Annotated in this window: 41 protein-coding genes, 2 tRNA genes and 1 pseudogene; 34 read left to right on the top strand and 10 right to left on the bottom strand. The window is 54.4% G+C overall.

All coding sequences use genetic code 11. The features are described 5' to 3' along the window. Positions 1-2: 2 nt before the first annotated feature. The 7 genes from rpsU to AC2VLR_RS10890 all read left to right on the top strand — a co-directional run bounded on the left by rpsU (position 3) and on the right by AC2VLR_RS10890 (position 8,129). The gene (gene rpsU / locus AC2VLR_RS10920) at positions 3-218 is read left to right on the top strand and encodes a 30S ribosomal protein S21 (protein WP_010636820.1); all 216 of its coding nucleotides are present in this window, start codon (positions 3-5) and stop codon (positions 216-218) included. 2 nt (positions 219-220) lie between these two features. Next, complete coding sequence (locus AC2VLR_RS10915; RefSeq protein WP_264319176.1) at positions 221-670, top strand: GatB/YqeY domain-containing protein; 450 nt, start codon at positions 221-223, stop codon at positions 668-670. Beyond that, positions 667-3,003: an endonuclease MutS2 gene (locus AC2VLR_RS10910; RefSeq protein ID WP_486882140.1), complete on the top strand. Its 2,337-nt coding sequence runs from the start codon at positions 667-669 to the stop codon at positions 3,001-3,003. Before AC2VLR_RS10915 ends, AC2VLR_RS10910 begins: the two co-directional genes overlap by 4 nt. Positions 3,004-3,006: 3 nt before the next feature. Further along, the gene (dnaG, locus tag AC2VLR_RS10905) at positions 3,007-4,770 is read left to right on the top strand and encodes a DNA primase (protein ID WP_486882139.1); all 1,764 of its coding nucleotides are present in this window, start codon (positions 3,007-3,009) and stop codon (positions 4,768-4,770) included. A gap of 102 nt (positions 4,771-4,872) precedes the next feature. Further along, entirely contained in the window at positions 4,873-6,765 is a 1,893-nt protein-coding gene (rpoD, locus tag AC2VLR_RS10900; RefSeq protein WP_486882138.1) for an RNA polymerase sigma factor RpoD, read from the top strand. A gap of 53 nt (positions 6,766-6,818) precedes the next feature. Further along, positions 6,819-6,895 (top strand) — tRNA-Ile (locus tag AC2VLR_RS10895). A 97-nt stretch (positions 6,896-6,992) separates the two neighbouring features. Then, positions 6,993-8,129, top strand: a complete 1,137-nt coding sequence (locus AC2VLR_RS10890; protein ID WP_486882137.1) for a site-specific integrase — start codon at positions 6,993-6,995, stop codon at positions 8,127-8,129. A gap of 222 nt (positions 8,130-8,351) precedes the next feature. Here the strand turns inward: AC2VLR_RS10890 and AC2VLR_RS10885 are convergent, their stop codons facing one another. Together AC2VLR_RS10885 and AC2VLR_RS10880 are read right to left on the bottom strand one after the other, a co-directional pair. Continuing rightward, positions 8,352-8,669: a hypothetical protein gene (locus AC2VLR_RS10885; RefSeq protein WP_486882136.1), complete on the bottom strand. Its 318-nt coding sequence runs from the start codon at positions 8,667-8,669 to the stop codon at positions 8,352-8,354. Between the two features lie 100 nt (positions 8,670-8,769). Beyond that, on the bottom strand, positions 8,770-9,234 hold the full coding sequence (locus tag AC2VLR_RS10880) for a hypothetical protein (protein WP_486882135.1): 465 nt from the start codon (positions 9,232-9,234) through the stop codon (positions 8,770-8,772). 603 nt (positions 9,235-9,837) lie between these two features. Here AC2VLR_RS10880 and AC2VLR_RS10875 point away from each other — a divergent pair. Together AC2VLR_RS10875 and AC2VLR_RS10870 are read left to right on the top strand one after the other, a co-directional pair. Beyond that, positions 9,838-11,226, top strand: coding sequence for a TonB-dependent receptor plug domain-containing protein (locus tag AC2VLR_RS10875; RefSeq protein WP_486882134.1), 1,389 nt, complete (start codon positions 9,838-9,840; stop codon positions 11,224-11,226). A 59-nt stretch (positions 11,227-11,285) separates the two neighbouring features. After that, positions 11,286-12,266, top strand: a complete 981-nt coding sequence (locus AC2VLR_RS10870; protein WP_486882133.1) for a TonB-dependent receptor domain-containing protein — start codon at positions 11,286-11,288, stop codon at positions 12,264-12,266. Between the two features lie 208 nt (positions 12,267-12,474). Here AC2VLR_RS10870 and AC2VLR_RS10865 read toward each other — a convergent pair whose 3' ends face one another. After that, a complete protein-coding gene (locus tag AC2VLR_RS10865; RefSeq protein ID WP_486882141.1) occupies positions 12,475-12,975 on the bottom strand; it encodes a hypothetical protein in 501 nt (166 codons plus the stop codon). On the opposite strand from AC2VLR_RS10865, the gene AC2VLR_RS10860 reads away from it, so the two are divergent. Together AC2VLR_RS10860 and AC2VLR_RS10855 are read left to right on the top strand one after the other, a co-directional pair. Further along, positions 12,859-13,122: a hypothetical protein gene (locus tag AC2VLR_RS10860; RefSeq protein ID WP_486882132.1), complete on the top strand. Its 264-nt coding sequence runs from the start codon at positions 12,859-12,861 to the stop codon at positions 13,120-13,122. The two genes, AC2VLR_RS10865 and AC2VLR_RS10860, sit on opposite strands and share 117 nt — an antisense overlap. 108 nt (positions 13,123-13,230) lie before the next feature. After that, positions 13,231-14,856: a peptide ABC transporter substrate-binding protein gene (locus AC2VLR_RS10855; protein ID WP_486882131.1), complete on the top strand. Its 1,626-nt coding sequence runs from the start codon at positions 13,231-13,233 to the stop codon at positions 14,854-14,856. Positions 14,857-15,195: 339 nt separating this feature from the next. Here AC2VLR_RS10855 and AC2VLR_RS10850 read toward each other — a convergent pair whose 3' ends face one another. Further along, positions 15,196-16,692: an amidase gene (locus AC2VLR_RS10850; RefSeq protein WP_486882130.1), complete on the bottom strand. Its 1,497-nt coding sequence runs from the start codon at positions 16,690-16,692 to the stop codon at positions 15,196-15,198. Between the two features lie 151 nt (positions 16,693-16,843). Here AC2VLR_RS10850 and AC2VLR_RS10845 point away from each other — a divergent pair, with 151 nt between their 5' ends. Continuing rightward, positions 16,844-16,978: a hypothetical protein gene (locus AC2VLR_RS10845; RefSeq protein WP_486882129.1), complete on the top strand. Its 135-nt coding sequence runs from the start codon at positions 16,844-16,846 to the stop codon at positions 16,976-16,978. Between the two features lie 58 nt (positions 16,979-17,036). Here AC2VLR_RS10845 and AC2VLR_RS10840 read toward each other — a convergent pair whose 3' ends face one another. Both AC2VLR_RS10840 and AC2VLR_RS10835 read right to left on the bottom strand, forming a co-directional pair. Further along, a complete protein-coding gene (locus AC2VLR_RS10840; protein WP_486882128.1) occupies positions 17,037-17,843 on the bottom strand; it encodes a copper resistance protein NlpE N-terminal domain-containing protein in 807 nt (268 codons plus the stop codon). Positions 17,844-17,969: 126 nt separating this feature from the next. After that, positions 17,970-18,707 carry a HugZ family pyridoxamine 5'-phosphate oxidase gene (locus AC2VLR_RS10835; protein ID WP_486882127.1) on the bottom strand — a complete coding sequence of 246 codons (738 nt, stop codon included), beginning with the start codon at positions 18,705-18,707 and terminating at the stop codon, positions 17,970-17,972. A gap of 150 nt (positions 18,708-18,857) precedes the next feature. Between AC2VLR_RS10835 and AC2VLR_RS10830 the strand changes: the two genes are divergently transcribed. Next, a complete protein-coding gene (locus AC2VLR_RS10830) occupies positions 18,858-19,499 on the top strand; it encodes a phospholipase D family nuclease (protein WP_486882126.1) in 642 nt (213 codons plus the stop codon). Positions 19,500-19,548: 49 nt separating this feature from the next. On the opposite strand, the gene moeA is transcribed toward AC2VLR_RS10830, so the two are convergent. From moeA to mobA, 3 genes are read right to left on the bottom strand one after another with little or no spacing between them, the layout of a single operon-like run. Continuing rightward, complete coding sequence (gene moeA, locus AC2VLR_RS10825) at positions 19,549-20,787, bottom strand: molybdopterin molybdotransferase MoeA (protein WP_486882125.1); 1,239 nt, start codon at positions 20,785-20,787, stop codon at positions 19,549-19,551. Further along, a complete protein-coding gene (mobB, locus tag AC2VLR_RS10820) occupies positions 20,788-21,282 on the bottom strand; it encodes a molybdopterin-guanine dinucleotide biosynthesis protein B (protein ID WP_486882124.1) in 495 nt (164 codons plus the stop codon). Continuing rightward, the gene (gene mobA, locus AC2VLR_RS10815; protein WP_486882123.1) at positions 21,279-21,857 is read right to left on the bottom strand and encodes a molybdenum cofactor guanylyltransferase MobA; all 579 of its coding nucleotides are present in this window, start codon (positions 21,855-21,857) and stop codon (positions 21,279-21,281) included. The genes mobB and mobA overlap by 4 nt, the downstream gene beginning before the upstream one ends. Positions 21,858-21,935: 78 nt before the next feature. Between mobA and AC2VLR_RS10810 the strand changes: the two genes are divergently transcribed. From AC2VLR_RS10810 to AC2VLR_RS10710, 21 genes are all read left to right on the top strand, one after another. Next, complete coding sequence (locus tag AC2VLR_RS10810) at positions 21,936-22,493, top strand: hypothetical protein (protein ID WP_486882122.1); 558 nt, start codon at positions 21,936-21,938, stop codon at positions 22,491-22,493. Then, positions 22,490-23,560 (top strand): 3-isopropylmalate dehydrogenase, encoded by a 1,071-nt coding sequence (leuB, locus tag AC2VLR_RS10805; protein WP_486882121.1) that lies wholly within the window; start codon positions 22,490-22,492, stop codon positions 23,558-23,560. Before AC2VLR_RS10810 ends, leuB begins: the two co-directional genes overlap by 4 nt. Before the next feature lie 11 nt (positions 23,561-23,571). Next, complete coding sequence (locus tag AC2VLR_RS10800; protein WP_486882120.1) at positions 23,572-24,594, top strand: aspartate-semialdehyde dehydrogenase; 1,023 nt, start codon at positions 23,572-23,574, stop codon at positions 24,592-24,594. Between the two features lie 65 nt (positions 24,595-24,659). Continuing rightward, on the top strand, positions 24,660-27,092 hold the full coding sequence (locus AC2VLR_RS10795) for a motility hub landmark protein FimV (RefSeq protein WP_486882119.1): 2,433 nt from the start codon (positions 24,660-24,662) through the stop codon (positions 27,090-27,092). Positions 27,093-27,094: 2 nt separating this feature from the next. Then, the gene (truA, locus tag AC2VLR_RS10790) at positions 27,095-27,922 is read left to right on the top strand and encodes a tRNA pseudouridine(38-40) synthase TruA (RefSeq protein ID WP_486882118.1); all 828 of its coding nucleotides are present in this window, start codon (positions 27,095-27,097) and stop codon (positions 27,920-27,922) included. Positions 27,923-28,016: 94 nt separating this feature from the next. Beyond that, entirely contained in the window at positions 28,017-28,628 is a 612-nt protein-coding gene (locus tag AC2VLR_RS10785) for a phosphoribosylanthranilate isomerase (RefSeq protein ID WP_486882117.1), read from the top strand. A gap of 9 nt (positions 28,629-28,637) precedes the next feature. Beyond that, positions 28,638-29,837, top strand: a complete 1,200-nt coding sequence (gene trpB, locus AC2VLR_RS10780; RefSeq protein ID WP_486882116.1) for a tryptophan synthase subunit beta — start codon at positions 28,638-28,640, stop codon at positions 29,835-29,837. After that, entirely contained in the window at positions 29,834-30,649 is an 816-nt protein-coding gene (gene trpA / locus AC2VLR_RS10775; RefSeq protein ID WP_486882115.1) for a tryptophan synthase subunit alpha, read from the top strand. Before trpB ends, trpA begins: the two co-directional genes overlap by 4 nt. Further along, complete coding sequence (gene accD / locus AC2VLR_RS10770; protein WP_215843820.1) at positions 30,646-31,530, top strand: acetyl-CoA carboxylase, carboxyltransferase subunit beta; 885 nt, start codon at positions 30,646-30,648, stop codon at positions 31,528-31,530. The genes trpA and accD overlap by 4 nt, the downstream gene beginning before the upstream one ends. A gap of 32 nt (positions 31,531-31,562) precedes the next feature. After that, positions 31,563-32,849 carry a bifunctional folylpolyglutamate synthase/dihydrofolate synthase gene (locus tag AC2VLR_RS10765; RefSeq protein WP_486882114.1) on the top strand — a complete coding sequence of 429 codons (1,287 nt, stop codon included), beginning with the start codon at positions 31,563-31,565 and terminating at the stop codon, positions 32,847-32,849. Further along, positions 32,846-33,343 (top strand): CvpA family protein, encoded by a 498-nt coding sequence (locus tag AC2VLR_RS10760; protein WP_486882113.1) that lies wholly within the window; start codon positions 32,846-32,848, stop codon positions 33,341-33,343. The genes AC2VLR_RS10765 and AC2VLR_RS10760 overlap by 4 nt, the downstream gene beginning before the upstream one ends. Further along, entirely contained in the window at positions 33,333-34,778 is a 1,446-nt protein-coding gene (gene purF, locus AC2VLR_RS10755; protein ID WP_486882112.1) for an amidophosphoribosyltransferase, read from the top strand. Before AC2VLR_RS10760 ends, purF begins: the two co-directional genes overlap by 11 nt. Continuing rightward, positions 34,775-35,986 carry an O-succinylhomoserine sulfhydrylase gene (locus AC2VLR_RS10750; RefSeq protein WP_486882111.1) on the top strand — a complete coding sequence of 404 codons (1,212 nt, stop codon included), beginning with the start codon at positions 34,775-34,777 and terminating at the stop codon, positions 35,984-35,986. The genes purF and AC2VLR_RS10750 overlap by 4 nt, the downstream gene beginning before the upstream one ends. A gap of 62 nt (positions 35,987-36,048) precedes the next feature. Beyond that, positions 36,049-36,642: a CBS domain-containing protein gene (locus tag AC2VLR_RS10745; protein WP_486882110.1), complete on the top strand. Its 594-nt coding sequence runs from the start codon at positions 36,049-36,051 to the stop codon at positions 36,640-36,642. A 41-nt stretch (positions 36,643-36,683) separates the two neighbouring features. Next, positions 36,684-38,009, top strand: coding sequence for a hemolysin family protein (locus tag AC2VLR_RS10740; RefSeq protein ID WP_486882109.1), 1,326 nt, complete (start codon positions 36,684-36,686; stop codon positions 38,007-38,009). Positions 38,010-38,020: 11 nt separating this feature from the next. Next, a complete protein-coding gene (gene queA / locus AC2VLR_RS10735; RefSeq protein WP_486882108.1) occupies positions 38,021-39,064 on the top strand; it encodes a tRNA preQ1(34) S-adenosylmethionine ribosyltransferase-isomerase QueA in 1,044 nt (347 codons plus the stop codon). Then, the gene (gene tgt, locus AC2VLR_RS10730) at positions 39,064-40,179 is read left to right on the top strand and encodes a tRNA guanosine(34) transglycosylase Tgt (RefSeq protein WP_486882107.1); all 1,116 of its coding nucleotides are present in this window, start codon (positions 39,064-39,066) and stop codon (positions 40,177-40,179) included. The genes queA and tgt overlap by 1 nt, the downstream gene beginning before the upstream one ends. A 41-nt stretch (positions 40,180-40,220) precedes the next feature. Next, positions 40,221-40,556 (top strand): preprotein translocase subunit YajC, encoded by a 336-nt coding sequence (yajC, locus tag AC2VLR_RS10725; protein WP_215843828.1) that lies wholly within the window; start codon positions 40,221-40,223, stop codon positions 40,554-40,556. A 9-nt stretch (positions 40,557-40,565) separates the two neighbouring features. Beyond that, entirely contained in the window at positions 40,566-42,350 is a 1,785-nt protein-coding gene (gene secD / locus AC2VLR_RS10720) for a protein translocase subunit SecD (protein WP_486882106.1), read from the top strand. A 9-nt stretch (positions 42,351-42,359) separates the two neighbouring features. After that, positions 42,360-43,310, top strand: a complete 951-nt coding sequence (secF, locus tag AC2VLR_RS10715; RefSeq protein ID WP_486882105.1) for a protein translocase subunit SecF — start codon at positions 42,360-42,362, stop codon at positions 43,308-43,310. A 102-nt stretch (positions 43,311-43,412) separates the two neighbouring features. Next, a tRNA-Ser gene (locus tag AC2VLR_RS10710) sits at positions 43,413-43,504 on the top strand. Between the two features lie 5 nt (positions 43,505-43,509). Here AC2VLR_RS10710 and AC2VLR_RS10705 read toward each other — a convergent pair. Beyond that, positions 43,510-43,981 (bottom strand): annotated as a pseudogene (locus tag AC2VLR_RS10705) (hypothetical protein); the annotation flags it as partial.

Raw genomic sequence — 43,981 nt, 5'->3', positions numbered from 1 at the left:
CTATGCCAACTGTTCGTGTTAAAGAAAATGAACCTTTCGAAGTGGCGCTGCGGCGCTTCAAACGCTCCTGTGAAAAGGCCGGAGTCCTGACGGAAGTGCGTCGTCGTGAGTTTTATGAAAAGCCCACGGAAGAACGCAAGCGCAAGGCTGCTGCCGCCCGCAAGCGTGCGTTGAAGCGGATGCGCCGTCAGTCCATGCGTCTGGTGCGGATGTACTGATCATGTCTTTACGCGAACGTCTTCAGGAGGATATGAAGGCGGCGATGCGCGCGCGTGAGTCCGAGCGGCTGACGACTATTCGCATGCTTCAGGCAGCCATCAAACAGCGTGAGGTGGATGAGCGTCGCACCCTGGAGGAAGCGGAAATCTTGAGTATTGTCGAAAAACTGATCAAGCAGCGCAAAGACTCTGCCACTCAGTTCAGGGCGGGTCAGCGTCCCGATCTGGCCGACAAGGAAGAAGCGGAGATTGTCATGCTCACGGCCTATTTGCCCGAGCCCCTGAGTATGGAAGCGCTGGATGCCCTCATTGCCGAAAGCATTTCCCAACTGGAAGCAGCTGGACCCAAGGATATGGGTAAGGTGCTCAATGCCCTGCGTCCGCAATTGCTGGGCAAAGCAGACATGGCGCTGGTTGCCGATAAAGTGAAGGCGCGTCTGAATAACGGATGACAGCCGTTGCGGCTTTGACCGGAAACGCTCCCTGGCTGGACAGCTTTGCCAGAGTCCTTGACCTGGAAGACATTCGCGCCGCATGGGGTGCCCGCTGTGCCCATCCTTATGGGCAAGATTATGTAAAAAACCTGCATCCCTGGGTAGCGCTGACCGAAATCCATCAGCGTCACCATCTCGCCCAATGCCTGCAACAACGCGCTGTGGCGGGTTCAACTCTGCCTGTCATGACTCTGCCGGAAATCCGCGCATCGCTGGATCTGGTCGAGCGTCCCGGGGCGGTCCTCGCTGGCCGGCAATTGCTGCAGGTGAGTCAGGTTTTGCTGGGACAGAAGCACTATGCTGTCGTCTTGCGCGAAATCGATGACGCTCTCACCGAATGGGCGGCCGATATTGACCCTCCCCCGTCATTGCTGCGCCGTCTGCAGCAGTCCCTCGATGAGGAAGGGGAGCTTCTGGATACGGCCAGCACCGAACTACAGGCACTACGCCGGCAGTTGCGCCAGGGCCGCCATGACATTCAACGGTTTTTACAGGGTTTTTTGCGCAATCCTGATTGGCAGGATTACTGGCAGGAGCAGCTGATTGTTCTGCGCAATGATCGTTATGTGCTGCCCCTGAAAGCCAGCCACAAAGGGCGGATCAAGGCCATTGTCCATGACCGCTCGGCCAGTGGCGAAACTCTTTTTGTAGAACCCTTGACGGCGGTAGATCTCAATAATCAACTGGTGCAGGACCGCCAGGCCGAACGTCAGGAACAGGAAAAAGTACTCCGGATCTTGAGTGCGGCGGTCGGACTGGAGGCGGCGAATATCCGCCGTGCTGTCCAACAGTTGGGAAAGCTGGATGGGGTCCGGGCAGGGCTGGAGCTGGGGAAAGCCTATCAGGGCGTTCTGGTGCCGGTGGACAAACATCCCTTTTTTGCCTTGCACAAGCTGCGGCATCCGCTTTTATGCCTGCAGCATCCCGGACTGGTAGTAGGTAATTCCCTGGCGCTGGGAGAGGAGCATCAGCAGTTGGTCATTACCGGACCCAATACCGGCGGCAAGACGGCATTACTCAAGGCGCTGGGTTTGAATCACCTGATGGCCTATCTGGGTTTGCCGGTGGCTGCCGAAGGCCAGCTGGGTTATTTCCGCCAGGGTTTTGCGGTGATTGGTGACGCCCAGGATATTCATGCCGATCTGTCCACTTTCTCGGCCCAGGTCAGTCGCTTGCAGGTCGTGCTCGAGCAGGCCGACGCCCATAGTCTGGTGCTGCTGGATGAGTTGGGTAATGGTACCGACCCTCGTGAGGGCGGCGCTCTGGCCCAGGCGGTGGCAGAGGAACTGCTGGCGGCCAAAGCCTGCACGATGTTGACCAGTCACCTGGAAGTCATGAAACGCTATGCCCTGGGTCGCCCGGGGGTGGCCTTGGCCGGCATGGGTTTTGATGCGGAAACACTGACGCCGACCTATCGTCTGCAATGGGGCGTGGGCGGCGCCAGTCAGGGGCTGACCATCGCCCGGCGCATCGGTATGCCCGAGCCGCTCATGCGTCGCGCGGAAGCCCTGTATGCCGATGATCGCGAGGACTGGGAACGCTGGGAAGCACAGCGGGAAGGGTTGCTGCGCGCCGCGCAACAGGCCATGGATGAAGCGACGCTGGCGCGGATGGAAGCGGACAAATCGGCGAAGCGTTTGCAACGGGAACTGGAGACGGCCCGTCAGGAACGCGAGCGCGCCGCAGAGGAAGCGCGCAGCGAGTGGCAGCGCTTACTCGAAAATGCCCGCAGTGAAGTCCGTAAAACCATTGCGGCGCTCAAAACCGGGCGGGACACTCAGGCGGCCAGTGCGGCATTGGAACAGGCAGGGGCGCCTTTCCGGCCCGTGCAGGATGCCGCCCCAGCTTTGCCGGAAGTGGGGAGCAGGGGGTTGTTTTTGCCCCTGCGTCAGGTTACCCAGATCACGCGCGTGGACGCGCTGCGTCAGCGTCTGCAAATTCAGTTGCGTGGCAAGCAGTTGTGGATCCCGGTGGCGCAGTTTCGTGCCGATGCGGCGCTGGAAATGCCCAAGGATAAGGGCAGTACTCAGTATGCTTCTCCGGAAAACCATCCCTGGCGTCTCGACCTGCGCGGCCAGCTGCGCGACGATGCCTGGCAGGCTTTGTGCCGTCATGTGGACGGCGCTATGGCTTCCGGTCGGCAACAGGTAGAGGTGCTCCATGGTAAAGGTAATGGGGTGCTGGCAGAAATGGTGCGGGAATTTGCCCGGCAGGATCCCCGGGTGACCCAGTGGCGCATGGCCCGTCCCGAGCAGGGCGGTGGTGGCGTCAGTGAATTGGAGTTGCGCTGAATCATGGTGAAATTTTCGCCAGCATTTATTGATGCCTTGCTGGAGCGCACCGATCTGGTCCGGTTGGTGGAAGGGCGGGTTCCACTGAAAAAGAAAGGCAAGGATTTCTGGGCCTGTTGCCCTTTTCATCAGGAAAAGAGCCCCTCGTTTTCGGTAAGTCCGGAAAAGCAGATTTATTACTGCTTTGGCTGTCACGCCCATGGGAATGCCATTGGTTTTCTGATGGCCCATGACCGCCTGTCTTTCCCGGAAGCGGTGACCCTGCTGGCGGAAGATGCAGGCATGGCTTTGCCCACGGAGCTTGCCGGTCAGACGCATCAGGAAGATTTCCGTCCCTTTAGACAGATTCTGGAAAAAGCGGTCAAACTGTACCGGGGCGCCCTCAGCGAAAATCCGGTGGCCCAGCAATACTGGCAGAGTCGTGGCCTTCATCCGGACACGATCGACCGTTTTGAGTTGGGTTATGCGCCGCCCGCCGCCAGTTTTCTCAGTCAGCAACTGGGCCTGGACGACAATACCCGAAAGGCATTGATCGGCGCGGGCCTGGTCAGTAGCCGCGAGGACCATTCGGTATATGATCGCTTTCGCGAGAGAGTGATTTTTCCGATTCGCGATGGGCGTGGTCAATTGGTCGGCCTGGGCGGACGTAGTCTCGATGGCCGCGAACCCAAGTATTTGAATTCTCCCGAAGGTCCCTTATATCACAAGGGTCAGGTGCTTTACGGGCTGCATCAGGCCCGGGAGGGCTTGCGCCGGACGGGGCGGGCTCTCCTGGTGGAAGGTTATCTGGATGTCATCACCCTGCATCAGGCCGGTCTGGATTATGCGGTGGCTGTCAGCGGTACCGCTCTCGGTGAAAGTCAGTTGCAGATGTTGTTTCGCGCGGCGCCCGAAGTCCTGCTCTGTTTTGATGGCGATGGGGCGGGGCGCAAGGCGGCCTGGCGGGCGGTACAAATAGCACCCGAGCTGTTGCGTGAAGGGCGTTTGCTGCGGGTACTGTTTCTGCCCGATGGTCAGGACCCGGATTCATTGGTGCGCGGGCAGGGCGGGGCGGCGCTGGAAGCCCTGTTGCCGACCGCGCGTCCAGCTATCGACTATTATCTGGACGAGCTGCAGCGCCGCTACAATATTGCTGCGGAAGATGAGAAAGCCCAGTTTCTGCGTGAAGCCCGGGCATTTTTGCAGCGGGTCAATGATACGACGCTGCGGGAAGTTTACCTGCACAAGCTGCAGGATTTGTGTGGCATGGCCCTAGCCATACCCGTAAAAAGGCGTGGTCGGGAGTCTGCGCTTGCGCCGGCGCGCGGGGTAAAGGCGCGCGGCAAGGCGGGGCCTTCTCTTTTCAAAAATGCCTTGCGTCTGCTTTTGAACCATCCGGAAGATCCTGCCTGGCAGGAACTGGAAAAAACATTGCTCCCTTTTGCCGCAGACCCGATGGCAAAAAATCTGGACGCGACCCTTGATATTTTGGCCAACATGACCCATCTAGGTTCTCACGAGCTCTTGGCGAGATTGGCAGGCTCTGATCTGTCCGAGGTTTGTTATGCCTTGGTCATGGATGCGGATGCCGAGAGTCAGGAGGGCGCGTTGATGCGTAACGAGATATCGGGGTGTGTGCAAAGGGTCAATCAACGACTGATCAAGGCGCGAATAGATTATATGGCATCTACGGCGGATCGTTCGGGATTGGGGGCATTGACCGAGCAGGAGAGGGCCGAAATGGTGCAGTTGACCCGGCGTGGTCGGCGCAAGCCTTCAGAATCATAAAGTATCCAATGGGCAGGATGAATACCTGATGCAGAATTCCGGCTTTTCATCCAGGGGTTTTTTCTTATATAATGTGCGGCTTTCCGCGAGTGCAGGATAGTTATGAGAGACGGTGAGAGTGTAGTGGACAATGAGTCTCAGCGGTCTGAGCTGAAGCGCCTTATTGCGCGCGGAAAAGAGCAGGGATACCTGACTTACGGGGAAATCAACGATCATCTGCCGGAAGAAGTGTTTGATCCTGAGCAGATGGAAAATGTCATCTCCATGATCAATGACATGGGCATTGATGTATTTGAAGAGGCTCCCGATGGTGACACCCTGCTGGATGCTGAGGGCAATGTCGGCGTAGCTGCCCAGGAAGCTGAAGAAGCCGCCGAGGAAGCCCTTGCGGTGGTCGAGGCGGATATTGGTCGCACCAGTGATCCGGTCCGCATGTACATGCGCGAGATGGGCACCGTCGAGCTGCTGACCCGGGAAGGTGAAATCGAAATCGCCCGGCGGATTGAAGATGGCCTCATGCAGGTTCTGCGTGCTGTTTCCACCTGTCCGACGACCATCTCCCTGCTGCTGGATGCTGCGGATCGGGTGGAGCGCGGCGAAATGCGTCTGGATGAAGTCGTGGATGCCTTCATCGATCCCAATGCCCTGGAAGCCGAAGCCGTTAGTGAAGATGACGAGGCGGTCCTGCTGGAAGGAGAAGATGCGGCAGACTCTGACGACGATGAGGACGAAGACGGTGAAGAAACCCTCGAAGCCGACAAAGGGCCGCAACTCGAAGAAGCTCTGGAGCGCTTTGCCGTTATTCGTGAAGCCTATCTGAATCTGTTGACCAGTCATGCCGAAGGTGAAATGCATGACGCCAGCTATCAGGAAAAAAGACGCGAACTTGCGGATCGTTTTCTGGAGATCAAGCTCAATGGCCGGCAGATTGATGTCATGGCCGATGCTCTGCGCTCATTGACTGAAGAAGTGCGGCAATGTGAGCGTGAGCTCATGGAAATCTGCATCGAGCGGGCTCGCTTTCCCCGGAAGGAGTTTGTCCGCAGTTATCCTGGGCATGAAAGCGACCTGGGCTGGATTGATCAGCAGATCAATGGTGGCTATGCCTACAGCGCACGACTGGTGGAGTATCGCGATGACATTCTCGCCATCATGAAGCGGCTGGCGGAAATTGAAAGACGGGCGGGCTTGCCGGTGGCGGAAATCAAGGAAGCCAGTCGCCTCATGTCCATCGGTGAAGCCAAAGCCCGGCGTGCCAAAAAGGAAATGGTCGAAGCCAACCTGCGCCTGGTGATTTCCATCGCCAAAAAATATACCAATCGCGGCCTGCAGTTTCTGGATCTGATTCAGGAAGGCAATATCGGTTTGATGAAGGCGGTGGACAAGTTCGAATACCGGCGGGGTTACAAGTTTTCGACTTATGCCACCTGGTGGATCCGCCAGGCTATTACCCGCAGTATTGCCGATCAGGCACGGACCATTCGCATTCCGGTGCATATGATTGAAACCATCAACAAGCTGAACCGGATCAGTCGGCAGATGCTGCAGGAAATGGGTCGTGAGCCGTCTCCGGAAGAGTTGGCGGAGCGCATGGAAATGCCCGAAGACAAAATTCGCAAAGTGCTGAAAATTGCCAAGGAGCCGATTTCCATGGAAACCCCCATCGGGGATGATGAAGATTCGCATCTGGGGGATTTTATTGAAGACCGGAATGTCACCGCTCCGGCGGATTCGGCCGTCAATGCGGCGATCCGGGAAGTGGTCGAAGAGCTGTTGGACAATGGCCTGACTGCCCGTGAAGCCAAGGTGTTGCGGATGCGCTTCGGCATCGGCATGAATACCGACCACACCCTGGAAGAGGTCGGCAAGCAGTTTGACGTGACCCGTGAACGTATCCGTCAGATTGAAGCCAAGGCTTTGCGGAAGCTGCGTCACCCATCACGCTCCGAGCGTTTGCGCAGTTTTGTGGATGGCGAAGTTACCATTCCTTCCTAGGGCAAAAATGTGTTAAAAATGCGGGCGCGAAAATGGTTCGCGCCCTTTCTTCAGGGCCTGTAGCTCAGTTGGTTAGAGCAGGGGACTCATAATCCCTTGGTCCACGGTTCGAGTCCGTGCGGGCCCACCATATAAAACAAGCAGTTAATAAATGACGGTTGACAATCCCCTGCTCCTCAGGTACAGATTCAGTACAGTGCTGAATTTGGACAGGGGAGTTTTGTCTTATGGCTACCATCGTCAAGAACCCGGCAGGTACCTGGAAAGCGGTCATTCGCAAGCAGGGCTGGCCGACCACCGCCAAAACCTTTCGCACACGACGGGATGCCGAGGATTGGGCGCGGCAGTCCGAAGATGAAATGGTCCGGGGGGTCTATATCCGCCGGTCCACCAGTCAGAAGCTTACCGTGGGCATCGCCCTCGACCGCTACCTGCGGGAGGTTACCCCAACCAAAAAAGAGGGTGACTCTCAAAAGCGCGACCACACCAGCGCCAAGGTCGTACGCCAGCGCTTAGGGGCATATGCCCTGGTGGCCTTATCTCCGGAGATCATTGGCCGCTATCGGGATGAGCGCCTGGCCGAAGGGCGGGCGAATGATACCGTGCGTTTGGAACTCGCTTTGATTTCCCATCTGTTTACCGTGTCCATCCGCGAATGGGGTGTCGGCTTACCCGGCAATCCCGCCCTCGCCGTCCGCAAGCCCAAAGGCCGTAGCCGAGACCGCCGCTTGCACGGAGACGATGAAGCGGCACGCCTTCTGCAAACGGTGCGTGCTCATAGTAATCCCATTCTGGCCTGGGCCACCGAACTGGCCATAGAAACCGCCGCTCGCGTAGAAGAAATCCTGTCGCTTGAACTCCGGGACGTGCATCTGGACCGGCGCATCATGGTGCTTCGGGATACCAAAAATGAGGACACCCGGGGTGTGCCCCTCACGGCCCGCGCCACGGAAATTTTGCAGGAAGCCATAGCCACCTATCCTCGGGATGACTCTCCTCTGATATTCCCCGGTAATCCCGGTCGGGATGGGGTGCGACGTCCCTACCGCATGGGTAAGGTCTGGAGAAACGCCTTGCAGCGCGCGAATATTCAAGGCTTGCGTTTTCACGACCTGCGCCATGAGGCGACCAGCCGATTCGTCGAGAAAGGGCTCTCTGACACCAAAGTGCGTACTATCACGGGCCACAAATCCCCCCAGATGCTCGCCAGGTATGCCCATTTGCGGGCGGAAGACTTGGTGGCGGAGCTGGACGATAGGCAGGGATATCGCACGGTGTCTGCACCCATTCGGCAAAAAACCCCTCCCCAAGCTACAGCAAGAACGGCGAAAATTGTGCCTTTCCGTCCCCTACGGGCAAAATAGAGCCAGTGTGACTGGCTCCAGGCGGTTTTGGGGGGGGCTTAGGATATGAATCTGAAGGTGGCCGCGATGAATAGATATCCCCTATGCTGAGGCAGTGGCGACGTTTTAATTCAGGTCGCTCGACGTTTTCTCGCCGGACCTTGTCTTTGGGCATTATGTCGGGAGTCAAGCCGATTGTCATATACGGGATGTGGGGGCATCGGAAGGTCAGCAACCCCAGTATCACAATAAAGGCCGAGGCCGATGCGCTCTGGCAATCTGCTGCTTAGCCGCCAGCAAGGCCGGGTGACTTATCCCCACCCAGTTCCAGAGATTCGCCAGAAAAACTAAGGAAAGGGCAAAGAAGGCGCCGGCGATTATCGCGGATATAAGGCCAGATAGTGACCACAGATCGTTGTCTGGTTGTTGGCGATGTTTCCACCAGGCATAGAGGGTGACCGCGAGAGCCATCAGGGAAATGGCCAGCAGTAGGAAGCCGACCAGGAGATGCTGCAGGGCATCCATATACGCAATTTGCGCGAGTTGGGGGGAGATTGGCATGTGCAGGGTCCTCAAAGAGTATTGATGAAGTGGGGGAACGGTTGAAACCGCAGGCCGGGCTATCCAGAGATTCCAAGGAACACCCGCCTGCACATGGACGTTACAAATCCGCGAGTAAAAATCGGGGAACCAGATCGGGTCGGCGCTTTAAAGCCTGCATCCGTTCCTGCTGGTCCGTTGGGTTCTCCCAGAGCCGCTTTTGCCCCTCCACCTTGTTTTGGAGTGCGGTGGTATCCAACCGGCAATAGAGAAATTCCTTTTTCTGCGTGACGGCCACCAGGAGGAACTCCTCCTCCGGGAGATTGTTCGGGTTGAGCCGTTTTCGCAGTGTCTCTGGCAGGCGATGGATATCCTTCACGGTCACATTGAAGGCTGTGAGCAGGGCCGCCAGGTTGTGTCGTGGCACAAACCCAAAGAAACGCCAGGGCCCCTCGGGCGCAATGCAATAGCTGCACCCATCTTCCGCAAAGGTCCATTGTTGGAAGTGTTGCTTCCGAAAGGCTGCGAGGTCTTGCTGATGAATATAGTGGGTCAGACGGTCTTCATAACGGTGAATAGACTGCATAGGAGTGTTCCTTTGGTTACATGCGATATTGCACATAACCAGATTACCACACGCAAATATGGGGTTATTTTTTGCAGGTGGAGAGTGCTGGCCATCGCTTTGGTCGTCATCAGATGGAACGGAATTTCTTGCGGACGGGGCAGAGTGCGGTGTTCAGTCAGGAGTGTGGGCGGAAGCGCCAAGGAAAAATGGGCAAGATTATCCGCTTTGAGATGCAAGCACGGATCGAATTGAGGCGATTAGGGCCGGGACAAAAATGATCCCGGCGGAAAAAACGCGAAATTAGCCACTTTATGAAACCAAAATGACCAAATTCCAGCTTTATTATGAGCGATAGGATGATGTCACATGGAGTTATTGGTTATGCACCTCCATAGCTCACTTTCCGCCCCCTTACTTCGTGTTACTCCATTTCAGAGAGGCGACAACTACCCTGACACCGGGGGGTAGGCGAATGCACTAAAGTGGTGCAATTGGATTCTAAAAAGGTGATTCTGCACCACAAGCTGGCACCAAATGAAATTTAACCCAATGAGAAACAATATGTTGAATATGGTATGATTTTTGCTATGTAGCATTGGATTTTAATAAAGGAGATAAACAATGTACGCCAATAAACAAATTTTGAATAACAAAAATAAATCCTCTAGCATTGTTCTAAGCAGTGTATTCATAGCAGTATGGTACACTTGTTATTCTGTTCCTATTGCACATGCATCAACTGTATCTGAAGTTCCTAAAAATGATAAAATAGTTAAGCTTAAAGAAATAAAGAAAAAATATAAAAAATTAATAATTGGCGAAAAAAATATAGCTTCTGCAATGTCAATAATCACCCCCGAAGAGCTTAAACATGCTAGTTCATCTCAATCAATCTATAGCATGCTTCGATTAACTCCATCAGTAAACGAATATCAACAAAATATAGGTCCTGGTACACCTACATTAACAGTGCGGGGTGTAAGAATGAGTCAACTCGCGCAAACCTTAGATGGTATCCCTATGATTAGTTTACTTCACGGTGGACAGGGTGCTTATATAAATAATCAGGACAATAATGTAGGGTCTATAGTTTCTATGGGACAAATTGAAGGTATTCATGTTTATCCTGGAGTTGCTCCTCCAGATCGAGCCGGTTTTGCAACCGTAGGTGGAACCGTTTCGTACACGACAAAAATGCCAACCAATAAATTCTATGCTAAAGTTTTTACAAAGATTGGTTCATTTTCTACCGATAACTATGGATTTGAGGTGAATTCAGGCAAAATTAAACATAGTGATGGTTTAAGGACATTTGTTCGTCTAAGCCAGACACAAACGGATGGTTACATACAAAACACTCCAGCAAGATATACGGATTTCTTATTCAGCGCAATAAAACCATATGATTATGGATTATCTAAAATTACAGGGACGGTAATATATAACCAAGGAAGCGGATACATGTTGACGGAAACTACACCGATAGAACAGCTCGATAAATACGGGATATTTTTCAACTATCCTTTATCTGAAGCTAGTAATTATCAAGACAATTCCTATCTTACTGCCATCCTGGGCGATCAGGCATATATTAATAGTCATCTTGTATTGTCCGGTAAATTGTTTTACATTGGAAAATCAAATAAATTTGAAGGATATACTAATCCAAATTATATTAATTCCACATATCCTTATCAAGTCAATTTTAACTCTCCGTATTTTGCGTACGGACCTATAGGCAATGACTATGGGAATAATAACAATATAAGTTACATGCCAGAGAAAGTTTTTGGCAGTTACCATGCCGGTGAAGCTGCAGAAATACAATATAACCATACAAGAACAATTGGCATAGCACCTAGAGCCAATATTTTCTTACCACATAATGCGATTACCGTTGGAGCACTTTTTGCAAGAGAAACAACTGGAGACAACAATGCTACTTACTTTTATGGTAATTTAAACATGCCTCAAGTAAACGGTTATAACGCTTTAAGTTATGGAAGATAGAAAAAAGGACCGTCTACAGTGGATATTTCCAGGACAAAATTTCTCTTTTGGACAATACTTTGCATATTCAACCCGGTGTTACAGTGACAGGTGTCAGCACATCAAACTATGTTCCGAGCAATATCTATAACTCGCCTGCACATCCGTATACTTTGAGCAACTTCGACAAGGATATCTTGCCTTATATAGGTATATCCTATGATATAACACCAAATTATATTGTTTATGCTAGTTACGGTAAAGGTGCGAGGTTTGCGCCAGTTCAAGACTATGTTCTTGGCTCTTCTGGTAGTACCACTGTCGCTCCAGGCCCTGAAACAGTAAATGCGTATGAAGCTGGTATAAGATACCTTGGGAAACATTTATATATAAACTTTGATGGCTTTCTTCAAAACATGCATGGTATGTTCTCATTCTATACTGACTACCTTACTAATTATTCTATATATGCAAATGTTGGTGAAGAGCAAATGAAAGGACTTGAACTTTCTGGCAAATACCAAATTTCTCCTGAAATAACTTTCTTTGGTAATGCCTCATATACTGACGCTCGATATATGAATTCCTTTTCAGCGAGTGATACTCCTTTTGAAGGCCAATATGGATATGTTTTTGCTGGCGATCCTTTAGCCGCAGTTCCTAATTGGTTGGCTACACTTGGATTACGATTGCATGTATCCCATTTGCATGCGCAACTTTATGGTACATATACTGGGCCGCAACCTACCACTTATGACTTGCCGCCAACTGAAAAAGAACTTGTTCTTCAAGATGCGACAGTTCCCACGGATTCTGTTAAAGTTCCTCCGTATTTTCTATTGAACTTGAGTGCTAATTATAAAATCCCCATCAATAAGGGTTTTATTAAAAGCTTAACAGTGAGTCTTAACATAGATAATCTGCTTGACAATCATTATTATGTTCATACGGCGCAGGTTTACAAGCAGTATGGATTTACAGCTGTCGGACAACAATACAACTCAGCTTATCCTGGTGAGCCACGTTTTATTGAACTTGGATTATCAGCTAAGTTTGCTTGATGATGAGTTTACTCTTATTTGGTTTGTCATCTGATCAAGTGTTCATGAAAGTGAGAAAATACTTCCTCACTGTGGTAAATCCTGAGCCTAACGGTCAGCGGCGACGCTGACCGTATGCGTCCTCCGGTATCGGCGATTTCGTTGAAGCAAGTCAAACAGACTGTGAGTATCTGGCAGTGCTGATCCAGCGTGTTGCATGCCCAGTTTTCTATGGCCGGGCCGGTAAATCCCGCAATGCTGGAGAATCGGGCGTAGAGAGGATGCCCCTGATTATCGATCGAGAACGCCGCCACAAAGGTAATTTTGCTTTCGGAACCGGGTCTGTGTTTACCCAGGGCGCGTTCTCCGTCCAGATAGGCATCATCGTCAGTACCGCCCTCTGCAGCATATAAGGGCTTCGCTTTTTGCATGGAGGCATGTGTTTATGATGAATACACCAGACTGTAGGATAGCTGACCCAGCGTTGACGTTTCAACGCCAGGGCAGACACGCCGGTTTTCGCCTGACTGGTCAGATAAATAACCAGAAACCATGTGTCAAGGGGGAGGGGAAGGCATGTTCTCTGAACCGGTGTTGCGGCAATCAAGGAAGTATGTTGCCGACACTGGCTGCACTGAAAGGTTTTGCGCGCGCCGCCTTTCAGCGCGAAGTGCCGGATACTTCCACGCTGGTGGCAGTAGAAACCCTTCGGCCAGCGCGTTGCTTCCAGCGCCTGGGCAAATTGTTACTCTGTGCTAAAACGCTGCAGGCAATCGCGAAGCGACAAGCCTTCATGAAACTGCACACGATTCATAGAGATGGGACACCTCAAGTACATCGAAATCAGTGGAGTATATCAGAGCTGGGAGCTGTATGAAAAAAAGATTAAATATATTCCAATCAGGATATAGTATGCATTTAATTAACCTGTTGAGGTTTATATGCTGTTTATCCTTGCGCGTGCGAGCTAGTGAGCCAATATACCATGAATGTTTTCAGTATAAACAAACAACTCATTAATCAATTTTGTATTTTTATTCTTTTGGTAGCTGTAGAGCTTGTATTCACCGCTTCTGCGATGACATTAAAAACAGTTACTGGGACTGGAGACTCTCCTCCTATGAATATAAACTCTCTTCTACCAATTGTTAATAATGATTCATTAGCCGATTTTCAAGTTGACCAGCTACTTTTTGCTTATGCTATATGGGTTAACAATGATTTATCTATTGACTGGGGCAAGTCATTAGCTAAGAGTATTAAATTTTCCGATAAAAATACTGTTGTTTCCATAAAGCTAAAAAAATGGCGATGGTCTAATGGTCGTATAGTTACCGCCAATGATTTAGTATATAGCTTGAGTCTTATCAAAAATTATGGTGAGAGGTATCCGAATTATGGTATGGGTGGTATACCTTATATTATTAAAAAAACATCGATTGTTAACGAACATAAGGTGGTCTTGTATCTCGCACATTCTGTGAATCCGGTATGGTTTGAGCTTAACGGTATAAGTCAGCTTGTTCCACTACCAGCATTTATGATGAAAAAATACTCTTTAAAATATATATATGATAATCAGACGAATAAATATTTGGTACGTTACACCGATGGACCATATATGTTAAGTGGTTACAAGGCGGGAAGATATGTCAGTTTTGTTAGAAATAAAGAATATTCTGGCCCTTTAGTGGTGCCAAATAAAATAATATTTTACATGTTTCCTTCTGAAGGTGCTGAGTTCTGGTCTCTTAAGTCTGGAGTTATTAACCTTGGTAATGTTCCACATTTTCTACTCCCAGCTAAAAATTTAGTTAACAAGTTGAGATCCTGTTATACTAATGGTGGATATGGTATTAATTATGCGCCATTAAATTTTCACAATAAATCAGTAAGTTTTTTCCATTCTCTTGCTGTACGCAAGGCTCTTGAGGTGGCTATTAACCAAAAACAAATAATAACGATTGCATATCATGGTCTTGGAGTAGCTAGTTATTCTCCTGTGCCGGTATATCCTTCAACCTTTCTTTCACCTAAGATGAAGTGGGAAGACACTCATCCGGATTCAGTGTTTAATATTAGGCTCGCGGATAGATTTCTTTCCGATAGTGGTTGGGTGCTGAACAGTAATAATATTCGAGAGAAAAACGGTAAGCTACTGAAATTTGACTTGATGGTATCATCGGCTAGCAGAACAGACCGTATTGTTGCTGAGTTACTACAAGCGAGTTGGCGAAAAATAGGAGTATTAATACATATTAAGCTTGTTCCTTTCAATGTTGAGCTCAGTAAGCTAGAGAATCCTAATGGCTGGCAAGCGGCAATAATACCCTGGATTTATAGCCCTGATTACTACCCATCTGGTGATGGACTTTTTAATAGTGGAGGTGGAACAAACTATGGAGGCTTTTCTAACCCTATATTAGATCGTTTCATTGAGCTTACTGCTATCCGGCCAGGTAATGAATATTTATATAAATATCAAGACTATGCTGCCAATGTTCTTCCTGTTTTGTTTTTACCTATGCCTAAATACCTTGTTAAATATGACTCTGGATTTGGTCTAAAAAGAGTAAATACGGCTTTAAGTCTGGTTCATTGTGACGGTTAATATTTCCTATTAGAGGGCTGGGTATTTTAAGCTCGCATGTAGGAGCAGTATGAGCTTGCTGTTTTCGCTTTACCTAGCTTTCGGCAGATGGGTTGATAAGGATTAGAGGTCTGAATCATCCGTTGATGCAGGACGAAATGGGCCATTGCGGTGAAGCGTGCCTCTGGAGGACGCCAGCATCGCAGTGTTCGGCGACGTGGATATGCCGGTGCCACTGTCGCAATGGAAGGTTGAGGCATCCGCTGGCAGGGGCGAGCGCTGGGTAATGGTGCAGCCCATCCATTGCCGTCCAGCAGGATGGCACGCGCGTTCCGGTGATTGTGCATCCTTTCAAACGCTTTATACATCCTTTTCATCTATATCCATTTTAAATAACGGTGTAATTCGCGCTGCCAGCGCTGTTTCCAAGGCGTACCCGTAACACAGTAAAAGTGACTCAGTTCCAGGGCCCGCGAAAAACGTTGCACCGACCGGCAGTCCCTGTATATGTCCGGTGGGCACCGTCAAACTTGGCGTACCCGCCACGGCTGCGAGCGTACTACTTCCACCGGTGTGGTGGTCACCAGTAAGCAAATCAATTAACCCACTTGGATTATTGGAGGGTGCGACACAGGCTGCCAATTGATTTTTATAGAGCATGTAATCCAACCCCTCTGTCCATGCCAAACGTTTACACAAGCGCTTGGCATCAAGATACCTTTTCTCACCAAGTCCACCTCTGTCCGCAGCAAGCTCCAGATATTCCTGCCCAAACCACGGCATTACCGATCCCGAATTTTTTGAGTTCGAGGCAATCAGTGCTTCAAGTGAGTGCGGTACATCTTTTGAACGAAGACCATTCAAGTAATGATTGATGCCGTATTTAAATTCATAGAGTAGAACCTCCAACTCCGCCTGGCCAAGTTCCGCCATGTCTGGAAGTCGAATGCCCTCAACCAGGGTAACTCCGAAATCTCGCAATGCATCCAGAGCTTTTTCAAAAATAGGTATGGCGTCACGATGCAGCTCAAACTGATTCCTCAACACTCCAACCCGTGTACCTTTCAGCCTATTCGTATCGGAAAAGATCACCGGGTCCCTGTTACACGCCACATCCTTTCTCAATACCTGATAGAGCAAAGCACAATCCTGAACTGTTCTCGCTATAGGTCCAGCGGTATCCTGACTGTGGGCTAAAGGCACGACACCGACAGTGCTTATTTCACCCAAACCGGGCTTCAGACCCACAAGGCCGCAAGCCGCAGCGGGACTGAGGATGGAGCCATCCGTCTCTGTTCCAACGGCAACCGTACACAGGCTGGCGGCGACAGCTGAGGCAGATCCCGAACTGGAACCAGAAGCGCTACGAGTCAGCATATAAGGATTACGGGTCAGCCCACCCCGACTACTCCAACCACTAGTGCTCCAGGGACTACGGAAATTCGCCCATTCACTGAGGTTGGTTTTGCCAAGTATTATCGCTCCCGCGTCCCGCAAACGCTGAATCAGAACAGCGTCTCGATCGGGGCGATTATCCAGCAATGCCAAGGAGCCGGCACTGGTGATCATGCCATCACCGGTTTCAATGTTATCTTTAACTAAAATGGGAATGCCATGCAGGGGACCTCTGAGGAGTCCCTTTTTTCGTTCCATATCCCGCGCAACGGCAATAGTCCTGGCCTTCGCATTCATCTCTATGACGCTATTTACGCCCCAGCCATTGCTCGAGCTGTTTGAGTCATGCGCAGCGATGCGCGCAAAATACGCCTCAACCAGATCTAACGATGAGCAAATATTAGAGCTCATCCAGCTTTGAAGAGTAACAATATCCACCTCAGACAAATCCGACAAAATCATTGTAACCTCAGACTTAAAGAGCAGGACGAATTATGAAGACAAAAACCATCTCACACCACGCCACATCGTTGTGAAGATGAGAACACTGCCAGACGGCCCACTTTGCCCTCTAAGGCAGTATCGAGACGAGGAGTCGCGGCTGATCGACGAAATGACCACTCTGATGCTAGCGGATTTTGACGCGGAAACCCGATTTCAGTTGCGGGCCGTGCGTGGTCAGGGAAAGGTCGGTCGTGGACTTGATTTGCTGCACAAAGCAGAAAAAGGGGCGCAAAACAGTCGCTGACATCGCAAATAATGTCAGCGACAATGCGCAAGGTGAGTTCGCTACACCGTAGCTATACTCACTTTTTGGGTGGGGTGGCTACCGGCTGAAAAGTGGCCAGAACCTGACCCTCGGCATCTTTGAACTGGAGTTTGGAGCCCTGCAAGGCATAGCTGCGGGTTTGTTCCAGTGCTTTGGAGAAAGGGCCATCAATGCTGACTCCCACGCAGGCCATACGGGTGGAGATGAGGGCAGGGAATTTCAGTTGCTGATTGGCTCCCAGTACCAGTCCACCGGCAACCCGGTTGCAGCCATCCCAACCGGCAACACGTTGTTCTGTAGGGAGAAAGGTGAGGTAAGGCGCTTTTGCCTCGGAACCTTTGGCGATGCTTTGTCCTGCCAGACTGCTGAGTCGCCACGCATAACTGGCGTAGAGATCCTGGGCAGCACTATGATCGCTGACCTTGTGCAGCAGCCAGAGCTTGCCATCGCCAGTGGAGAGCGCCTTACCGGCACCTGTCAGCGGCGCCAGCGCATTTTCCCGCACCTGGTAGGCTCCGATTTTTTGCTGATTGGCTCCCAGCAGTTCAATCACCTTGCCCGTCTGCCAATGAAACCGTCCGGTGGTTTCAGTGATGCCCTGGCTACGGTCAGCATACTGGGTGGTGAGGAGATACTGCCCGTTGGCTTTAAGGGCGAGGGTGCTGCGGATACCTGGGCAATCCGCACAAGGTAAGTCTCCCGCATAACTACCCTGCCAGTCTAAGGCACTTTGGCTGGTATGTTGATCTGGTGGTGTGGCAGTGTTCATGGGCGGAGTAACCGGCGCACAGGCAGCCAGAAGGCTGATAATGGGCAAAGAAAAGGTGAGTGCCGTGTATTTCATGTCCCCCTCCGAATTTGTATTTCTTATAATTTTACGGGTTTTTCAATTGGAGTGGCAAGTGAGCCAAGAGGCATGATTTTCATGGGCAGCACATCGACCCGGCACACCGACCCGGCACCGGTTTTGTCAGGAGTTTACTGCAACACTCTCACGACACTGCTGCGCCAGCGCTACTAGGGCCATGCGGGCTTCCTGCGCATTGGTGACGGGGTCGGGCAGATCAAAACGCAGTAGCTTGCCGTCGGCGCGCAGATCAAAGCCATCATAATCCATGCCTACCATTTCCACCTCGAAAACATCCAGGGCATATCGATGCCGACAATAGTCGCGCAGGTTATCGCGATGGTCGGCATTCATATGGGCGATAATGCCCTCTTCTGCAGCCAGCAGTGCATCGCTGGGTGGCGGCGCATAATGTTCTGGTCGAACCCAGTGAATTTTGCCAAAGCCGCCAATGTAGCGGATGTTTTCAACAGCGATCCGGTAAAAATAGAAATCATGGGCAGCAAAGTAATCCCGGGCTTGGGGGAGATAGCGCAGATAACGATCAGCAAAAGCGTTTTTGTCCGGTAGCCGGGTGGCGCGACCGGTCAGTGTGACTCTGCCGGCAGCCTGCAGGTCTTCGGAGCAGGGTTGTACCAGCAGACTCACCCGGGAGTCGGCATCGATATTTTTGGTATGTTCTGCGAGGTTGGATATGAGAATCAGGGGATTACCTCGGTCATCCAGGACAAAAGGACTGACTGAAGCGAAGGGATAGCCTTCCAGTTTTTTGGAGAGGGTGCAGAGGGATCCATTATGATAGGCACGCACAAAACGTCGTGCTTCGCTACCGGTGGCTAGGGCTTGATCTTCAGGGGGCATGGAGGCATCCGGGCTTGTCGACATTGAAATCAATATATGCAGTCTAAACAGTGGTACCGGGTCTGTCGATAAGCGGGTTTATGGTGACCCTCTTGGCGAAAAGCCCACTTCGTTTTATCTTTCCCTAAAAATTGACTGAGCGTAAAACCTATGGCTTCCACCCCCACTTTCATCCTGCGCGCTGTCATGTCGTGCGCCTGCCTGTGTATTCCGCTGCAGGCTCCGGCAGACGATTCCTTATGGCAACAGGTTGTACGTTGGGGCGAGGAGCAGTGGTCCATGGCCACAGCCACCATGCCCCATTCACCGGTGACTGTTCCGGCGCAAGGGACGATAGAAGTGGCTTTTTCGCCGCCAGGCGGGGCAACAGCAGCCATCGTCGCAGCCCTTGGTGCAGCGCGCCAGAGGGTCTGGGTGCAGGCTTACAGTTTTACCAGTGCGCCCATTGCCAAGGCGGTGTTGCAGGCGGCGCGCCGGGGGCTGGATGTACAGGTGGTGTTGGATAAAAGCCAGCGCACCCAGAAGTATTCTGTCGCAGACTTTTTTGCGAATCAGGGCGTGCCGGTATTTATTGATGACCAGCATGCCATTGCCCATAACAAGGTCATGGTCATCGACTCTGACACACTGGTTACCGGCAGTTTCAATTTCAGTAAGGCGGCGGAGCAGGCCAATGCCGAAAATATGCTGATTTTCAGAGGAAATCCTGCGTTACAGAAGTTATATGCCGACAATTTTCGTTTTCATCTGAGTCATTCCACCCGATACGAGCCGCGTCATGGCCGGGATTGATTAGGATTGACCAGAATAGACCGGAAAGGCATTTGCAGGGCTCAGAAACTTAAACGAGCCCTTCCAGCAGTTGCACATCCACGAGGCTGCCGGCCGGGGCGCCATCGGCTTCTGCGGCGAGAATGATCAGGCAGTCGGCATGGGCGAGACCGCTCATGATATGCGAGGCCTGCTGGCCAACTCCGGCGACTTCAAGACCATTTTCTCCAGAGACCAGCACCCCGCGCTGAAAGTCGGTTCTTCCCGGTTTTTTCTTGAGGGCATGAGCCAAGGGCAGCTGGATAACGGGGGCCGTCCAGGGCCCATTGCTGCCCATGCGCTTGAGGATGCAGGGCCGCACGAACTGGTAAAAAGTCACCATGGTGGATACCGGGTTGCCGGGCAGGCCAAAAAAGGTCGCCTCTCCTAGCTGACCAAAGGCCAGGGGCCGTCCTGGTTTCATGTTCATTTTCCAGAAATGAATGCTGCCCATGCGACCCAGCAGTTCGGCGATGTAATCGGCGTCACCGACGGAAACGCCGCCGGTGCTGATCACCAGATCAGCCATTCCGGCAGCCTGTTGCAAGGCAGCTTCCAGACGTTCGGGATCATCGGCAATCCGGCCCAGATCATATATTTCACAGCCCAGGCGCTGGAGCATGCCTTGCAGGGCATAGCGATTGCTGTCATAAATCTGCCCGGCTGCGAGGGTGCTCCCGAGCGGGCGCAGTTCATCACCGGTGGAGAAAAAAGCGACCCGTAAGCGCCGCAACACCTTTACCTCTGCCATACCCAAGCTGGCCAGCAGAGCCAGTTGGGCGGGACGCAGCAGGGTGCCAGCCTGGAGTGCCAGGGCACCGGCCTGCAAATCTTCGCCTGCCTGACGAATATTGGCTCCCGCCTGGGGCGGTTGCTGGGGTACTACCTGCTCATCGTTGACCTCGGCGAGTTCCTGAATCAGCACGCTATCGGCCCCCTCGGGCACGACGGCACCGGTCATGATCCGCACGCACTCGCCGGGTCCTATCGGGTCCGTGAAGGGGTGGCCGGCAAAACAATGACCGATCAGGCGCCGGGGCTCTGCGCCATCGGCGCTGCGCAGGGCGTATCCGTCCATGGCGGAATTGGGCCAGGCGGGCACCGCTTGCGCCGCTCGCAGGTCTTCCGCCAGCACGCGGCCCAGAGCATCGCCCAGGTGCAATATTTCTGTATCAATCAGGGCGGGGCTGGCCGCAAGAATGCTGGCTCTGGCCTCTTCCACGCTTTTCGCCAGGGGATCATGTTCATTATCACTGCAGCAGTGCGCCATTCAGGGTTCCTCGTGTATCCAGCTATAGATGAATTCGGCAATTTTTCGGGGGCTATTGAGGTCCAATACCGGACAATGGGTGGATAAGGCCGTATCGCTGGCGATGGCGATGATCTGCGAATCTTCCAGAGCCAGCAAGGGTTTTTGCAGAGAAGGGCGATGCACCTCTATTTTAGGTATGGGTAATCCCTTGTTTCCTTCCAGAAACAACAAATCCGCAGAGCTGGGCAGAGCGGCAGTCATACTTTCCAAGTCTACAGTTTCTGGTGCCCGACAGGTCGTAAACCAGCGTTGGGGGCCTTGTAAGAGAACGGCTTCGGCACCTGCCTCGCGAAGGCGGTAACTGTCTTTACCGGGGGTATCCCAGTCCACCTCATGGTGCGTAGACTTGACCACGGCGATGCGTAATCCTTTGGCGTGCAGTAGGGGTATCAAAGCGCAGAGCAAGGTGGTTTTTCCGCTGCCGCTATATCCTACCACTCCTATCGTTTTCATAGCAGATCCTCGGGGCTGTTGCAGTTGCGCAGCAGGACTTCATCCAGATGTAGTGTCGCGTAATCCAAATCCTGGAACCATTCCTGGGCTTTGCGACCACCTTGATCCAGATAATGTTGCAGGTGCGGCAGCAGACGCCGATGACATAAGATGACTACGGCATGTAAGCCGGTGTCGCTGCGGACCACCACCAGATCCCTGTCCATTTTGGCCTGCCACAGCTGGCGCAGCAGGTCAGGGGGAAGGAGCGGGCTATCTACCGGAATACTGGCCACCCAGTCCTGGCGGGCGGCCGCAAGCCCGGCACTCAAGCCCATGAGGGGACCTTCAAAACCGTTGTTGGCGTCGGTAATGACCCTGTAACCCAAAGCCCGGTATTGATCCAGATGACGATTGGCACTGATCAGAATCTCTGTGCTGTCCGCCTGTATTATGTGAATAGCCTTTTTAATCAATGTTCTGCCGCGCCAGTGAACCCAGCCTTTATCGACTCCGCCCATCCGTCGGCCTGCTCCGCCCGCCAGAATCAGGCCAGTTACCGGTAAGGATGAGGAAATGCTTTGCTGCTTGCACATAAAATTTGGCGGCTGCCCTGTCATAAAAGCCTATGCTATCCTTCCACAATTAGCGGACAAGTAAAACCCGGAGCAGTTATGTGGGATTGGTTGCGGGGCAGGTCGGGACCGACGGTTCCTCCCCGTGGTGTGGTCGTCGATGCAGGTATTCCCAATCAGGAAAGGGTCGCGGAATTACCGCTGCCCGAGGCCCTGTTTGTTCTGCATTATAATGGGTTTGCGCAACTCCCGGAAAATGGTGAATTGCGGCAATTGTTACTGGATACCGCCCGCAATGGAGAGTTCCTGCGCGATCTTCCCCGGGTCAGTGCCCGGCGCCTGGAAGAAAGCCACGGACTGCAATCTCGTTTTGGGGTGGAGCTGGAAAACGTGGTGCGCTTTTTCAAGGTGCTCCATGGTGAAATTACCCGACGCATGTATATCGATGCGGCACGCCAGCGCGAAGATGTGGCGGGGGTACAATTCACTCTCCGCGATCCGGGCCAGGCCGATGCCGAGCAGCTGGCTATTGTCGAGGCGGATCCATCGGCTCTGGGCGCGGGTATTTATCCTCTCAATCATATCCCCGAGAATCCGCATCCGGGAACCGAAAACCCCTTTATAATTCGTATTGTCTTGAAAAAGGATCTGGCATGAAAAAAATAGCGATTTTCCCGGGTGACGGGATTGGTCCCGAGATTGTCGATGCCGCGCGGCTGGTGCTGGATGCGGTGGATCAGGCTGCTGGCTTGCAACTGCAATGTACGGATGGACTGGTCGGCGGTGCAGCTCTGGATGCTGCCGATGATCCCCTGCCGGAAGCCTCCCTGCAGTTGGCCATGGCGGCTGATGCGGTCATTCTCGGCGCAGTGGGTGGTCCGCGCTGGGACAGCCTGCCCCCCGCCAAACGTCCCGAACAGGGCTTGCTGCGTTTGCGCAAGCATCTGGACCTTTTCGCCAATTTGCGGCCGGCACAGATTTTTCCGCAACTGTTGAGTGCCTCGCCGCTGCGCCCGGAACTGGTGCAGGACGTGGATATTCTGGTGGTGCGGGAACTGACCGGCGACATCTACTTTGGTCAGCCCCGGGGGGTAGAGATGGTCAATGGCAAGCGGCGCGGCCACAACACCATGGTCTATGACGAGGACGAAATCCGCCGGATTGCCCATGTCGCCTTCAAGGCCGCCCAGGGTCGTCGTAAACAGCTGTGTTCAGTGGACAAGGCGAATGTGCTGGAAACCACTCGGCTGTGGCGGGAAGTCGTGACGGAATTAGCCCCGGAATATCCCGATGTCAGCTTGAGCCATATGTACGTAGATAATGCGGCAATGCAGCTGATTCGTGCCCCTGCCCAGTTTGATGTGCTGCTGACGGGAAACATGTTCGGTGACATTCTTTCGGATGAAGCCAGTCAACTGACCGGCTCCATCGGCATGCTGCCCTCGGCCTCGCTGGGGGAAGGACGGGGCATGTATGAACCCATTCATGGTTCCGCCCCGGACATTGCCGGCCAGGATAAAGCCAACCCGCTGGCGACCATTTTGTCTATCGCCATGATGCTGCGCCATTCTCTGGGCGCCGAACAATGGGCTCAGCGGGTGGAGATGGCGGTACAGAAAGTCCTGGATGCCGGCTTGCGCACGGCGGATATTGCCGCACCGGGTGAAGCCGTGATCGGCACCCGCGCCATGGGCCAGGCGGTCGTTCAAGCCTTGCAACTCTGAGGAAGTCGCTTATGAAAAAATCCCATTACAACGTGGCAGTGCTGGGGGCAACCGGGGCCGTCGGCGAAGTCATGATACAAATTCTGGAGCAGCGGAACTTCCCCGTCGATAATCTCTATCTGCTGGCTAGCGGACGCTCTGCGGGAGGGCGTTTGCCATTTCGCGGCAAGCAGATACTGGTCCGGGACGCCGCAGATTTTGACTGGTCCCAGGTGGACATCGGCCTGTTTTCTGCGGGCGCCAAGGTCAGTGCCCAATTTGCGCCCAAGGCCGCTGAAGCGGGCTGTGTGGTCATCGACAATACCTCTCAGTATCGTTATGACGATGATATTCCCCTGGTGGTGCCGGAGGTGAATCCCCGGCGGATTGGGGATTATGTCAATCGCGGCATCATTGCCAATCCCAATTGTTCGACCATCCAGATGTTGCTGGCCTTGAAACCCATCGCCGATGCGGTAGGTATCGAGCGGGTGGTGGTCGCTACTTATCAGGCGGTCAGTGGCGCAGGCAAGCGCGCTATCGAAGAACTCGGCCAGCAGACCATGGCGCTGTTTCGTCACGAAGAGGCGGTTTGCGATGTATTCCCCAAGCGTATTGCCTTTAACTGCCTGCCGCAAATCGATGTGTTTCAGGATAATGGGTATACCAAGGAAGAAATGAAAATGCTGTGGGAAACCCGCAAAATTCTGGAGCTTCCCGACATCGCTCTGACCGCTACCTGTGTGCGGGTACCGGTATTTTATGGACACTCCGAAGCCGTCAATGTGGTGACCCGCGACCAAATTACTCCCGAGGCGCTACGTGCTCTGCTAGAAAAAGCCCCGGGGGTGACGGTGGTGGATAATCAGGAGAAGTCTTTATGGCCTTCGGCACTGGATGCGGCCGGGCAGGATACGACCTATGTCGGCCGTATCCGGGGCGATTGTTCGCACCAGAACGGCATTAATTTCTGGGTGGTTTCCGATAATATTCGCAAGGGTGCTGCCCTGAACAGCGTGCAGATTGCAGAGATATTGATTCGCGACTATTTATAGGGGCATCACGGGTCAAATCCGGCTCATGGCAGTACGCTTGCGCTACAGAAAAAGAGGAAAAAACAATGGAGAGAAAGAGTTGGTTATGGGCCATGGCCGGGATGGGTTTGCTGCTTCCGGGTATGGCCCAGGCGCTGGGCTTGGGATCTTTGCAGGTTCTCTCAGCCCCTGGAGAGCCCTTTCGGGCGGAAATAGCCATACAATCGGTTACTCCCCAGGCGGCTTCCAGTCTGAATGCCAGTCTGGCACCGGCCAGTGCTTTTGCCATGATCAATCTGCCCCAGGCTCAGTCCCTGGAGCATTGGCAATTTACGGTGCGCCGTGGCGACCAGCCAGCCATTTTGATTTCCAGCCCCTTACCGGTGAGCCAGCCCAATCTGCACTTTCTGGTCCAGCTGGATTGGTCGGGCGGTCAGCTGGTGCGCGAGTACACCGCCAGTGATGCGCTTGCCGCTACGCCTTTGGCCAGTTCTGTTGCCAGTATGCCAATGGCTGCACCGAGCATGCCAGTAAGCACGCCAGCCCCTCGGACCTTTGTTCCAGGCAGGCTCTATCACGGCTGGTCCCGCGTCAGTCGGTACGGCCCGGTTCCGATGAACAGCTCCTTGTATGATATCTCACGATCCATTACCGATAGTAATGCGGTGACGCTGGATCAGGTCATGTCTGCAGTGGTCAAGGCTAATCCACAAGCATTCAAAAATGCCAATCCCACCTATTTGTATGCAGGAAGTATGCTGAACTTGCCGAGTCTGACGCAGGTGCAGGCAATGGCGCCAGCCCAGGCCACAGCATGGCTGGCTACCCAAAGTCGTGATGGAGGTGTAACCCCGACACCCGTCAATAAAGCTGTGCAGGCTGCCACCCCCGTTGCTGATAAAAAACTACAGCCTGAGAAAACCACGACCAGTCCTACTGAAAGTGCTACCCATCTGGTCTTGTCCAGCGCACCAGCCAGTGCCGCTGCGGTCAGTGCCTCTACCAGCTCTACCAGCACAGCGCCTCTGACCGCAGATACCCTAGCGCTGCAAACAGAAAACCAGAAACTCAAAACGGAGGTCAGCGGCCTTGGCCAGCGTTTGAGTGCCGAAGAACGTCTTCTAGAGAATCAGGGGGTGCAACTGGCTACCCTTTCGCGCAACAGTGCGAATAACAGTCTGTTCAGTAATATTCCCCTGTTGCTTTCTCTGGGTGGAAATTTGCTGCTCCTGATTCTGTTTATCTGGATGCTGCGCCGTCAGAAGGAATCCGAACGGCGTCAGCGCGAGGTGTCGCAGCGTTTGTCCACCATGAATAACGCCAAACCCAAGCCGGTTGCCGAGCCCCAGGTGGTACCGCCTGCCGTAACGCCTGCCGTAAAGCCCGCACCCGCTGTGGCACCAGTTCCGGCTCCCGTTGCGGCATTCAATACGAATCCTGAGCCAGCGGTCAGTACTCCTCCGGTCGTTTCTGCCCCGGCATCGGCTATCACTGCTGCTCCCGAAACGGCGGGGATACTTGCTGAAGATGCAGCGGCTGCCGAGCCGGCCTTCTCGTCCGCATTCACGGCAGATCATGACGACGCCATGGAAATTGATCCCATTGAACAAGCGGATCTTTATCTGACTTACGGTAAATCCGAACAGGCCATCGCCGTGATGAATGAGGCGCTGGACGAGAATCCCCGCCGCAAGGAGTTGTATGTCAAACTCCTGGATATGTATGCAACCCTGGATCGCCATGCGGATTATCTGGATCTGGCGGAACGTATGCGCGGTCGTTTTGGACCGCACAATGCGGCCTGGCAGGAAGTGGCTGTCCAGGGCGCACGGCTTTTCCCGGGAAATGCCCTGTTTGTCCCGGAGCCTGAAGCTGAAGTTGCGGAAACGGCCAGTCCCTCTGCCATGGTAGCCTCAGCGGCTGTAGTACAGGAAACGCCGGTTGCTGCCGAAGCGGATGCCGCAGACAAACTGGACTTTCATTTTTCTCATGATGAGGCAGAAACGGCGCCTGTGTCCGGTAATGATACCTTCCCTTCAGAAGAAAAAGATCGCCTGTTGCATGATATTGACGAGCAATTCCGGCTGATGGATGAAGAACATCTCCATACCGAACCGGCCAGTGTCGAGACGACGGCTGCGGCGCCTGAATCTGGCGCAGTATCTGCAGCCGAAAACGTTCACTCGGAAGATACTCTGCCGTTTTCTTTCGGGTTGACCCCCTTTGAAGAGGAGCATGCCCCTGCCACCGCCCCATCTACGGAGCAGGTAGTTGAAGCGAAGGCCGAGCCCGATCTTGAGTCCGAAGTATTCCACGAAACACCCAGGCCCTTTGACGCCGATGCGTCCAGTTCGGCTGGCAGCGATGACTGGGATGCCGTCGGTACCAAGCTGGATCTGGCGAAGGCATACGTGGAAATGGGCGACAGCGAATCCGCACGGGACCTGCTCGAAGAAGTCAGCAAGGAAGGCAGTAGCAGTCAGCGTGAAGAAGCCCAGAAAATGCTCGAAGACTTGTAGTTTTGATTGCAGACGTTCCCGCAGATGACCCAAGGCCCGGCATTCGCTGGGCCTTGGGCATTGAATATGATGGCAACGGCTTTTGTGGCTGGCAGCGCCAATGCGGCCAGCCCAGTGTCCAGCAGTCACTGGAAGAAGCGCTCAGTCGGCTGGCGCAAACACCCATGACGGTGACGGTGGCCGGACGGACGGATACGGGTGTGCATGCTCTTTGCCAGGTCGTGCATTTTGATGCCCCGGTAATGCGCACGGCGGAATCCTGGGTACGTGCCACCAATACCTACCTGCCTGATGGTGTCGCTGTGCGCTGGGCGCAGCCGGTCCCCGCGCATTTTCATGCCCGTTTTTCGGCGACGGCCAGGCGCTATCGCTACGTCATCGTGAATCGCCGGGAAAAATCCGCTCTGTGGCGGCATCATACCGCCTGGGTATACAGTCACCTGGATATTGAACTGATGCAGGCGGCTGCAGATTTATTACTGGGCACCCATGATTTTTCGGCCTTCCGGGCCTCTTCCTGTCAGGCTAAAAATCCGGTACGCCATTTACAGCGACTGTCGCTCAGTCAGCGCGGTGAGTTGATTGCCATCGATGCAGAAGCCAATGGGTTTTTGCATCACATGGTGCGCAATCTGGCGGGAGTATTGATTGCCATTGGACGTGGCGATCAGCCGCCGTCCTGGGCTGCCGCTGTTCTTGCCAGTCGGGACCGCTGTCAGGCCAGCATAACGGCTCCTCCAGGCGGATTGTATTTTGTCGCACCCCGATATCCCGATGCATTTGCCCTGCCGGTGGATGCGGTAGATGCCGGATTTCTGACGGGAGAATAAGCGAACGGTGCGAGCCAAAGTCGCAAAAATCATCCCAACTGAGCGCCGTTTTCAGGCTCATGCTTTATCCCCATGGCGGTGTTAGAATGGACTGATGGTCAGAGTCAAAATTTGTGGCTTAACGCAGGTGGAAGATGTCCGGGCAGCGGCACGGGCGGGTGCGGACGCCATTGGTCTGGTTTTTTATGAGAAAAGTCCACGCGCAGTAAGCATTGATCAGGCCCGGAAGATGCTTCAGGCATTACCTCCCTTTGTCAGTTCGGTAGGACTTTTTGTGAATGCCGATCCGGCCCGGGTAGAGCAGGTTCTCGAACATTGTCCTCTGGATATCCTCCAGTTTCATGGCGATGAAACTCCGGAGTTCTGCCGCCGTTTTGGGCGTCCTTACCTGAAAGTGCTGCGGGTGTCCGGCGAAACTGATTTGCGCCGTCCACTGGATGATTATGGGGATGCCCAGGGCCTGCTGCTGGATTGCGCGGTGCCGGGGCAGTGGGGTGGTTCGGGACAGCGTTTTGCCTGGTGGAGATTGCCGGAGCTGGGCAAGCCGCTGATTCTGGCGGGAGGATTACAGGCGGAAAACGTCCAGGAAGCGGTGCGGATAGCGCAGCCCTATGGGGTGGATGTCAGTAGTGGGGTGGAGCGGTCGCCGGGCTGCAAGGATCATGGCAGAATGGCTGAATTTATAGTCCGATTGCAAGGGCTTTGAGGAGAAAATATGGACAACTACACATTGCCGGATGCATCTGGACATTATGGTCCCTATGGCGGCCGTTTTGTGGCGGAAACCCTGATTCCGGCGCTGGATGAATTGAATCAGGCCTATCAGGAGGCTCAGGCAGACCCTGAGTTTCGGGCCGAGTTACACAGTGAATTGCGCCAGTTTGTCGGCCGCCCGAATCCTTTGTATCACGCTGAGCGCATCTCCCGCATGTTGGGTGGGGCCCAGATTTACCTGAAACGGGAGGATCTCAACCATACCGGTGCCCATAAAATCAATAATGCCGTAGGGCAGGCGCTGTTGGCTCGGCGCATGGGGAAAAAACGGATTATTGCTGAAACTGGTGCCGGTCAACACGGGGTTGCCACAGCCACAGTGGCTACCCGCTACGGGATGGAATGTCTGGTCTATATGGGCGAAGAAGATATTCAGCGGCAGTCCAGCAATGTCTTCCGAATGCGTTTGCTGGGTGCCGAAGTGGCGGCTGTGACCAGTGGTACCCGCACCCTCAAAGATGCCTTGAATGAGGCGCTGCGGGACTGGGTTACGCATGTGGACAATACCTTTTATGTGATCGGTACCGTGGCAGGTCCCCATCCCTATCCGGCCATGGTCCGGGATTTTCATCGGGTGATTGGCGATGAGGCGCGGGCGCAATGTCTGGAACTGACCGGGCGTTTGCCGGATGTGTGTATTGCCTGTGTGGGTGGTGGCAGTAATGCCATAGGCTTGTTCTATCCATTCATCAACGACCAGTCCGTACGCCTGATAGGCGTGGAAGCGGGCGGTTTGGGGCTGAGTACGGGGCAGCATGCGGCCCCCCTGACTACGGGTCGACCGGGCGTATTACATGGTAATCGCACCTATCTGATGGAAGACGAAGATGGGCAGATCCTGCCGACCCATTCCATCTCCGCCGGTCTGGATTACCCCGGCGTGGGCCCGGAACATGCCTACCTGAAGGATATTGGCCGCGCCGAATACGTGGCGGCTACGGACCAGGAAGCCTTGCAGGCATTTCACCAGCTCTGCCGCACGGAAGGCATCATTCCGGCATTGGAAACCTCTCATGCCCTGGCCCATACTTTTGCTTTGGCACCTACCATGCGTTCGGACCAGACTATCATCGTCAATTTATCGGGCCGGGGTGACAAGGATATTCATACGGTGGCAGCGTTGGAGGGTATCCATTTATGAGTCGTCTGGCGACCATGTTTGCGGATTTGCAGCAGGAAAATAAAGCGGCTCTTATTCCTTTTATCACCGCCGGGGACCCTTCCCAGACAGTTACCGTAGACTTGATGCATACGCTGGTGGCCTCCGGCGCCGATGCCATCGAATTGGGCATGCCTTTTTCCGATCCCATGGCTGATGGTCCCAGTATTCAGCGAGCCAGCGAACGCGCGCTTGCCCGTGGGGTGAAGCTGCGCATGGTGCTGGAATGGGTGGGCGAGTTTCGCCGCAGTAACCGGCATACTCCGGTAATTCTCATGGGATACCTGAATCCCCTGGAAGCCATGGGCATGGCGACTTTTGCGGAGTTGGCCGCAGAGGCCGGTGTGGATGCGGTCATCATTGTGGACCTCACTCCCGAAGAAGCACACCATGAGTCGGCGCTGCTCAAAGCCCGGGGTATTGATCCGGTTTTCCTGCTGGCACCGACCAGTGGAGCAGCCCGGGTCCAGACCGTAAAAGCACTGGGTAGCGGCTTTGTATATTATGTCTCCCTGCGCGGTATCACGGGTGCGGCCCAGTCCAACTGGGAGGAAGTATTGGGGCGGGTGCGCGACCTGCGCCAGGAACTAGCCATGCCGGTCGCCATCGGTTTTGGTATCCGCGATGCCGAGACCGTCGCGCGAGTTGCTCAGGGTGCCGATGCGGTGGTGGTAGGGAGTGCTTTAGTGGAAATACTGGCAGCCTGTCCCGATGATCAGGCAGCTCTGCTGACGGCCAGCAACTTTCTACAGGATCTTGCCGCTGCCACGGTCAAAAATCGGAGTGCCTCATGAGTTGGTTTGACCGGGTATTACCACCCAAAATCAAAAAAAATCCTACCCCGGAACCCCAATCCAGCGAAAATAAACGTACGGTTCCCGAAGGACTGTGGTCCAAGTGCCCGACCTGTCAGACGGTTTTGTATCGCACTGAATTGGAAGAAAATCTGTTTGTCTGTCCGAATTGCGGACATCATCAGCGCATTACCGCGCGGCAACGGCTGGATTTTTTTCTGGACGCCGAACCGCGTCTGGAAATTGCCAAGGAGTTTGTGCCTGTCGATCCTCTGCGCTTCAAGGATCAGAAGCGCTACAAGGAGCGTTTACAGGAAGCACAGAGCAAGACCGGTGAAAAAGATGCTTTGGTGGTGATGCGTGGCCAGTTGCAAGGTCAACCGGTGGTTGCCGCCGCTTTTGCTTTTGAATTCATGGGCGGGAGCATGGGTTCGGTAGTGGGTGCTCGTTTTGCCCGGGCAGCGGAAACGGCTCTGGTGGAACGCTGCCCACTGGTCTGCTTCTCGGCCAGCGGCGGGGCGCGAATGCAGGAAGGTTTGCTGTCACTGATGCAAATGGCCAAGACTTCGGCTGCCGTAGAGCGCCTGGCCAAGGCGGGGTTGCCCTTTATATCGGTGCTCACCGATCCGACCATGGGCGGAGTGTCGGCAAGTCTCGCGACCCTCGGTGATGTGCTCATCGCCGAGCCCAAGGCCCTCATTGGTTTTGCCGGGCCAAGAGTCATTGAACAGACCATTCGCGAGAAACTGCCGGTGGGTTTTCAGCGCTCCGAATATTTGCTGGAACATGGGGCTATTGACCAGATTGTGGATCGTCGCCAGATGCGGACGGTCATCGGTGAAATTCTTGGTATGCTGACCCAGTCCAGTAGCCATGCCTGAGCTTTGAGCCGTTCAGGCAGCAGGATAGTGTTTTGACAGATGTCCTCAGTGAGCGGGTGATCCGCATGGCCGGGCCCCCGGAGCATATGGTCCTGGGTCTGGAGCGCATGCGTGCCGCCATGCTACTGCTGAATATCCCTGAACGTTTGCCCATGCCGGTGATCACGGTGGGCGGGACGAACGGCAAAGGCTCCACGGTCGCCTGTCTGGAGAGCTTTTATCGGCAGGCTGGTTATCGGGTTGCCGCCTATACCAGTCCACATATCTGGACATTCAACGAACGCCTGCGGCTGAATGGCGTTGTTGCGCCGACCAGGGTCTGGCAAGAGGCGTTGGATGAAATAGCAGCCTTGGCGGGCAGTGTCGCCCTTACTTTTTTCGAAATAACTACGCTGGCGGCGGTGAAAATATGCTGCGCCGCCCGGGTCGATCTGGCGATTCTGGAAGTGGGGCTGGGAGGGCGTCTGGATGCAGTCAATGCTTTTACCCCCGACTGCAGTGTCATCACCACCGTGGATATGGATCATCAGGATTGGTTGGGGCCGGATCGCCTGTCCATCGGTCGGGAAAAAGCCGGCATATTTCGGCCTGATGTACCCGCCCTTTATGGCGATGGAGAAAATCCCGTTGCCACGGTGCTGGAAAGTGCCGCACAGCAGCATGTACCACTCTATCTCCTCGGGCGTGATTTTGATTTTTCGGTGCAACCGCGCCGCTGGCAAGGTTTCGGGCAGATATTGCCCATGCCCGAGCCAGTCTGGGCGGGCGCTGGTCAGTGGCAGAATCTGGCGCTGGCCCTGGCCGCCGTCACTGTTTTGCAGCCAAAGTTAGCGGTGCCCGCGAGTGCCTTGAGTGACTGGCAGCTCCGTCCTGTTTTGTCAGGCAGAGCCCAGGAGCTGCGGCCCTGGGGGGCGGATGCACCCCGCCTGATTGTAGATGTCGCCCATAATCCCCAGGCTGTAGCACAACTGGCCGGGCTGCTGGCCGGGCGGCGGGAAGACTCCAAGGGCCGCTGCCATGCCATTGTTGCTATGCTGGCAGACAAGGATATTTGCGGTACGTTGAAATACTTGATCGAAGCTGTGGAAGTTTGGCATGTTCTGGAAATTACCGACACGCCCCGCGCCGCCCGAGCTGCGCATCTGGCCGATTGCTTGCGGGAACTGGGGGCGAAGCAGGTGGAGCTTGGACACAATATGCAAAAACTGTTGCAGGCGCTGGGTAACCAGTTGTCGGAAGAGGATATCATCGTCTGTTTCGGATCTTTTCATTTGGTCAATCAGTTGCCCCGCCACTGGCTGGAAGATTCTGCACCATGAGTTACTGGCTGGATATTGTGGTCGTTGGTTTGGTACTGCTCTCTGCGCTCTGGGGACTGTTTCGCGGTATGGTGCGCGAATTTTTTTCTCTGGCAGCCTGGATAGGGGGCTTTTATGTGGCCTGGACCTGGGGCGGGAGCTGGCTGGCTCCGCAGTTGTCTCATGATATCCCTGCAGGATGGCGGACGCCTTTGGCTTCCTTTATTTTGTTTTTTGCGTGTCTGGTGGTCGGTACCCTGTGCGCTTTTGTCGTTCGTAAGTTATTATACGGCATTGGCTTTGGAGCAACCGACCGGTTTCTGGGAGCCTTCTTCGGGTTTTTGCGGGGTTTGGTGCTGATCGCTATTCTGGTCACCTTGGTACAATCTTCCGATTTATCCCGTGAGTCCTGGTGGAAAAACTCCTGGCTGGCGCAGGAGCCCATAAAACACTGGTCACAATCATTGACGGCGCCAGCCGTGTCCTATTTGGAGTCGCAGAAAATTGCACACTGAACGTTGGGAAGAACAATGCATAGAAGATGATCATTTCCATGATGAATGTGGAGTGATTGGTGTTTTTGGGCATCCGGAAGCCGCGAATCTGACTTATCTTGGCCTTTATGCCCTGCAGCATCGCGGTCAGGAGTCTGCCGGGATCGTCTCGGAAGATCAGGGCAAACTTTTCGTCCAGCGCGGCATGGGGCGGGTGGCGGATGTGTTCGGACTGGAGCAGATCAGTAAACTGCCCGGCGAGCAGGCCATCGGGCATGTGCGTTACTCCACGGCGGGTGGTTCGGTACTGCGCAATACTCAACCGATTTTCATTAATTACCGGCACGGCGCTTTTGCGGTCGGGCATAATGGGAATCTGGTGAATGCCGAAGAGTTGCGCGTTCGTCTGGAGCAGGAAGGGGCGATTTTTCATACAGATATGGACACCGAAGTGATCGTCCATCTGCTCGCCCGGGTGCCCGGAGAAGACCCCGGTACCCGCTTGGCGGCAGCGCTGAAACAGGTATCGGGAGCCTATTCGCTGGTCTGTCTTACCGAAACCCGTTTGATAGGGGTGCGCGACCCTATGGGTTTCCGCCCCTTGGTGCTTGGGCGGCTGATTGATTCCGGTGGTTTTGTGCTGGCATCGGAAACCTGCGCGCTGGATTTGATGGGTGCCGAATTTGTGCGGGATATCGAGCCGGGTGAACTCATCATCATTTCCCGGGAAGGGATTGAAAGTCGCAAGCCTTTTGCCGTTACCGAACGCAGAATGTGTGTTTTTGAATATATTTATTTCGCCCGCCCCGATAGCGTTCTGGATGGTACCCATGTGTATTCCGCCCGTAAACGTATTGGTCAGGCTCTGGCTCGTCTGCATCCCCGGGAAGCCGACGTGGTGGTGCCGGTACCGGATTCCGGGGTGGCCGCAGCCATGGGTTATGCGGAAGCCTCAGGGCTGCCTTTTGAGTTGGGCCTGATCCGTAATCATTATGTAGGTCGGACCTTTATCCAACCCGCCCAGCGTGGCCGGGATTTTGGCGTCAAGGTCAAACTCAATGCCCAACCCAATATTCTGCATGGCAAGCGGGTGATTCTGGTGGATGATTCGATTGTGCGGGGTACGACCAGTGCCAAAATCGTCAATCTGGTCCGTGCTGCAGGCGCCCGGGAAGTGCATTTTCTGGTGAGTTCACCACCGACTACCGGTCCCTGTTACTACGGCATTGATACACCGGATCGTTCCCAGTTGATTGCCGCCCAGCATAGTATTGAGGAAGTGCGCAAAATCATCGGTGCCGATACCCTGGGATATATCAGCCTGGAGGCGCTCTATGCGGCCGTGGGTTCCCGGGAAAAGGGCTTTTGCGATGCCTGTTTCAGCGATGATTATCCTTTACCGACTCCTGAAGGACATGGCTCCCGTCAGTTGCACTTGCTCAAGGAGGTGAAATGAGTTCTGAACCTACAGATTGGAGCGCAGCACTGCGCCCGGAAACCCTGGCCATTCGTTCCGGTATTCACCGGACCCAGGAACAGGAGCACAGTGAAGCGATTTTTCCGACCTCCAGTTTTGTGTTCGCGTCGGCCGAGGAAGCAGCAGAACGCTTTGCCGGTCGAGTGCCGGGCAATATCTACGCGCGCTTTACCAATCCGACGGTACGCACTTTCGAAGAACGTCTGGCTGCTCTGGAAGGCGCCGAGGCCTGTGTGGCTACGGCATCGGGGATGGCCGCCTGCATGACCGCGTTCATGGGCTTATTGAAAGCAGGCGATCATATTGTTGCCTCGCGGTCCATTTTCGGGACGACGGTGCAATTCCTCAGTACCATTCTCGGCCGTTTTGGCGTCGAGACCACCTATGTGCCCCTGGCAGACCTGGATGCCTGGAAGGCCGCCATTCGTCCCGAAACCCGGCTGTTGTTTCTGGAAACGCCGTCCAATCCCCTGACGGAAATTGGTGATTTGACGGCCTTGGCGGATCTGGCCCATGCCCATGATGCCTGGCTGGTGGTGGATAACTGTTTCTGTACCCCGGCTTTGCAGCAACCCCTGAAATTCGGCGCTGATTTGGTGCTGCATTCTGCCACCAAATATCTGGACGGGCAGGGGAGAACCCTGGGGGGGGCTGTTTGTGGCAGCAATGCCCTGTTGAACAATGGCCCGCGCAATTTTGTTCGCACTGCCGGGCCGAGCTTGAGTCCCTTTAATGCCTGGGTCCAGCTCAAAGGTCTGGAAACCCTGGCTTTGCGTATGGAAAAGCACTGTCAGAATGCCCAACAGATAGCCGAATGGCTAGCTGCCCGTCCGGAAGTGGAAAGGGTCTATTTCCCTGGCTTGAAAAGTCATCTCCAACAGGCGCTGGCGGCGCAGCAACAAAGTCGTCCCGGCGCCATCCTGTCCTTCGATCTGAAAGGCGGGCAGGAAACGGCCTGGCGCTTCGTCAATGGTCTGCGTCTGCTGTCTCTGACGGCAAACCTGGGAGACGCCAAAACCACCATAACCCATCCCGCCAGTACCACACACAGCCGGGTCAGTCCCGAAGCCCGGGCCGCCGCCGGTATTGGCGATGGCCTGCTGCGCATCAGTATCGGACTGGAGCATGTGGATGATCTTCAGGATGATTTGCGCCGGGGTTTTGCCGCCGCCATGGCTGCGACCTGATTTGCGCTATGCTGATTGAATAGCGAGATGTTTCCTTTTACTTTACTGACGGAGAAAAAGAGATGACAAGATTCCGTGCCTTACAACGTCATGGCCTCCAGCCCGACACCCGTGTTTGTTTGTTTGATAATGGCCTGCCCCTGAGCCTTACGCCGGAAGACTCCGCGCTGAAAAGCATGACCGACCTGCGACGAGTTCCGGCGGCATCCATCAAACCTGAAGCGAGCATTGATCAGGCCATGCAACGTATGATTCATATGGGCGTGCGCCTGCTGCTGGTGCTCGATGATCTGGGAGTACTGGTGGGATTGATTACCGCCCGGGACATTATGGGTGAAAAGCCGGTGCGTCTGGCTGCCGAAGAACATATCCCGCGCGATAATATCCAGGTTCAGAGTATCATGGTGCCGCTCGGCCAGATTGATGTGCTGGATCTGCCGGAAGTAGAGCGCTCCACCGTAGGGGATATTGTCCTCACCCTGCGCAAGGCCAGTCGTCAGCATGCGCTGGTTCGCGAAGAAACACCCCGGGGCATTGAAATTCGCGGCATATTTTCCATCAGCCAGATTGCCCGGCAATTGGGGGTCACCCTGCCCAGCAATGATGTGGTGCAGAGTTTTGCCGGCCTGGAGCAGCTCATTGCCAGCGATGACTGAAGCCATCCGGATTACGCTGCTGCAGATGGGGGCTTGCCCCGGTGACTGAAGCCAATGGGCTGCTGCTGGCAGCCCTCTTGATTTTACTGAATGGATTTTTTGTGGCGGCAGAGTTTGCCCTGGTCCGCCTGCGCAGTACCCATGCCCGTACCCTGGCCCAGGAACACGGTCTGCGTGGCCGCATTCTGGTGCGTATGCATGGCCGTCTCGATGCCTATCTGTCGGCCACCCAGCTGGGTATTACTTTCGCCTCCCTGGGTATCGGCTGGATTGGCGAACCGGCCATGGCCCGCTTGCTGGAGCCCGTACTGGGGTTTTTCGGGGTGCGTAATCCAGCCATCCTGCAGTCCGTTGCCCTGGCCCTGGGCTTTGGCCTGGTGTCCTTTGTGGTCATTGTCGTTGGCGAACTGGTACCCAAATCCCTGGCCATCCGCAAAGTCGAAGCGGTATCCCTGTGGACGGGGGCACCGCTCTATGCTTTTTACTGGCTGATGTATCCAGCCATTTGGGTCCTCAACGGGGCAACGCGCATTGTTCTCCGGTTGTTCGCCTTGCGCCTCGATCAGCATGCCGGAGATGCGCCCCATTCCCGGGATGAGCTGGCCATGATTCTGGCCCTCAGCCAGGCCCAGGGCACCCTGGGTCAGCGTACCGGGGATATTCTCGATCGCACCCTGGACTTTACGGAGCTGACGGCCGGCGATTTGATGCGCCCCGCTGCCGACATGATCTGTCTGATGCGCGAAGACAGCACCGCAGAAACCCGGACGCTGATGTTGCGCCATCGCTTTACCCGCTACCCGGTCTGCGAGGGCGACCGCCAGCACGTCATCGGCCTGCTGCATGTCAAGGATGCTTTTGCCCGACTGGCGCGTCATGGGGATCTGGGCGATCTCAAAAATCTGCTCCGCCCCCTGCCTTCGGTCAACAAGGCGCTGCCTGCCATGGATTTGCTCAGTCATTTTCGTTCCGGTCACCCCCATTTTGCCCTGGTGGTCGACGATCTCGGCACCATCACCGGATTTGTGACCCTGGATCACGTCCTGGAGAGTCTTCTCGGTGTCATTCCTGATGAATTCCGACACCAGCGCAAGGAATGGCAGCGGCGCCTGGATGGCAGTTGGGTGGGATCGGGCAGTCTCTCCCTCTATTCGTTGGAGCGCTGTCTGGATCGGGATATTGACGAGGATGCGGCAGATACCATCGGTGGACTGGTGATGCGGCAACTGGACAGAGTCCCGGAGGAGGGCGAGCGGGTGCATTTTCCGGACTTTGATGTGCTGGTATTGCGCAAGAAAGGCCCGCGCATTACCCAGGTGCAAGTGATTCCCCATCCGCCAGAAGATGAAACGGACTGGTTTTCCTGAATAGAGACAATATGCTGAAAAGTGATTTTTCCTATGACTTGCCCCCGGAGCTGATTGCCCAGGAACCTCTCGCCGAGCGCAGCGCCTCACGGATGCTGGTGGTCGATGGTCAGAGCGGCCAGTGGCAGGATAGCGAGATTCGCCAGTTGCCCGCATGGCTGCATCCCGGCGACCTGCTGATTCTCAACGATACCCGGGTACTTCCCGCCAGACTCCACGCCCACAAGGAAACGGGTGGGGCGGTGGAATTATTGCTGGATCGGCTACTGGGTGAACAGGAGGGCTGGTTTCTGGCCAAGTCTTCCAAAGCCTTGCGGCCCGGTATGCACTTGCGTCTGGCCCATGGTGATGAAGCTGAAGTTCTGGAAAAAGAAGGTATGGATGTGCGCCTGCATCTCCTGCAGGGCTCCTGGTTGGATATCCTCGAATCCGAGGGGAGCATGCCGCTTCCGCCCTACATTCACCGCGCTCCCGAAGCCTCTGACCGGGAGCGTTACCAGACGGTTTATGCCGATAAGCCGGGGGCGGTCGCTGCCCCGACCGCCGGTCTGCATTTTGATCAGGCCCTGCTGGATGCCCTGGAGGCACGCGGAGTCGAGCGGCGTTTTGTCACCCTTCATGTCGGTGCCGGGACGTTTTTACCGGTGCGCAGCGATGACGTGCTGGAACATGTCATGCACGCGGAAACCCTGATAGTGTCGCAGGAAACCGTGGATGCCATAGCTGCAACCAAGGCGCGGGGCGGTCGGGTGATAGCAGTGGGTACCACCGCCTGTCGGGCGCTGGAAACCGCCGGACAAGACGGAAACCTCCGTCCTTATGTGGGGGAAACCCGGCTGTTTTTGTACCCGGGTAAAAAATTTCAGGTTATCGATGCCTTGCTGACTAATTTTCATCTGCCCGAATCGACTTTACTGATGCTGGTCTGTGCTTTTGCGGGCACGGAATGTATGCTTGCCGCTTACCGCCATGCAGTGGCCGCACGCTATCGTTTTTTCAGCTATGGAGATGCCATGTTCATTACCCCCGCCGTGCCCGGAACCCGTGTGACCTGATGGGGATTTACGAAGTTCTGGGTGAGGATGGTGCCGCCCGGCGCGGTATCGTCCATTTGCCACGCGGCGATATTCAAACCCCGGCCTTCATGCCGGTGGGTACCTATGGCACTGTCAAGGCCATGGCGCCTGAAGAACTCAAGGCCCTTGGTGCGGACATCATTCTCGGTAACACCTTTCATCTGTTTCTACGTCCGGGTCTGGAAGTGATCAGTGCTCTGGGGGGGCTGCACCGGATGATGCACTGGGATCGCCCCATTCTCACGGACTCCGGGGGCTTTCAGGTGTTCAGTCTCGGAGCCTTGCGCAAGCTGCGCGAGGCCGGGGTGGAATTCCGCGCCCCCAGCGATGGTCACAAGGTCTTTCTGGGGCCGGAAGATTCCATGCAGATTCAGGCGGTACTGGGTTCGGATATTGCCATGGTTTTTGATGAATGTACGCCCCATCCGGCGACTTACGCCGAAGCACGGACGAGCATGGAGCTTTCCCTGCGCTGGGCAGCCCGTTCGCGCCTGGCCTATCAGGGGCCTGGTCAGCTATTTGGCATTGTCCAGGGCGGGATGTACGCCGATTTACGGAGACGCTCACTGGAAGGCCTGCAAAAGCTCGACTTTCCGGGTCTCGCCGTGGGTGGCCTTTCGGTAGGCGAAAGCAAGGCCGAGATGATGCAGGTGTTGGAAGACCTCATGCCCTGGATGCCCAAGGATCGGCCGCGTTACCTGATGGGGGTGGGGACGCCGGAAGACCTGGTCGAGGGCGTCTATCGGGGCGTGGATATGTTCGATTGCGTCATGCCTACTCGAAACGCCCGCAACGGCTGGCTGTTTACCCGGGACGGCATCCTCAAGCTGCGTAACGCCCGCTATGAAAAAGACTCCCTACCTCCCGATCCGGAATGTGGCTGTTATACCTGCCAAAATTATAGTCGTGCCTACTTGCGGCACCTGCAGCGCAGCCAGGAAATATTGGGCGCCCGGCTGAATACCCAGCACAATCTTCATTATTACCAGGATCTCATGGCCGGTTTGCGCCAGGCCATCATGCAGCGGCGTCTGGAAGCTTTCCGGAAAGAATTTTATCAGCGGCGCACGACAAGTTCCCTCATTGACGCCTAAAGGCTACAATGGGCGCCCTCTAACCTGATCAGGAGTGGATAATGAGTTTTTCACCGATTGCCAATGCCTATGCCGGAACTGCAGCCGGTGGTGGTTCAGACTCCGGACTGATCATGATTGTGTATATTCTGGTTTTTGGCGCCATCATCTACTTCATGATGATTCGTCCGCAGATGAAAAAATCCAAAGAGCAGCGCCAACTCATGGCATCCATTTCCAAGGGTGATGAGGTTGTCACCCTGGGCGGACTCGCCGGCCGCGTTATGCAACTTGGCGACGAATATCTGCATATTGAAGTCGCTGAAGGCGTGACAGTGAAAGTCCAGAAAGCGGCGGTCACTTTGTTGCTTCCCAAAGGGACTCTGAAAAAACTTTAAGGCCTGTTCATGACCCGTTATCCGTGGTGGAAGTACCTGATTATTCTCCTGGTGGTGATCCCGGCATTGTTATATGCACTGCCCAATTTTTATGGCTGGCATGCCGCTGTAGAAGTACGCGCACCCATCGGCACCATCATTCCACCCGTAGCAACGCTGCAAGGCTGGCTGCAGGATGCCAAAATTCCAGTGACCCGGGTCAGCAGCGATGCCCAGGGCAGCACTTTTTTCTTCCCCGATGATAATGCCCAGGGGCTGGCGGAAACCTTGCTGCAGAATAAACTGCCGGCTAATGCCCAGGTGATCCTGTCACAAATGTCTGCCGAACCTGACTGGCTGAAATCCCTGGGTGGCAAGCCGGTCAACCTGGGTCTGGATTTGCGGGGCGGGGTGTATTTGCTGCTGCGGGTCGATACGGATGCCGTTATCAAACACGCCCTGGAACAGGATAGCGGTAGCTTGCGAACCTTCCTGCGTCACAAGGATCTTCAGTATCTCGCTGTCAACAATACGAGCCCCAGTTCTCTGGCCATTGAAATGGCCAGCCCGGCCCTGGCCCAGCAGGCACAAAAAGCCATTGCCCAGCAATACCCCGATTATGCGGTCACTGTTCAGCCCAAAGGCATTATCGAGGTGACCATCACCCCTGATGCCGCCAAAAAAATGAAAGATGATGCCCTCCAGCAGGCCATCGTGGTGATCCGCAATCGTATTGATGAGCTGGGGGTTTCGGAACCGGTCATTCAACGTCAGGGGATGGAACATATTGCGGTACAGTTGCCGGGTGTGCAGGATACCCAGCGCGCCAAGTCCATTATTGGTTCCACCGCGCAATTGGAGTTCAAGATGGTGGATGATCAGGCTAATATGGCCGATGCCCTGAAGGGTCAGCTGCCACCTGGAACCGCCCTTTATTACGGTCTGCATGGTTCACCTTATGTACTATATACCGATACGGTACTGACCGGCCGTTATTTGAGCAATGCCAGTGCCGGAGTGGATAACAATAATGGCGAATCCATCATTAACGTCAGTTTTAATAATGCCGGTACCCGCATTTTTGGTGATCTGACCAGTAAAAATGTGGGCAAGCGCATGGCGATTCTGCTCGATAACAAAGTGGTGACGGCCCCCGTCATTCGTGAAGCCATCACCGGTGGCAGAGCCCAGATCACCGGCTTTGCCAATCTCAAGGCGGCCAGCAATGCCGCCATTGAACTGCGGGCAGGGGCGTTGCCGGCGCCCGTACATATTTCCGAGGAGCGCACCGTAGGCCCCACCCTGGGTCAGGATTCCATTCATGACGGCGTCATGGCCGTGCTGTTTGGGATGGTTTTTGTGGTCGCATTTATGACCATTTACTATCGGGCCTTTGGCCTGATCGCGGATCTGGCTATTCTGGTCAATATTCTCGCTATTCTGGCGGTACTTTCCTTGATGGGAGGGACCCTGACCCTGCCGGGTATTGCCGGTATTGTGCTGAAAATCGGTTTGGCGGTGGATGCCAACGTGCTGGTTTTTGAACGCATCCGTGAGGAATTACGCCATGGCATGAGTGTGCGGGCAGCTATTGACGCCGGATTCAAAAAAGCCTTTGCGACCATTGTGGATTCCAATATTACGGTGTTGATTGCCGCACTGGTGCTCTTCCAGTTTGGTACCGGAGCTATCAAGGGATTTGCGCTGGTGCTGACTATCGGGGTAATCACCTCCATGTTTACCGCAACCATGATGAGTCGCGGGATTATCGAACGTGTCCTCGGTAAGCGACGCGTCCAGAAACTCTATATTTGAGGCGAGGTCATGGAATTATTTAAAGCACGTACCCATGTGGATTTCATGTCGAGGCGCTGGATATTTCTCGGCATATCTGCGTTGCTGATTGTGGCCTCCGTGGCGGTTTTTCTGGTGCGTGGACTGAATTACAGTATTGATTTTACCGGCGGCACCCTGGTGGAGCTGGCTTTCAGCAAAACCCCGGATCTGGGTGCGGTGCGAGGGACGCTGACGGCGGCAGGATTTCACAATGTGGTGGTGCAAACCTTTGGCGGAGATCGCGACCTGCTGATTCGTCTGCGCACGCAGCCGGGTGAGAGCAGCGCCGTAGGCACCCGCATTTTACAGGTCTTTCAGAAAAACCAGGCGGCCTATCCTGATGTACAGCTCCGGCGCACTGAGTATGTGGGCCCGGAAGTTGGCAAAGAGCTCCGCAACAAGGGCATCATGGCCTTGATTATTGTGACGCTGGGGATTCTGATTTACGTGGGGTTCCGCTTTGAATGGCGCTTTGCGGTGGGTGGGGTGCTGGCCATGCTCCATGATCCTATTCTGGTGGTGGGTTTTTTTGCCATCAGCCAGGAAGAGTTTTCCCTGACGGTCATCGCTGCTTTGTTGGTGATCATGGGTTATTCCCTGAACGACACCGTGGTGGTGTTTGACCGTATGCGTGAAGACCTGCGCGCCTCGCGCAGCGGAGATGTGGCGGGAATCTTCAATGTAGCCATCAATGAAACCCTGTCCAGAACGGTCATCACCAGTTTCATCACCTTCATGGTGGCGCTCTCCCTGTTTTTGTTTGGCGGGCCGGTCATTCATGGTTTTGCCACAGCCCTGGTGATTGGCGTGGTGGTCGGCACCTATTCTTCCATATTTGTCGCCAGCCCCATCGCCTTATGGTTGGGGTTGAAACGGGAGCATGTCCTCAAACGCCAATTTATCAGCTCCAAGGATCGTAACGATGGCGCCCGCTTGTAAGGTGTTTTACTGGTAGCGGATGATTCTATCCGAACGCCCGGGTTTTGAGGGCGTTTAGAGGGCTTGCCGAAGCCCTCATGAAAGCTTAATGTATGCCTCCACGGAGAGGTACCGAAGTGGCCATAACGGCGCCGACTCGAAATCGGATGGGGGTTAATAGCCCCACGTGGGTTCGAATCCCACCCTCTCCGCCATTTTTTCAAAAGGGGATCGTAAAGTTGGCCCCTACATAACTCCGGTGATAACCTGAGCCTCCTCCATATGCGCTAGCTATCTCGGTATAACCTCCAGTAAGGCTGATTTGTAAATAATGTGAAACAATATCGGTAATGGTACCGTAAAAATCAGCTACTGGTGTCGTTACGCCATCTACGGTCTGACTACCGTAGCCCGCATAAAGACGCATCACAGAATAAGGCGAAAATTTCTGCACATATATGACATACCCCAATGCTTCCAGGTAGTGATGAGGGTTGAAATAGCCACCATTAACGATACCCACGCCGCTGGTATATGCTCGGAAATATCCCTGAACCCCGAGGCTGATGGGTAGGCTACTGAAACTGTAAAATTCCGGAGTAACACGGGCTACAACGCCGTCACGTTGATTGGCATCACTAAAGGCTTGATGAAAATATGCTACACCCAATGTGCCAATATTCCTGAGACGA

The sequence above is a fragment of the Acidithiobacillus sp. TH-A117 genome, assembly GCF_057473465.1.
This window is presented reverse-complemented; position numbering and strand designations above follow the sequence as displayed.

What these genes read in the sequence shown, in the direction of transcription:
- AC2VLR_RS10880 (WP_486882135.1), bottom strand. Translation starts at nt 9,234, where the DNA reads ATGCAGTCTATTCACCGTTATGAAGACCGTCTGACCCACTATATTCAT.
- AC2VLR_RS10760 (WP_486882113.1), top strand. Translation starts at nt 32,846, where the DNA reads ATGAGTTACTGGCTGGATATTGTGGTCGTTGGTTTGGTACTGCTCTCT.
- dnaG (WP_486882139.1), top strand. Translation starts at nt 3,007, where the DNA reads ATGGTGAAATTTTCGCCAGCATTTATTGATGCCTTGCTGGAGCGCACC.
- AC2VLR_RS10875 (WP_486882134.1), top strand. Translation starts at nt 9,838, where the DNA reads ATGTACGCCAATAAACAAATTTTGAATAACAAAAATAAATCCTCTAGC.
- tgt (WP_486882107.1), top strand. Translation starts at nt 39,064, where the DNA reads ATGGGGATTTACGAAGTTCTGGGTGAGGATGGTGCCGCCCGGCGCGGT.
- AC2VLR_RS10860 (WP_486882132.1), top strand. Translation starts at nt 12,859, where the DNA reads ATGTTGCCGACACTGGCTGCACTGAAAGGTTTTGCGCGCGCCGCCTTT.
- AC2VLR_RS10850 (WP_486882130.1), bottom strand. Translation starts at nt 16,692, where the DNA reads ATGATTTTGTCGGATTTGTCTGAGGTGGATATTGTTACTCTTCAAAGC.
- AC2VLR_RS10890 (WP_486882137.1), top strand. Translation starts at nt 6,993, where the DNA reads ATGGCTACCATCGTCAAGAACCCGGCAGGTACCTGGAAAGCGGTCATT.
- AC2VLR_RS10855 (WP_486882131.1), top strand. Translation starts at nt 13,231, where the DNA reads ATGAATGTTTTCAGTATAAACAAACAACTCATTAATCAATTTTGTATT.
- accD (WP_215843820.1), top strand. Translation starts at nt 30,646, where the DNA reads ATGAGTTGGTTTGACCGGGTATTACCACCCAAAATCAAAAAAAATCCT.
- AC2VLR_RS10835 (WP_486882127.1), bottom strand. Translation starts at nt 18,707, where the DNA reads ATGCCCCCTGAAGATCAAGCCCTAGCCACCGGTAGCGAAGCACGACGT.
- trpB (WP_486882116.1), top strand. Translation starts at nt 28,638, where the DNA reads ATGGACAACTACACATTGCCGGATGCATCTGGACATTATGGTCCCTAT.
- AC2VLR_RS10845 (WP_486882129.1), top strand. Translation starts at nt 16,844, where the DNA reads ATGACCACTCTGATGCTAGCGGATTTTGACGCGGAAACCCGATTTCAG.
- AC2VLR_RS10830 (WP_486882126.1), top strand. Translation starts at nt 18,858, where the DNA reads ATGGCTTCCACCCCCACTTTCATCCTGCGCGCTGTCATGTCGTGCGCC.
- mobA (WP_486882123.1), bottom strand. Translation starts at nt 21,857, where the DNA reads ATGTGCAAGCAGCAAAGCATTTCCTCATCCTTACCGGTAACTGGCCTG.
- rpoD (WP_486882138.1), top strand. Translation starts at nt 4,873, where the DNA reads ATGAGAGACGGTGAGAGTGTAGTGGACAATGAGTCTCAGCGGTCTGAG.
- AC2VLR_RS10800 (WP_486882120.1), top strand. Translation starts at nt 23,572, where the DNA reads ATGAAAAAATCCCATTACAACGTGGCAGTGCTGGGGGCAACCGGGGCC.
- AC2VLR_RS10745 (WP_486882110.1), top strand. Translation starts at nt 36,049, where the DNA reads ATGACAAGATTCCGTGCCTTACAACGTCATGGCCTCCAGCCCGACACC.
- AC2VLR_RS10810 (WP_486882122.1), top strand. Translation starts at nt 21,936, where the DNA reads ATGTGGGATTGGTTGCGGGGCAGGTCGGGACCGACGGTTCCTCCCCGT.
- rpsU (WP_010636820.1), top strand. Translation starts at nt 3, where the DNA reads ATGCCAACTGTTCGTGTTAAAGAAAATGAACCTTTCGAAGTGGCGCTG.
- yajC (WP_215843828.1), top strand. Translation starts at nt 40,221, where the DNA reads ATGAGTTTTTCACCGATTGCCAATGCCTATGCCGGAACTGCAGCCGGT.
- AC2VLR_RS10840 (WP_486882128.1), bottom strand. Translation starts at nt 17,843, where the DNA reads ATGAAATACACGGCACTCACCTTTTCTTTGCCCATTATCAGCCTTCTG.
- mobB (WP_486882124.1), bottom strand. Translation starts at nt 21,282, where the DNA reads ATGAAAACGATAGGAGTGGTAGGATATAGCGGCAGCGGAAAAACCACC.
- AC2VLR_RS10915 (WP_264319176.1), top strand. Translation starts at nt 221, where the DNA reads ATGTCTTTACGCGAACGTCTTCAGGAGGATATGAAGGCGGCGATGCGC.
- secF (WP_486882105.1), top strand. Translation starts at nt 42,360, where the DNA reads ATGGAATTATTTAAAGCACGTACCCATGTGGATTTCATGTCGAGGCGC.
- AC2VLR_RS10885 (WP_486882136.1), bottom strand. Translation starts at nt 8,669, where the DNA reads ATGCCAATCTCCCCCCAACTCGCGCAAATTGCGTATATGGATGCCCTG.
- secD (WP_486882106.1), top strand. Translation starts at nt 40,566, where the DNA reads ATGACCCGTTATCCGTGGTGGAAGTACCTGATTATTCTCCTGGTGGTG.
- moeA (WP_486882125.1), bottom strand. Translation starts at nt 20,787, where the DNA reads ATGGCGCACTGCTGCAGTGATAATGAACATGATCCCCTGGCGAAAAGC.
- queA (WP_486882108.1), top strand. Translation starts at nt 38,021, where the DNA reads ATGCTGAAAAGTGATTTTTCCTATGACTTGCCCCCGGAGCTGATTGCC.
- AC2VLR_RS10750 (WP_486882111.1), top strand. Translation starts at nt 34,775, where the DNA reads ATGAGTTCTGAACCTACAGATTGGAGCGCAGCACTGCGCCCGGAAACC.
- trpA (WP_486882115.1), top strand. Translation starts at nt 29,834, where the DNA reads ATGAGTCGTCTGGCGACCATGTTTGCGGATTTGCAGCAGGAAAATAAA.
- AC2VLR_RS10795 (WP_486882119.1), top strand. Translation starts at nt 24,660, where the DNA reads ATGGAGAGAAAGAGTTGGTTATGGGCCATGGCCGGGATGGGTTTGCTG.
- AC2VLR_RS10910 (WP_486882140.1), top strand. Translation starts at nt 667, where the DNA reads ATGACAGCCGTTGCGGCTTTGACCGGAAACGCTCCCTGGCTGGACAGC.
- leuB (WP_486882121.1), top strand. Translation starts at nt 22,490, where the DNA reads ATGAAAAAAATAGCGATTTTCCCGGGTGACGGGATTGGTCCCGAGATT.
- AC2VLR_RS10785 (WP_486882117.1), top strand. Translation starts at nt 28,017, where the DNA reads ATGGTCAGAGTCAAAATTTGTGGCTTAACGCAGGTGGAAGATGTCCGG.